General features: G+C 61.2%; 53 protein-coding genes, 1 tRNA gene and 2 pseudogenes (2 of these 56 running past the window's edge). 31 read left to right on the forward strand and 25 right to left on the reverse strand.

Annotated elements, in window-relative coordinates:
• Both NKI79_RS11235 and mgtE read left to right on the forward strand, forming a co-directional pair.
• On the forward strand, positions 1-855 hold the 3' portion of the coding sequence (locus tag NKI79_RS11235; protein ID WP_352478859.1) for an ABC transporter ATP-binding protein/permease. The gene continues 1,035 nt to the left of window position 1, outside the view; only the last 855 of its 1,890 coding nucleotides appear in the window; its start codon lies beyond the left edge, outside the window; the stop codon is at positions 853-855.
• A 271-nt stretch (positions 856-1,126) separates the two neighbouring features.
• A complete protein-coding gene (gene mgtE, locus NKI79_RS11240) occupies positions 1,127-2,485 on the forward strand; it encodes a magnesium transporter (protein ID WP_352801571.1) in 1,359 nt (452 codons plus the stop codon).
• Between the two features lie 57 nt (positions 2,486-2,542).
• Here mgtE and gor read toward each other — a convergent pair whose 3' ends face one another.
• The 3 genes from gor to rpiA all read right to left on the reverse strand — a co-directional run bounded on the left by gor (position 2,543) and on the right by rpiA (position 5,345).
• Positions 2,543-3,931: a glutathione-disulfide reductase gene (gene gor / locus NKI79_RS11245; protein ID WP_352801573.1), complete on the reverse strand. Its 1,389-nt coding sequence runs from the start codon at positions 3,929-3,931 to the stop codon at positions 2,543-2,545.
• A gap of 117 nt (positions 3,932-4,048) precedes the next feature.
• Positions 4,049-4,627: a DUF2059 domain-containing protein gene (locus NKI79_RS11250; RefSeq protein WP_352645728.1), complete on the reverse strand. Its 579-nt coding sequence runs from the start codon at positions 4,625-4,627 to the stop codon at positions 4,049-4,051.
• Entirely contained in the window at positions 4,614-5,345 is a 732-nt protein-coding gene (rpiA, locus tag NKI79_RS11255; RefSeq protein WP_352801576.1) for a ribose-5-phosphate isomerase RpiA, read from the reverse strand. The genes NKI79_RS11250 and rpiA overlap by 14 nt, the downstream gene beginning before the upstream one ends.
• 144 nt (positions 5,346-5,489) lie before the next feature.
• Between rpiA and NKI79_RS11260 the strand changes: the two genes are divergently transcribed.
• From NKI79_RS11260 to NKI79_RS11275, 4 genes are all read left to right on the forward strand, one after another.
• Positions 5,490-6,173 carry a phosphoglycolate phosphatase gene (locus NKI79_RS11260; RefSeq protein WP_254817239.1) on the forward strand — a complete coding sequence of 228 codons (684 nt, stop codon included), beginning with the start codon at positions 5,490-5,492 and terminating at the stop codon, positions 6,171-6,173.
• Between the two features lie 102 nt (positions 6,174-6,275).
• A tRNA-Val gene (locus NKI79_RS11265) sits at positions 6,276-6,350 on the forward strand.
• Positions 6,351-6,569: 219 nt separating this feature from the next.
• Entirely contained in the window at positions 6,570-6,821 is a 252-nt protein-coding gene (locus NKI79_RS11270) for a PepSY domain-containing protein (RefSeq protein WP_352801578.1), read from the forward strand.
• 127 nt (positions 6,822-6,948) lie between these two features.
• Entirely contained in the window at positions 6,949-7,425 is a 477-nt protein-coding gene (locus NKI79_RS11275) for a hypothetical protein (protein WP_352801820.1), read from the forward strand.
• Positions 7,426-7,436: 11 nt separating this feature from the next.
• Here the strand turns inward: NKI79_RS11275 and NKI79_RS11280 are convergent, their stop codons facing one another.
• Both NKI79_RS11280 and NKI79_RS11285 read right to left on the reverse strand, forming a co-directional pair.
• Entirely contained in the window at positions 7,437-9,329 is a 1,893-nt protein-coding gene (locus tag NKI79_RS11280) for a L,D-transpeptidase family protein (RefSeq protein WP_352801580.1), read from the reverse strand.
• Between the two features lie 223 nt (positions 9,330-9,552).
• Positions 9,553-10,299: a 3-oxoacyl-ACP reductase family protein gene (locus tag NKI79_RS11285; RefSeq protein ID WP_352801581.1), complete on the reverse strand. Its 747-nt coding sequence runs from the start codon at positions 10,297-10,299 to the stop codon at positions 9,553-9,555.
• A gap of 98 nt (positions 10,300-10,397) precedes the next feature.
• Here NKI79_RS11285 and NKI79_RS11290 point away from each other — a divergent pair, with 98 nt between their 5' ends.
• Complete coding sequence (locus NKI79_RS11290) at positions 10,398-11,015, forward strand: TetR/AcrR family transcriptional regulator (RefSeq protein WP_352689330.1); 618 nt, start codon at positions 10,398-10,400, stop codon at positions 11,013-11,015.
• A 35-nt stretch (positions 11,016-11,050) separates the two neighbouring features.
• Here the strand turns inward: NKI79_RS11290 and NKI79_RS11295 are convergent, their stop codons facing one another.
• Positions 11,051-11,959, reverse strand: a complete 909-nt coding sequence (locus NKI79_RS11295) for an alpha/beta fold hydrolase (protein ID WP_352801583.1) — start codon at positions 11,957-11,959, stop codon at positions 11,051-11,053.
• A gap of 47 nt (positions 11,960-12,006) precedes the next feature.
• Between NKI79_RS11295 and NKI79_RS11300 the strand changes: the two genes are divergently transcribed.
• The gene (locus NKI79_RS11300; RefSeq protein WP_352689332.1) at positions 12,007-12,459 is read left to right on the forward strand and encodes a MarR family winged helix-turn-helix transcriptional regulator; all 453 of its coding nucleotides are present in this window, start codon (positions 12,007-12,009) and stop codon (positions 12,457-12,459) included.
• Between the two features lie 27 nt (positions 12,460-12,486).
• Here the strand turns inward: NKI79_RS11300 and NKI79_RS11305 are convergent, their stop codons facing one another.
• Complete coding sequence (locus NKI79_RS11305; protein ID WP_352801585.1) at positions 12,487-13,098, reverse strand: pyridoxamine 5'-phosphate oxidase family protein; 612 nt, start codon at positions 13,096-13,098, stop codon at positions 12,487-12,489.
• A 161-nt stretch (positions 13,099-13,259) separates the two neighbouring features.
• On the opposite strand from NKI79_RS11305, the gene NKI79_RS11310 reads away from it, so the two are divergent.
• Positions 13,260-13,688, forward strand: coding sequence for a nuclear transport factor 2 family protein (locus NKI79_RS11310; RefSeq protein ID WP_352801586.1), 429 nt, complete (start codon positions 13,260-13,262; stop codon positions 13,686-13,688).
• Between the two features lie 17 nt (positions 13,689-13,705).
• Here NKI79_RS11310 and NKI79_RS11315 read toward each other — a convergent pair whose 3' ends face one another.
• Positions 13,706-14,059, reverse strand: coding sequence for a gamma-butyrobetaine hydroxylase family protein (locus NKI79_RS11315; RefSeq protein ID WP_352801588.1), 354 nt, complete (start codon positions 14,057-14,059; stop codon positions 13,706-13,708).
• Positions 14,060-14,258: 199 nt separating this feature from the next.
• On the opposite strand from NKI79_RS11315, the gene moaA reads away from it, so the two are divergent.
• Entirely contained in the window at positions 14,259-15,254 is a 996-nt protein-coding gene (gene moaA / locus NKI79_RS11320) for a GTP 3',8-cyclase MoaA (RefSeq protein ID WP_352478871.1), read from the forward strand.
• 55 nt (positions 15,255-15,309) lie between these two features.
• Positions 15,310-15,783 (forward strand): hypothetical protein, encoded by a 474-nt coding sequence (locus NKI79_RS11325; RefSeq protein ID WP_352801589.1) that lies wholly within the window; start codon positions 15,310-15,312, stop codon positions 15,781-15,783.
• 51 nt (positions 15,784-15,834) lie between these two features.
• Here NKI79_RS11325 and NKI79_RS11330 read toward each other — a convergent pair whose 3' ends face one another.
• A complete protein-coding gene (locus NKI79_RS11330; protein WP_352801591.1) occupies positions 15,835-16,137 on the reverse strand; it encodes a hypothetical protein in 303 nt (100 codons plus the stop codon).
• 5 nt (positions 16,138-16,142) lie between these two features.
• On the reverse strand, positions 16,143-16,499 hold the full coding sequence (locus NKI79_RS11335; protein WP_352801593.1) for a hypothetical protein: 357 nt from the start codon (positions 16,497-16,499) through the stop codon (positions 16,143-16,145).
• 258 nt (positions 16,500-16,757) lie between these two features.
• Between NKI79_RS11335 and NKI79_RS11340 the strand changes: the two genes are divergently transcribed.
• The 11 genes and pseudogenes from NKI79_RS11340 to NKI79_RS11390 all read left to right on the forward strand — a co-directional run bounded on the left by NKI79_RS11340 (position 16,758) and on the right by NKI79_RS11390 (position 24,838).
• Positions 16,758-17,114, forward strand: coding sequence for a hypothetical protein (locus tag NKI79_RS11340; protein WP_352478873.1), 357 nt, complete (start codon positions 16,758-16,760; stop codon positions 17,112-17,114).
• A gap of 123 nt (positions 17,115-17,237) precedes the next feature.
• Positions 17,238-18,158, forward strand: a complete 921-nt coding sequence (locus NKI79_RS11345; RefSeq protein WP_352540518.1) for a DMT family transporter — start codon at positions 17,238-17,240, stop codon at positions 18,156-18,158.
• 65 nt (positions 18,159-18,223) lie between these two features.
• Positions 18,224-18,853: a molybdenum cofactor guanylyltransferase MobA gene (mobA, locus tag NKI79_RS11350; protein ID WP_352478875.1), complete on the forward strand. Its 630-nt coding sequence runs from the start codon at positions 18,224-18,226 to the stop codon at positions 18,851-18,853.
• Entirely contained in the window at positions 18,850-19,359 is a 510-nt protein-coding gene (gene mobB / locus NKI79_RS11355; RefSeq protein ID WP_352801596.1) for a molybdopterin-guanine dinucleotide biosynthesis protein B, read from the forward strand. Before mobA ends, mobB begins: the two co-directional genes overlap by 4 nt.
• Before the next feature lie 212 nt (positions 19,360-19,571).
• On the forward strand, positions 19,572-20,354 hold the full coding sequence (locus NKI79_RS11360) for an ABC transporter substrate-binding protein (protein WP_254817255.1): 783 nt from the start codon (positions 19,572-19,574) through the stop codon (positions 20,352-20,354).
• A gap of 116 nt (positions 20,355-20,470) precedes the next feature.
• Positions 20,471-21,184: an ABC transporter permease gene (locus NKI79_RS11365; RefSeq protein ID WP_254817256.1), complete on the forward strand. Its 714-nt coding sequence runs from the start codon at positions 20,471-20,473 to the stop codon at positions 21,182-21,184.
• Positions 21,181-22,008 carry an ABC transporter permease gene (locus NKI79_RS11370; protein ID WP_352801598.1) on the forward strand — a complete coding sequence of 276 codons (828 nt, stop codon included), beginning with the start codon at positions 21,181-21,183 and terminating at the stop codon, positions 22,006-22,008. The genes NKI79_RS11365 and NKI79_RS11370 overlap by 4 nt, the downstream gene beginning before the upstream one ends.
• 58 nt (positions 22,009-22,066) lie before the next feature.
• A pseudogene (locus NKI79_RS11375) lies at positions 22,067-22,942 on the forward strand (NAD(P)-dependent oxidoreductase); the annotation flags it as partial.
• 9 nt (positions 22,943-22,951) lie between these two features.
• Complete coding sequence (locus tag NKI79_RS11380) at positions 22,952-23,656, forward strand: DNA alkylation repair protein (protein ID WP_352801600.1); 705 nt, start codon at positions 22,952-22,954, stop codon at positions 23,654-23,656.
• Complete coding sequence (locus NKI79_RS11385) at positions 23,616-24,197, forward strand: GNAT family N-acetyltransferase (RefSeq protein ID WP_352801602.1); 582 nt, start codon at positions 23,616-23,618, stop codon at positions 24,195-24,197. Before NKI79_RS11380 ends, NKI79_RS11385 begins: the two co-directional genes overlap by 41 nt.
• A gap of 68 nt (positions 24,198-24,265) precedes the next feature.
• Positions 24,266-24,838, forward strand: a complete 573-nt coding sequence (locus NKI79_RS11390; RefSeq protein ID WP_352478880.1) for a DUF3299 domain-containing protein — start codon at positions 24,266-24,268, stop codon at positions 24,836-24,838.
• Positions 24,839-24,849: 11 nt separating this feature from the next.
• On the opposite strand, the gene NKI79_RS11395 is transcribed toward NKI79_RS11390, so the two are convergent.
• The 4 genes from NKI79_RS11395 to NKI79_RS11410 form a co-directional block, all read right to left on the reverse strand.
• A complete protein-coding gene (locus NKI79_RS11395) occupies positions 24,850-25,341 on the reverse strand; it encodes an Lrp/AsnC family transcriptional regulator (RefSeq protein ID WP_006333679.1) in 492 nt (163 codons plus the stop codon).
• Positions 25,342-25,537: 196 nt separating this feature from the next.
• Positions 25,538-26,155 (reverse strand): uracil-DNA glycosylase family protein, encoded by a 618-nt coding sequence (locus NKI79_RS11400; protein WP_502895591.1) that lies wholly within the window; start codon positions 26,153-26,155, stop codon positions 25,538-25,540.
• 13 nt (positions 26,156-26,168) lie between these two features.
• Entirely contained in the window at positions 26,169-26,780 is a 612-nt protein-coding gene (locus tag NKI79_RS11405; protein WP_352478881.1) for a glutathione S-transferase, read from the reverse strand.
• Positions 26,781-26,821: 41 nt separating this feature from the next.
• Complete coding sequence (locus NKI79_RS11410) at positions 26,822-27,445, reverse strand: thermonuclease family protein (protein WP_352801605.1); 624 nt, start codon at positions 27,443-27,445, stop codon at positions 26,822-26,824.
• Positions 27,446-27,520: 75 nt separating this feature from the next.
• On the opposite strand from NKI79_RS11410, the gene NKI79_RS11415 reads away from it, so the two are divergent.
• Positions 27,521-29,035 carry a sensor histidine kinase gene (locus tag NKI79_RS11415; RefSeq protein ID WP_352478883.1) on the forward strand — a complete coding sequence of 505 codons (1,515 nt, stop codon included), beginning with the start codon at positions 27,521-27,523 and terminating at the stop codon, positions 29,033-29,035.
• 4 nt (positions 29,036-29,039) lie between these two features.
• Here NKI79_RS11415 and NKI79_RS11420 read toward each other — a convergent pair whose 3' ends face one another.
• Positions 29,040-30,038, reverse strand: coding sequence for a nicotinate-nucleotide--dimethylbenzimidazole phosphoribosyltransferase (locus tag NKI79_RS11420; protein ID WP_254817266.1), 999 nt, complete (start codon positions 30,036-30,038; stop codon positions 29,040-29,042).
• 174 nt (positions 30,039-30,212) lie between these two features.
• Here NKI79_RS11420 and NKI79_RS11425 point away from each other — a divergent pair, with 174 nt between their 5' ends.
• Together NKI79_RS11425 and NKI79_RS11430 are read left to right on the forward strand one after the other, a co-directional pair.
• Positions 30,213-30,446: a DUF1289 domain-containing protein gene (locus tag NKI79_RS11425; protein ID WP_031193575.1), complete on the forward strand. Its 234-nt coding sequence runs from the start codon at positions 30,213-30,215 to the stop codon at positions 30,444-30,446.
• A 13-nt stretch (positions 30,447-30,459) separates the two neighbouring features.
• Positions 30,460-31,164 (forward strand): TIGR02281 family clan AA aspartic protease, encoded by a 705-nt coding sequence (locus NKI79_RS11430; RefSeq protein ID WP_352801607.1) that lies wholly within the window; start codon positions 30,460-30,462, stop codon positions 31,162-31,164.
• Between the two features lie 6 nt (positions 31,165-31,170).
• Here the strand turns inward: NKI79_RS11430 and dusA are convergent, their stop codons facing one another.
• Positions 31,171-32,166, reverse strand: coding sequence for a tRNA dihydrouridine(20/20a) synthase DusA (dusA, locus tag NKI79_RS11435; protein ID WP_352801609.1), 996 nt, complete (start codon positions 32,164-32,166; stop codon positions 31,171-31,173).
• Between the two features lie 115 nt (positions 32,167-32,281).
• Here dusA and NKI79_RS11440 point away from each other — a divergent pair, with 115 nt between their 5' ends.
• Positions 32,282-33,343, forward strand: a complete 1,062-nt coding sequence (locus NKI79_RS11440) for a tyrosine-type recombinase/integrase (protein WP_352508410.1) — start codon at positions 32,282-32,284, stop codon at positions 33,341-33,343.
• 276 nt (positions 33,344-33,619) lie between these two features.
• Here NKI79_RS11440 and NKI79_RS11445 read toward each other — a convergent pair whose 3' ends face one another.
• The 4 genes from NKI79_RS11445 to NKI79_RS11460 are packed head-to-tail and all read right to left on the reverse strand — an operon-like array spanning position 33,620 to position 38,179.
• Positions 33,620-34,645 (reverse strand): OmpA family protein, encoded by a 1,026-nt coding sequence (locus NKI79_RS11445; RefSeq protein WP_352801610.1) that lies wholly within the window; start codon positions 34,643-34,645, stop codon positions 33,620-33,622.
• On the reverse strand, positions 34,633-35,910 hold the full coding sequence (locus NKI79_RS11450; RefSeq protein ID WP_352801612.1) for a hypothetical protein: 1,278 nt from the start codon (positions 35,908-35,910) through the stop codon (positions 34,633-34,635). The genes NKI79_RS11445 and NKI79_RS11450 overlap by 13 nt, the downstream gene beginning before the upstream one ends.
• A 3-nt stretch (positions 35,911-35,913) precedes the next feature.
• Positions 35,914-36,747, reverse strand: a complete 834-nt coding sequence (locus NKI79_RS11455) for a hypothetical protein (protein WP_352801614.1) — start codon at positions 36,745-36,747, stop codon at positions 35,914-35,916.
• Positions 36,734-38,179, reverse strand: a complete 1,446-nt coding sequence (locus tag NKI79_RS11460; RefSeq protein ID WP_352508406.1) for a hypothetical protein — start codon at positions 38,177-38,179, stop codon at positions 36,734-36,736. Before NKI79_RS11460 ends, NKI79_RS11455 begins: the two co-directional genes overlap by 14 nt.
• Before the next feature lie 412 nt (positions 38,180-38,591).
• On the opposite strand from NKI79_RS11460, the gene NKI79_RS11465 reads away from it, so the two are divergent.
• Complete coding sequence (locus tag NKI79_RS11465) at positions 38,592-39,419, forward strand: thermonuclease family protein (RefSeq protein ID WP_352801616.1); 828 nt, start codon at positions 38,592-38,594, stop codon at positions 39,417-39,419.
• Positions 39,420-39,480: 61 nt separating this feature from the next.
• On the opposite strand, the pseudogene NKI79_RS11470 reads toward NKI79_RS11465, so the two are convergent.
• Positions 39,481-39,693: pseudogene (locus tag NKI79_RS11470) on the reverse strand (zincin-like metallopeptidase domain-containing protein); the annotation flags it as partial.
• Positions 39,694-40,051: 358 nt separating this feature from the next.
• On the opposite strand from NKI79_RS11470, the gene NKI79_RS11475 reads away from it, so the two are divergent.
• Positions 40,052-40,522: a hypothetical protein gene (locus NKI79_RS11475; protein WP_352801617.1), complete on the forward strand. Its 471-nt coding sequence runs from the start codon at positions 40,052-40,054 to the stop codon at positions 40,520-40,522.
• A 24-nt stretch (positions 40,523-40,546) separates the two neighbouring features.
• Here NKI79_RS11475 and NKI79_RS11480 read toward each other — a convergent pair whose 3' ends face one another.
• The gene (locus NKI79_RS11480; RefSeq protein ID WP_352801619.1) at positions 40,547-41,068 is read right to left on the reverse strand and encodes a helix-turn-helix domain-containing protein; all 522 of its coding nucleotides are present in this window, start codon (positions 41,066-41,068) and stop codon (positions 40,547-40,549) included.
• Positions 41,069-41,525: 457 nt separating this feature from the next.
• On the opposite strand from NKI79_RS11480, the gene NKI79_RS11485 reads away from it, so the two are divergent.
• The 3 genes from NKI79_RS11485 (at position 41,526) to NKI79_RS11495 (ending at position 45,603) form a co-directional block, all read left to right on the forward strand.
• Positions 41,526-42,971 carry a hypothetical protein gene (locus tag NKI79_RS11485; protein WP_352801621.1) on the forward strand — a complete coding sequence of 482 codons (1,446 nt, stop codon included), beginning with the start codon at positions 41,526-41,528 and terminating at the stop codon, positions 42,969-42,971.
• Positions 42,972-44,471: 1,500 nt separating this feature from the next.
• Complete coding sequence (locus NKI79_RS11490) at positions 44,472-44,738, forward strand: hypothetical protein (RefSeq protein WP_352801623.1); 267 nt, start codon at positions 44,472-44,474, stop codon at positions 44,736-44,738.
• 118 nt (positions 44,739-44,856) lie between these two features.
• Positions 44,857-45,603, forward strand: coding sequence for a hypothetical protein (locus NKI79_RS11495; RefSeq protein WP_352801625.1), 747 nt, complete (start codon positions 44,857-44,859; stop codon positions 45,601-45,603).
• 1,734 nt (positions 45,604-47,337) lie between these two features.
• Here NKI79_RS11495 and tatA read toward each other — a convergent pair.
• The 3 genes in view from tatA to NKI79_RS11510 are tightly spaced (at most 18 nt apart) and all read right to left on the reverse strand, a layout consistent with a single transcriptional unit that may run on beyond the window.
• Positions 47,338-47,535, reverse strand: coding sequence for a twin-arginine translocase TatA/TatE family subunit (gene tatA, locus NKI79_RS11500; RefSeq protein ID WP_352801627.1), 198 nt, complete (start codon positions 47,533-47,535; stop codon positions 47,338-47,340).
• A gap of 18 nt (positions 47,536-47,553) precedes the next feature.
• Positions 47,554-53,361: a hypothetical protein gene (locus NKI79_RS11505; protein WP_352801629.1), complete on the reverse strand. Its 5,808-nt coding sequence runs from the start codon at positions 53,359-53,361 to the stop codon at positions 47,554-47,556.
• Positions 53,343-56,684: the 3' end of a hypothetical protein gene (locus NKI79_RS11510; RefSeq protein WP_352801631.1), read on the reverse strand. The gene runs 6,285 nt beyond the window's last position; 3,342 of the gene's 9,627 nt are visible here — the last part of the coding sequence; its start codon lies beyond the right edge, outside the window; it ends in the stop codon at positions 53,343-53,345. Before NKI79_RS11510 ends, NKI79_RS11505 begins: the two co-directional genes overlap by 19 nt.

The raw sequence follows: 56,684 nt of genomic DNA on the forward strand, positions 1-56,684 counted from the left end.
ACCGAACTCGCAAACGCGATCGAAAACGTTCAGCACCCGCAGGAATTTTATCAGCAGACCGGCCGCTCCGATTTTCGCTACGACCGCCAAAACCCTGTTTTCGGCCTGACCATCCAGAAACTAGAGCTGGCGCATCAGGGCGAGGACGCAACGCCCTTCCTGAGTGCCGCGAACTTGCGCTTCCGGCGTGGCGAATGGACTTTCCTGAAGGGCGAATCCGGTTGCGGCAAGACCTCGCTGATCAAGGCGATCAACGGCCTTTGGCCCTATGGCCGCGGCACCATCGTCTTCCCGGAAGGGGTCAGGAGTTTCTACGCCGCCCAGGAGGTGAAGCTGCAGCAGGTTTCGCTGAAGCAATTGGTCTGCCTGCCGGGTTCCGAGCATGATTATCCCGACGTGCAGGTCGCATCCGCCCTGCACAAGGCCGGCCTCGGCGATTTCATCGAGCATTTGGCCGATGAGAGCCGTGAAGGAAAGATCTGGGATCAGGTTCTCTCGGGTGGGCAGAAACAGAAGCTGGTTGTCGCCCGTATCGTGCTGCAGCAGCCGGGATTGCTGTTCCTCGATGAAGCCACTGGCGCTCTCGACCCCGATGGACGGATCGCCTTCCACCAGGCGATCAAGGACAATTGCCCTGATGCAACTGTGATCTCGATCATGCATGAGGCGACGCCGCCGAGATCGCTCGCGGGCACCGAATTCTACCACAGCGTCGTTGCGATCGCCGACGGCGTCGCCACCAAGAAGCCGCTGGTTCCGAGCTTGCCGGTCGAGCTCACCACCATCCTCACGCAACCGACGCGGCCGGCCGAGGACAAGTGGCTGCGCTTTCCCCGCCGGCTGAAGCAGAGATAGCTGCGGCACCATTGCCAGCATCCAGCCAGCCCGCGACGTAGCCCGATCACAGTCTCGCGATCCAGTCGATTTGCCGCCGTTTTAACCCGCTCTCGCGATTGACTCGGCAAGGCGCGCTCCTATGTTGCGCCGGCTTGCAGAATCTCAATCCGAACCCGCGAGCAGAAAGGTCACCGCGCCATGCCTGGCGACAGTCACAGTCGAACGCAACCGCCGTCCGCTTGACGTGATCTGACAGGCTCACGTCCTGCCGGACGGCAAGGAGTGAGCCATGAACGAGTTTTCCCCCGTTGCGGGCGGCGATGCCATCGCCCGCGTACTTGCTAACGAACATGTCGCCGACATGGTCGAGGCGCTGAACCAGGAGCCTCGCGAGACGGCATCGGAGCTGCTTTGCGAAGTGCCGTTCGAGCGGCTGGTCGATATCTTCGACCAGCCTGAACTCGACGGCGCATCCGAACTGGTCGAGGCGCTGCCCCGCATCAAGGCAGGCAGACTGCTTGCCGCCATGTCGGTCGACCGCGCCGCCGACATACTGCGCGATCTGAACGAGCCGGCTCGTTCCGAGCTGCTTGCCGGCCTGGCGCCACCGCTGCGCGCGACGCTGCTTGCCATTCTCGGCTATCCCGAGGGCAGCGCCGCCTCGCTCATGACGACTGAATATGTCAGCGTGCCGCCGGATTGGAGCGTTGCCCGCACGCTGGATTATGTTCGCAAGGTGGAGCGGACGCGCGAAACCGTCTACGCGATCTACATCGTTGATCCGCAAACGCAGGTCCTGTTGCGCTCGACCAGCCTGCGTCGACTGATTGCTGGCGAACCCGACGAGCTGATCATGGCAATAGCGCCGGATCGTGCGCCTATCACTGTTTCACCGCTGACCGATAGTGAAAAGGTTGCTCAGTTGATCTCCAAATATGATCTGCTCGCCGTCCCGGTCGTGGACAACGGCAAGCTCCTCGGCATCGTCACCATCGACGACATTATCGATACGATGATCTCGGAAACGACCGAGGACGTGCATCGTTTCGGCGGCATGGAGGCTCTCGACGAGCCCTATATGAAGATGGGTTTTCTGGCGATGATCCAGAAGCGCGCCGGGTGGCTGTGTGCGCTGTTTATCAGCGAGATGCTGACCGCCAATGCGATGCAAAGCTACGAGGGCGAGCTGGAAAAGGCGATCGTGCTGACCCTGTTCATTCCATTGATCATGAGCTCCGGCGGCAATTCCGGCTCGCAGGCGACCTCGCTCGTCATCCGAGCCCTGGCGCTGCGCGAGATCGGCCTTGGCGACTGGTGGCGGGTGGCCCTGCGCGAGCTACCCACCGGCCTGGTGCTTGGCTCGATCCTTGGCGTAGTCGGCGTCGGCCGCATCGCGCTCTGGCAATATTTCGGCTTCTACGACTACGGCCCGCACTGGCCGCTGATCGCAATGACGATCGGCGCTACGCTGGTTGGCATCGTCACCTGCGGCTCGCTGTCTGGATCGATGTTGCCGTTCGCCCTGAAGCGCATCGGCTTCGACCCGGCCAGCGCATCAGCCCCGTTCGTCGCCACGCTGGTCGACGTCACCGGGCTGGTGATTTATTTTTCGGTTGCGCTGGTGATCCTGCGCGGAACGTTGCTGTAAGAAAACTCACGCACTTCCATCGCGGCAATTTCGTTGCCGCGATGGGTCGTCATCGCGTCAGACGCGTTCACCATCTCTCACCCGGTAAGTCGGCTTGTACATGGTGACGAGTTCTTCCGCCGCGGTCGGATGCACCGCCATGGTGCGATCGAAATCATCTTTGGTCAGCCCGGCCTTCAGCGGTATGCCGAGAAGCTGCGCCATTTCGCCGGCGTCCGGCCCGAGGATATGGGCGCCGAGGACTCTTTTCGACGCGCCGTCGACGACCAGCTTCATCAGCATCTTTTCATCGCGGCCGGAAAGCGTGTGCCGCATCGGCCGGAAGGTGGCGCGGTAGATTTCAAGATCCGAAAAGCGCTTTGCCGCCTCATCCTCCGACAGGCCGACCGTGCCGATCTCGGGCTGTGAAAAGACTGCGGTAGCGATCGTGTCATGGTCGGGCGCCATCGGATTGTCCTTGAAGGCGGTCTCGACGAAGCACATCGCCTCGTGGATCGCCACCGGCGTCAATTGCACGCGGTGGGTGACGTCACCGATCGCCCAGATGTTGTCAATGTTCGTGCGGGAGTATTCGTCGACCTGGATTGCCCCGGTTTTGGTCATCTCGATGCCGACGCCTTCCAGCCCCATGTTCTCGGTATTGGGAATGCGGCCGATGGCGAGCATGACCTGGTCGACCGTCAGCACGGTGCCGCCGGTGACAAGCGCGTCGAGCCGGCCGTCAGGGCGCTTCCTGACCCACTCGGACACGGCGTGGCAGAGGATTTTTATCCCCTTCTTTTCCATCGTCTCGTGCAGCATGCGTCTGAGGTCCATGTCGAAGCGGCTGAGTATCTCCTTGCCGCGATAGACCAGAGTCGTGTCGACGCCCAGACCGTGAAAGATATTGGCGAATTCGACGGCGATATAGCCGCCGCCCTCGATCATGATTGCCTTCGGCAGCTCCTTGAGGTCGAAGGCTTCGTTGGAAAAGATGCAGTGCTCATGGCCGGGCAATGCCGGATGCGGCGCCGGGCGCCCGCCGGTAGCGATCAGGATCTGGTCGGCGGTAACGGTGCGATCCTCACCGAGAAGATGCACCACATGCGGATCGACCAGGGTGGCGCGCGAATGAAAGACCTCACCGCCGGCGCCCTGCACGTTCTTCTTGTAGACGGCCTCCAGCCGGCTGATTTCGCGGTCCTTGTTGGCGACCAGCTTCTGCCAGTCGAAATGCGCCTCAGACACCGTCCAGCCAAAACCGGCAGCGTCGGCGAAATGCTCGGGGAATTGCGAGGCGTAGACATAAAGCTTCTTCGGCACGCAGCCGCGGATCACGCAGGTGCCGCCGTAGCGGAATTCCTCGGCAATGCCGACACGCTTGCCGAGTAGGGCAGCGACGCGCGCCGCCCTCACCCCGCCGGAGCCGCCGCCGATGACGAAAAGATCGTAGTCGTAACCGGCCATGGTCCAGCTCCTGCCCCTCAAACAACGAGACAGGTAGGCTGCCAGCCACCAAAAGAAAAGCCCGGACTTGCCGGGCTTTCTGGTCCAGTGGCGGTCAGGCCACTCGGAAGTCCCCGATCAATTCGGCGTGGCGTCCGTGGGAGCAGCCCCGTCTGCCGGGGCGGCACCCTCGGCAGGTGCAGCCTGCGCCTTGGCATTCGCCGCTGCACCCAGGGTCTCGCCGACCTGCTGGGCGAGATCGCGAGCCAGGCCGTTCTGCCAGATCTCGGCAGCCTTCACCAGTTCGCGCGTCACGATCGGGCCGTTGTCGAGCAGCTTCTTGCCGGAATCGGAATTGTAGAAGGCGGCGATTTCATTGAGTTCCTTTTCCGAGAACACCTTTGCGTAGGCAAGCGCTGCTTCCTTTTCCAGGTCGGCGCGGCGCGATGCCAAGGCCATCGCCTTCTCGTTGATCGTCTTGGCGATCAGTTCCTGCATGTCCGGGTTCTTCTGGATCAGCTGCTGCTCGAGCGCCGCGGCCGCTTGCGGCAGGATGTTGTCGAACGTATCCGTCGCATGGATCGCCGCGACCGCGGCACGCGCCGCCTTCAGATGCGCATCAGTGACGTCCTGCGAAAATGCCGGCGACGAAAACGCGAAAACGGCCGAGGCCGCCAGAATGGCAAAAAAGCGGCCAACCCGGTTATGCAACATCATGATCGGTAAAACTCCTTGGTTTTCGGGCGGCATGGACGGTTTGGATGCCGTCGCCGCCGGCTATGATGGCCGTTGTCGCCAGCCCGATGAAAAGACCATGCTCGACCACGCCGGGAATGGCGTGGAGAGCATTCGAAAGCGCTCTTGTATCCGGAATGCGGCCAAAAGATGCATCGAGGATAAAATGGCCGCCGTCTGTAACAAATGGCTGGGTCCCCGTCATCCTCAATGTAACAGGGCCGGAAAGGCCCAGGTTTGCAGCCGCCACGCCAACCGCAATTTCGGTGGCGCGCAGGCCAAACCGGTTGACTTCGATGGGCAGCGGAAAGCGGCCGATCATCTCGACCATCTTGGAGCTGTCGGCGATGACGATCATGCGGGCGGAGGCCGCCGCGACAATCTTCTCGCGCAGCAGCGCGCCGCCGCCGCCCTTGACCAATGTCAGCGCCGGATCGATCTCGTCGGCGCCGTCGATGGTGAGGTCGAGCTCCGGTGTTTCCTCGAGGGTCGACAGCGGCACACCAAGCTCCGTGCAAAGGACGGCGGTGCGCTCCGAGGTCGGCACGCCGATGACAGTCAGGCCGGTGGCGACCTTGTCGGCGAGCAGCCGCACGAACTCATCCGCTGTCGTGCCGGTGCCGATGCCGAGCCGCATGCCATCCGTGACATGGGCCAGCGCTGTCCGCGCGGCCTCAACCTTCAATTGCCTCGCATCCATGCCGGGCCCCAAGATTTGTTTCGGCGCTCGTAGCATTTTTGCCGAGCTGGTCAAAGGACCTTGCCCGCGGTGGATAAGCCGGCTTGCCTGAACGGGCCGCAGCGGTTATCGCCTGCCGGCAATCGAATCGTCACAGGACAGGCCATGACCCGACCGACCATCGTGTTCGACCTCGACGGGACGCTGATCGACACGGCGCCGGACCTGCTCGACAGCCTCAACCACAGCCTTGCCGCCAGCCAGCTCGCGGCCGTCGACGAAGCCGGCTTCAAGCGTTTCGTCGGCCATGGCGGCCGCGTGATGATCGAGCGCGCCCATGCAGCGCAGCACAGGTCGCTGGCCGTGGAGGAGCACGATCGGCTGCTAAAGCTGTTTCTGGACCATTACACCGTTAACATTCCCGGCAAATCGCGCCCCTACCCGGGCGTTCCCGAGGCGATCGCACGGTTCGAGGCAGCCGGTTACCTGCTGGCCATCTGCACCAATAAATACGAGGCCAATTCGGTGGCACTCATCGAGGCGCTCGGCATGACCAGGCATTTCGCGGCGATCTGCGGTCAGGACAGTTTTCCGTTCCGCAAGCCCGACCCGCGCCATCTCACGCAGACTATCGCGCGCGCCGGTGGCGACCCGCACCGTGCACTGATGGTCGGTGATTCGCAGACTGATATCGACACGGCAAAGGCCGCCGGCATTCCGGTAGTGGCAGTCGATTTCGGCTACACCGATCGTCATGTGCGGGAGTTCGAGCCGTCGGCGGTGATCTCGCATTTCGATTCGCTGACGCTCGATCTGGTACAAGGGCTGATGGCCGCGGCGGAGGGCTGAAGCCGGTCATAGTCCAGACGGCCAGATGACGGCCGACAAGTGGTTGACTTCGCAGGCCGGCCTCCCTTATATCGCGGCGCGCTTGGCCTTCGGGCAACGAGCGGGCGATTAGCTCAGCGGGAGAGCACACCCTTCACACGGGTGGGGTCGCAGGTTCAATCCCTGCATCGCCCACCATCTTTTCGGCACTTAGCCATCACCGACGGGGAAGGCTGCCGTGATCGAGAACCAGCGCATGATCGCATTGGTTTTCCGTGCGCTTTTTCCGCAAGCTATAAGACTGACAGGCACACTTACGCTTGGCACAATTGCCGGTCTGGACGATCCGCAAGCCCGAGTCCGGGAACAAACCCGTATGTAGATGAGTTTCTGCTCATCGAAATGTGAGGGAAAGCCATGTCCAGACTTGTTTTGGCGGCCGCCGTGCTGCTTGTCGGCGGATCGGCCTTTGCCGCGGACGAAAATCCGGTGCCGCCGCAGAATGCCAAGAAGCTGTCGGAAATCATCGCCAAGGTCGAGCAGCGCGACGACTTCCGCTACATCAAGGAAATCGATTGGGACAGCGGCGCCTACACCGTCATTTATTTCACGAACGACAAGGCGAAAGTTGAAATCACCTATGATCCGGTGACAGCCGCGCCGAAATGAGGCTGGCCGCCAACGGTCCAGAGTCTAGAAAATGCCGCTCCTCGAAGGCCCGCGGCCTTCGGCACACCCTTGCGTAGATATGACTTTGATGGCTGACTGGGTGCTATCATTGCGCGCGGGGGTGGGCATGGCGACGGTAAAGCACGTATTGAAACGCTTTCTGATGATGCTCGCGGGTTATTTCATAGCGGTACTGGTTGGGCTGATCGCGGTGGCGGCGATCTATGGCGGGCTGAGTTCGCTGCCAAACGCGCCGAATTATTTCGACGTCATGGGTGTCACCCCCGTTGCGGTGCTGCTGTTGCCGCCGCTCGGCATGTTCATCTATTTTCTGACGATCGTGATGACCGGCCTGCAGACGCTGATCTTCGCACTGATTGCCGAGTTTTTCTCGCTGCGCAGTTTTTGGCTGCACATGGTCTTCGGCGCGGCGGCCGCGGTTGGCGGCTTCGCCTTGATCCGGCCCAGTGTACCGGATGACTCGAGCCCGGAGCGCTGGGCCGATATCGGCATCATTGCCGCGGCAGGCGTTGTCGCGGGCTTGGTCTACTGGCTCATCGCCGGACGCGATGCGGGTTTCCGGCGCCCACTGTTTCAGCGCTAGAACCGTATCTCTCAGCTGGCCGGCGAACGCACCGCTTCCGTGCTGTCGAGCGCCTGCTGCAGCCTTGTGTCGCGGCCGTAGACGTCATTGAAATATTCGACGGTACCGGACAGGTCCGGCCATGCGGTGAAATAGGCGACATAGACCGGGATCTTGCGTGTCACGTCCTCGGTCGAATGTCCGTGTTTCAGTCTGTCCTCGATGTAGTCGACCGAGGTGCCGAGCACGGCAGCCGCCATGCCGCGCGGATCCTGCAAGCGAACGCAGCCATGGCTGAGCGCGCGCATGTCGCGCTGGAAAAATGACTTCTGCGGTGTGTCGTGCATGTAGATGGCGTGCTTGTTGGGAAACAGTATCTTCAGCTCGCCCAGCGCATTGGCCTCGCTCGGTAACTGGCGCACGCCGTAGGGTATCCTTGCGCCATAGGCACCCCAATTGACCGAGGATGAGGGAATGCGCTTGCCGCGGGCATTGACCACCTCATAGCCGGCGCGGTCGAGATAGCCAGGATCGCGCCGCAGCCGCGGCAACATCTCGTTGACCAGGATCGACTGCGGCACGCCCCAATAGGGATGAAAGTCGACCTGCTCGATCTGATCATAGAAGAAAGCAGTCTGGTTGGTGGGCCTGCCGACCACGGCGCGGGTCTTCAGCTTCTCCTCGCCGTCGTCGATATAGCTCGCGGTGAAAGCCGGCTGGTTGATGAAGACGCGCGGGCTGCCGAGGTCGGAAGGCAGCCAGCGCAATTCTTCGAGCGCAACCCGAACCTTCTGAATTTTGTCGGCCTTGGACGTTCCGGCCAACGATGCGACGGTACGCGGGCCGATGACGCCGTCGCCTTTCATGCCGGCCCGTTTCTGCACCGCCTTGATCACCGGCACCAGCTCCGGATCGTAGACCTCGCTGGTGGCGAGCCTCGCCAGCACCTCGCCATAGGCACCGCCCATCTCGTCATCGAGATTGCGCGCGATCCTTGTCAAAAGCTTCGGCAGCTCGGGGCTGGTCTGCCCCGGTTTCAACAGAAGATTGGGATCGACGACGATCTCGTCCTCGGCGCTGGCCTGTAGCGATTCCAGTTCGACGCGCAGCGCCTGATACTCGGAATTCTGTGGATGCCGTGATTCGAGATAAGTGCGCACTTGCTGGGTATGGGCCAGCGTCTTCAGTACCCCTTCCATGTCGAGCGGCTTCGGCGGAAAATCGTAGTAGCCGGTGATGCGGTTGGGATCGACGCGGCCGCTTTGTGCGTCACGGGCGTAGCGCAGGACACGCGCCGACATCGCCATCTCGAAGCGAACCAGCTCTTTCAGGCGCTCATCGGCATTGCCCGCCGATGCGCCTGCTGCCGGAACTTCGACGGTGTAGTCGGCGGGCGTCAGGCCGTAGCTCGCGGCTTCGCCCAGCACCCGCACCGCATCCTCGGCACGGCTGTTGGGACTGGTTCCCGTCACCCAGATGAAATCCGGATTGGCTGAGTAGTACGCGATCAGCGCCTTGGCGATGTCCCTCTCGGCGTAGAGATCATAGCCGTCGAGCCCGGCAATGGCTTCGCGGAATGCAGCCCCGGTGGCCGTCGGCTCGAATGCAGCATCCTGAGGCGTTGCCGGTTCAGGCGCTGCCGACAGTGCCGAAAAATCGACGCGCACCAGCGGATCGCTCTTGTAGGTGTAATAGGACGGGCTGCTGATTTGCGCACCACCACCCCCACCGGAAGCGGCTGGCGCCTTGGGCTTGTATTTTGACGGTGGCGGCGGAAAGTTACCTTTCGGCGCTGCGTGTTTGACGCCGCCGCCGAAAAGCATGTCGAAGAACCCTTGCGCTTCAACCTGCGGCGTCCCGAAGGCTAGCATTGCCGCGGCCACCGCGAACGGCAGCACGGTTGCTTTGTTTCCAAGGAGTTTCATGGATCACCCGCTCCGGTTGAACCGGATCCCGTTCCGCACCGCTTTCACGGTCTCGCCCACCCCATGGCGGATGTAAGGCGTGACTACACTGATTCATACTGATTTCGTTAAGCTTCCATAAATTTCGGAACGTCTGTTGCAGAACGGTTTCACAAGGTCGTGACGGGTCAAGCGAATCCGTCGCCGTCCTCGGCCAGAACGGCAACCGTCCAGTGACCAAGTCTCACGCGTTTGCGCCGCCGTCGATGGTCAATGCCGCGCCTGTCACGAAGCGTCCTTCGGGACCGGCAAGCCAGGCGACCATGCCGGCGATCTCGTCGGCCGTTCCGAAGCGAGGCATCGCCATCTTCTGGCGCTGATGCTCGGCGTGCGGGCCGGCTGCCGGATTCATGTCGGTATCGGTCGACCCCGGATGGACGACATTGGCGGTGATGCCGCGCGGACCGAGATCGCGGGCAAAGGCCTTGGTCAGGCCAACCAAAGCAGCCTTGCTGGCCGAATAAGCGCTCAGGCCGGCGTCGGTGGCACGCTCGGCCAGATTGCTGCCGATCGAGATGATCCGGCCACCCTCGCCCATATGTGCTGCTGCCGCCTTGACGGCGACGAACGGGGCCCTGAGGTTGACCGCCATCGTCTCATCGAAGTCGGCAAGCGACAGAGCATCGATCGGCGCAGCGCGCCAGATGCCGGCGCTGTTGACGAGGATGTCGAGCCGTCCGAAGGCTTTTGCTGCCTCATCGACTGCCGCCTCGATCGCCGCAGCATCGCGATTGTCGGCCTTGATGGCAAAGCCCCGGCCGCCGGCCGCCTCGATTTCCCTGACCACCGCGAGTGCCCTTTCCTCACCATTCACATAGGTGATCGCCACGCCTGCGCCGTCGGCCGCGAGCCTTCTTGCGATCGCCGCACCAATGCCGCGGCTGCCGCCGGTGACGAGGGCGGCCTTGCCGTTCAAGCTTCTGGATGACATCTGCTTCTCCATTTTGTAGTGATTGATACATAAATATCTGCCAGCCTTGCTGAACCACGTCAACTGAATTATGTATCGATCAATACAGAAAGGATACCATGCCGGAACGAGGCCGCCCCCGCACCTTCGATCGAGCCGCCGCCTTGCGGCGCGCAATGGAAGTGTTTTGGCTCAAGGGTTATGAGGGCGCGTCGATAAGCGATCTGACCGCTGCAATGGGCATCAACTCACCCAGCCTCTATGCCGCCTTCGGCAGCAAGGAAGCGCTATTTCTCGAGGCAACCGAGCTTTACACGCGGGTCGAGGGAACCGAGATCTGGTCCGCGCTGGAAAAGGCGCCGACCGCGCGCCAGGCCGTCGAGCGGTTCCTGCGGCAGACTGCCAGGGCCTATTCACAGACCGGTCGTCCGCAAGGCTGCCTTATCGCGCTCGCCGCATTGCACCAGGACTCAAGCCGCGGCGCCATCTGTGATGATCTGCGCCGTCGCCGCGCCGAAAACCGCGAAGCCTTGCTGAGACGCTTCGAGCGTGGCGTGGCCGAAGGAGAGTTGCCGGCCGATTTCGACTGCGGTACGGCCGCGACCTTCTACGCCACCGTGCAGCACGGCATGTCGATCCAGGCGCGCGACGGCGCGTCGCGCTCGGCCCTTCTGGCGACGGTGGCCGGGGCAATGGCGGCTTGGATAGCGATGGCCGGCACCGGGGTGGCGGCGTGACGATCGAACCCGGCAGACAAGACCAGACATTCAGATCACTGCAGAGACGGCTCCAGCCTGCCGGCAACGAAGCCAACGGCACGCTCCACCACACCCCTGTCGGCGAGAATGCGGCGGTGGCCGAGCCCGTCGGCCCAGTACAGCCGCACATGGTCTCCGGCGCGCGCGTAGAGCCTTGCATGATCGGCGGACACTTCGCGGGCGTCCGGCGCGTGGATCACCAGCGTCGGCAGCAGCGTGCTTGCCAGCTGGCGATCACCGGTAAACTCGTGCAACGGCCGGCCGGCGATACGCTCGACCCGGTCGGCCATGGCGACCTGCGAGCGCGAGCCGACATTCAGCATGCGACTGAAATCAGCAAAGATTGCCGGCAGGGAGCTCGGCGCAGCGATAAGCACCAGTCGCCCGGCCGCCAATCGCGGGATGTTCCTGATTGAACCGGCAACTGCATTGGCGGCAACGGCACCACCAAAGGAATGGCCGACGATCGCGGCAAACGGCCCGAACCATTCGCCGGCAACCCGTGCCGCATCGACCGCACTGACCAGGGTAAGCCGGCGGCCCTGCGACTGGCCGTGGCCCGGCAGGTCGAGCGAGACGACCTTATAGCCAGCATCGCGATAGGCCTCGATCAGCGTGCGCATGTATTCGGTGCGCGAACGCCAACCATGGATGACGAGCACGGTGCCGGCAGTGGCCCTGCCCGGCTCGGGCCGGAATTCATGCACCATGACGCAGCCGGTTCTGGTCTTTAGCCGGTGATGTCGTGCCTGGGTCATGAAATCGGCGGCGCGATCGATCGCGCGGCGCTCGCCTTCACTCAAGCTCTTCTCGTGCGGCGTGCGGCAGAACAGCTCGAATGCAGCGCGCCCGGTGAGTCGCGGTGCCACATGCTCAGCCACTCCGAACGTGCCGCGGATGACCTTCAGTCCAAATGATGCCATAGTGGCGATCCATTCATTGGTTCAAGCATGAACATAATAGTTCAAACATGAACATTAAGCAAGACCTGCCCTGGGACAACCCGCGCTTTCGCAACTGGGTGGCGGTGGCGCGCGCATGCCACGTGCTGGAACGCACCCTGGCGGTGAAGCTGGCGCCGCTCGACCTGAAGCCGGCGCAGCTCGACGTGCTGATGAACCTCTACCGTCATCCCGGCATGTCGCAGCACGACCTCGCTCGCCGGCTGCTGGTCGGTCGCTCCAACATCACCATGCTTTTGCCGCAGCTGGAGACGCGCGGCCTGCTGCGCCGCGAGGGCGACGAGAAGGACAAGCGCGTGCTGCGGCTGACGTTGACCGAGACCGGCGAGGCACTGCTGATGCAGGCGCTGAAGGTCCATATGGCGCTGATCGAGAAGGCGATGAGCCAGTCGACGCCGGAGCAATGCGACATGATCGGCGAACAGATGCGTAGGGTTGCCGAGGTTTTGAAGACCGCCTGACAGCCCAGCGCTCCACCAACAAGTGCTTCACCACATCGATTTTGTCGCGCGCTCCGGCCATTCCTTGTCGTAGACCTCGCCGTCGATGTTCTTGCGGCTGGTGATTTCCAGGATTTGACCGGGAGTCGGTAGCGATCTCGGGTCGACATGCCTTGCCGGGTTCCACAGCTCCGACCGGTGGATGGCGCGGGCGCACTGGAAATAGACCGCAGCGATCTCGATGACCGTCACCGAGCGCGCCGGCTTGCCCTCGACTGCGAACGAGGCGCAGAGCGCGGTATCGATGGTGATGTGGGCGCGGCCATTGACGCGCAGCGTCGTGCCCGAACCCGGCACCAGGAACAGGAGCGCGACGCGCGGATCGCGAAGGATGTTCCTTAGCGAATCGGCACGGTTGTTGCCGCGCCGGTCCGGCATCATCAGCGTTTTCGGATCGTGGATGCGGACGAAGCCAGCGAGATCACCGCGCGGCGAGCAGTCCAGCCCTTCAGGCCCGCAGGTTGCGAGCACGGCGAACGGCGAAGCCTCGATGATAGCTGCGTATTCGGGAATCAGCTGATCGAGTTCTTTGACCACCGACGCCTCGCCGGGCAGGCCATAGAGCGCTTCGAGCTGTTCGAGGCTGGTGATCATGGACATGTTTTCGTCTCCAAAGCTTTGCCGGCGCTACTCCAGATGCATGACGTTTTCACGACATGGTGCCCGCTTGCCGGTCATCAGGAAACGGGTGTCGAGGCAACGCGAACAAGGGCAAACCGCTTTCACCTACACAATCGCACCGACGGATACGGAGACCGAAAATGGATAAACCGCTCGACCGGCGACGCACCGCCATGGAACTTATTGAAAACATGTTCAGTGTTGAAATGCGTTTCCTGCAATCAGGGTCGGAAAGCTTCGATGTGCTTGCCAGCGCATTCCATGCCGAGATTGTGGTGCATGAGCCGCAGTCCCTGCCCTATGCCGGTGACTGGAATGGCCTCGACGGCGTTGGCGCTCTTTTCCGCAAGATGCGGGAAATCTGGAGCGACGTGGCGGTGGAGGATCTTCAAACCGCCCAGAACGATAACGTGGTGTTCATGAGCTGCATGCTTTCGCTGACGTCGCGAGCCACTGGTGCAACAATCATACAGCCGTTTGCCGAAGTCTTGCGCTTCAAGGATGACCGACTGATCGAAGGCACGCCGTTTTACTATGACACCGGCGAGATCCTGGCGATCCTGCGCTGAGCATACCGCGAAACCATTCAGCGGTCGCGGCTCAGCCCCTTCTCTTCCAGCTCGGCGAGATAGGCGGCCCAGCGTGCGTCCTTCTCATGACCCAGCGTATGCAGGTAGTTCCAGGTGAAGATACCGGTGTCGTGGAAATCGTCGAAGGTGATGCGCACGGCATAGTTGCCGACCGGCTCGATCTTCAGGATCGCCACATTGCGCTTGCCCGGAACGGTGACGCGCTGTCCGGGCGAATGGCCCTGCACCTCGGCCGATGGCGAGGCGACCCGCAGAAGCTCGGCCGGCAGCTCGAACGGCTGATGTCCCGGAAAGGTCACGGAAAGCAGCTTGCGATCTTTCGAGACCCTGAGTTCCTTCGGCGCTGTCATGGTGGTGGATCCTGCGGAGAACCGCCCTTCCCTACGCCGCTTCGTGTCGAGGTAAAAGGCCGCATCGAAAGTTCCGACATGATCTGTCGGCGTCGGAATGTTACCGGAGATCGCGAGCTTATATCTTGAATGGCAAGTTGGCTCGTATCACATAGCCATATATAACGAAGCCGTTCACGGCCACGGGAAGCGCATAAGCATGGATATGATCGATCCTTTCGGTCGCACGATCACCTATCTGCGCGTGTCGGTCACCGACCGTTGCGATTTTCGCTGCACCTATTGCATGGCCGAGGACATGACCTTCCTGCCCAAGAAGGACCTGCTGTCGCTGGAAGAGCTCGACCGGCTCTGCACGGTCTTCATCGAAAAGGGCGTGCGCAAGCTCCGCCTCACCGGCGGTGAGCCGCTGGTACGCAAGAACATCATGCATCTTGTGCGCCAGCTTTCGCGGCATCTCGAGAGCGGTGCGCTGGAAGAGCTGACGCTGACCACCAATGGATCGCAGCTTTCCCGCTTTGCCGCCGAGCTCGCCGACTGCGGCGTCAAACGCATTAACGTCTCGCTCGATACTCTCGATGCCGACAAATTTCGACAGATCACCCGCTGGGGCAATCTGGACAAGGTCATGGATGGCATCGACGCCGCGCAGGCGGCCGGGCTGAAGGTAAAGCTCAACGCGGTGGCGTTGAAGGACTTCAATGACGCCGAATTGCCGGACATGCTACGCTGGGCGCATGGCCGCGGCATGGATCTGACGGTCATCGAAACCATGCCGATGGGCGAGATCGATGCCGACCGCACCGATCAGTATTTGCCGCTGTCGCTGCTGCGTGCAGCACTCGAGCGCCAATTCACGCTGAGCGATATTCCCTACAAGACCGGTGGCCCGGCCCGCTACGTCCATGTCGCCGAGACCGGGGGGCGGCTGGGCTTCATCACGCCGATGACGCATAATTTCTGCGAAAGCTGCAACCGGGTCCGGCTGACCTGTACCGGCACCCTTTACATGTGCCTCGGCCAGGAAGATGCCGCAGACCTGCGCGCGCCACTGCGTGCGTCGGAAGGCAACGAGCTGGTCGCCGATGCCATCGACGAAGCAATCGACCGCAAGCCCAAAGGCCATGACTTCATCATCGATCGCCGCACCAACCGTCCGTCGGTGTCGCGGCATATGAGCGTCACCGGCGGCTGATTTTTAGCCGATTTCGTGCAAGAACAATCGCCTTGGTATCAGCGCGAGGCAAGGCGTGCAGCGGTTTCTTGTAGTCCTGACGTTTTTCGGAGTGATGGCGGGGACCGTGGCAGTTGCCGCGTCATTTACCTATACGAACGAGCGCTTCGGTACCGTCTGCACCTTTCCGGATGAAATCTTCACTCTTCGCCAGCCTGAGCCGGATAATGGTGATGGACAACAGTGGCTCACTGCTGATGGCGCCAGCCTGATCTGTTCAGGCATTCTCAATGTCGATGATGACACCCCGACAGCCTTCGTCTCCGCCGAGAGGGCCAGCAAGGAACCTGGCTACAGGATCACCTACAGCAAGACCGGCAAGGACTGGGCGGTGCTGTCGGGCATCCAAGGCGGGAACATCTTCTACGAACGCCGCCTGTTCGGAAAAGACGGTGTCATCCGCACGGTCTGGATCGACTACCCGCGAGCCCTGAAATCGAAATACGACCCGCTCGTCGATGCGATCGCCGGTAGCCTCAAGGGACCGTGAGCATCCGGCAACGTCAGAACTTATTCGCAGCCTATTGTTTTTGCTTGCGAGTCACGGTTGTTGGCGCGTGTAGTCGTATCGTACGGCAAGCCATTGTTTGCCGCTGCCATTGGCCTGGAGGAAGTGTTGCTCGGCCACTTCGTGATTGTCGCCGTCCCTGGAAATGATGAAATCGGAGGCCGTGAATCGCCCTTCGACCTCGGGCCCGAAGCCGACGAAACCAAGCGGCTCGAAAAGCAGTGAAATCTTGCCGTCCTCCTCGCCACCAAAACTCCAGGCGGGCATGATCCCTGCCGGGAAACGGGTGTCCATGGAGACATACTTCCAGCGGCCCTCCACCCGGTCATAGCTCAAATAGGCTATCCGCTGGAAGTCCGGCTTTTCGACCCGGGCGCCGGGCGCATCACCTCCTGCATGAAGGGGCCGATCATCGTACGTTCGGCCACCAGCCCGGTCATCACGATCGGCTGCGCACCGGGGGTTGGCCAGATCGTGTTGACGACGTTCCATTTCCCGATGCGGCGAGCGAGCTCATTCGCTTCGTGACCCGGCGTGGACATCCGTTCGACTGCCGACGCCGAAGCGCCGTTCTCGGCCAACGCAGGCGCTATCGCCATGAAGATGACCGCCAGTGCAGAAGAGAACCGGAAAGCCGACGAAACGTGCCGCCTGCTGCCTGTGCCAAGCCTGGCCGCATTGCCTCGTGCATTCGTCATGGACCACCTCCCCGGACAAGATCAGAGGCCTACAATGACCAATTTGGCGACTCTTGCCGAGCAAATTGATCTCGTCGAGAATTTTCCTCGAGCGGCAGTGTGATCGATTTGCTATCCGAACCGAACCTTTAAAAGGGCACCTTTCGGGGTCACACCCAGAAAAGGTCTTGTCCGCAAACGGTCACCGGATTTACCGCAAGCCCATTCGAGCCTAGCCTCTGCTCTGGAGCGGTTCTTCGCCCAGTGGGGGAATACGATATGCGCAAACTCATTCTTTCTCTTGCATTGCTCAGCCTCGCGGCCCTGCCCGCGGCGGCCCAGTCGATCGGCGGCACCTATGCCGTGGCCGGCACCAATTTCGATGGATCGTCCTATGGTGGCAACGCGACGATCACGCTGACCAGCGAGACGACCTGCACGATCCATTGGGAGACGGGCGGCTCGTCCTCGGACGGCATCTGCATGCGCAACGACGATGCCTTCTCCGCCGGTTATGTCATGGGCAAGGCGGTCGGTCTTGTCGTCTACAAGGTGCAGGACGACGGCTCGCTGCGTGGCCTGTGGACGATTGCCGGTAAGGAAGGCAACGGCACCGAGGTACTGACGCCCAAATAAGCCCTGCCGCTCTTGCGCGACAGATGTTACGGGCCATAGAAAGGCTGTGGCCCAGCCCTTTGACGTTGCTGTTTTGCGGGTGCCTGCTAGACGCTTGCTGCAGGATTCACCCGGTAATCTGCCTTGCCTCTTTCGCCAAACCTGCGCGGCGCGTTGTTCATGATGGTGGCCATGGCTGGTTTCACCCTCAACGACGCTATCACCAAATTCTCGTCGGAATCGATGAACATGGCGCAGGTCATGCTGATCCGCGGCGCCTTCGCTTCGCTTTTCGTTGGCCTGCTTGCGTGGCAACGCGGCGCGCTTGCCCGGCCAGGTTCGATGCTGCAGCCGACCGTTGCGCTGCGCGTTGCCAGCGAGGCCGGCGCCACGGTGTCGTTCTTGGTTGCTCTGGCGCATCTTCCGATCGCCAATGTCTCCGCCGTGCTGCAGGCGCTGCCGCTGGCGGTAACGATGGGCGCAGCGCTTGTGTTCAACGAGGGCGTCGGCTGGCGGCGCTGGCTGGCTATTGCCGTCGGTTTTGCCGGCGTGCTGATCATCGTGCGGCCGGGCTTCGAAGGGTTCAGCGTCTTTTCTCTGCTGGCGCTGGCTAGCGTGGCATGCTGTGCGGTGCGCGATCTCGCCACCAAGCGGATACCGCAGGCAATTCCGACATTGCTGGTGTCGAGCGCCACCGCCCTTGCCATGACGTTTCTGGGCGCGGCATTGCTTTCACCGATGGGCGGTTGGACACCGATGACAGGACAAAGCACGGCGTTTCTGGCGCTGGCGGCAGTGCTCGTGCTCATCGGCTACCACTTCATCATCACGGCGATGCGGGTGGGCGATATCTCCTTCATCGCGCCGTTCCGTTACACCGCCCTGCTCTGGTCGATCCTGCTTGGCTTCACGATCTTCGGCGATGTCCCGGATCTGCCGATGATCGTCGGTGCCACGATCATCATCGCCTCAGGCCTCTATGCACTCTACCGCGAACGGATCGTCGGCCGGCGAAAAACAGCCGCCGAAAGCACTGGACCGGACATGGCGCCGGACGGCATATAGGATGACTGTCGACGACTGTCCGATTTGAAAACTGGATTTTGGTCATTGGGTCTAGGCAGCAAACGATGGGCCGACATATCGCAGGGATCATTCTGGCCGGCGGCCGATCGAGCCGGATGGGTGGCGGCGACAAGACCCTGCTTGCGCTTGGCGACGGCACCCTGCTCGACCGTGTCGTTTCGCGCCTTGGCCCGCAGGTCGGCCCGCTTGCGCTAAACGCCAATGGCGATCCGACACGGTTTGCCGCGACGGGGCTTCCGGTGCTTGCCGACACCGTCAAAGGTTATGCCGGGCCGCTTGCCGGGATACTGACCGGCCTCGAATGGGCTTCCGACACGGCCTGCCAGGCGCTGGTCACGGCTGCCGGCGATACGCCTTTCCTGCCCAAGGACATGGTCGAGCGGCTGCTCGCAGCAGCCTATGCGCGCCCGGGCTCTATCGCGGTCTCCTGTTCCGGCGGAAAACGACATCCGACCTTTGCACTGTGGCCGCTAGGGTTAGATCAGGCCTTGCGACAATTTCTCGTCGAGGAAGACAACCGGCGCGTTGCGGCGTTCATCGACCGGCACGGTTTTGTCGAGGTGGAATTTCCCATCCTGAAATCCGGCGGAGCCGAGATCGATCCGTTCTTCAACATCAACACTCCCGACGACCTTGCCCAGGCCGCGCATCTGTTGCAGAGCATCGAGCCATGAAAAGACGTATCTTTGGCATCACCGGCTGGAAGAACTCCGGCAAGACGACATTGACCGAAAAGCTGGTGGCCGAGCTCGTCCGGCGCGGCTGGAAAGTGTCGACGGTAAAACACGCCCATCATGATTTCGACATCGACAAACCCGGAGCGGACAGCTTTCGCCACCGGCAGGCGGGAGCGATGGAGGTCGCGGTCGTGTCGGGCAGGCGCTGGGCGCTGATGCACGAATTGCGCGGCGAGGACGAGCCGACGCTGGACGCGATCCTGTCACGGCTGGCACCCTCCGATATCGTGCTGGTCGAGGGTTACAAGCGCGAGGCGCACAAGAAAATCGAGACGCGACGGCTCGAGGCCAAGGACCGGACACCGCTCTCTGCAGCCGATCCGCACGTTGTCGCCATCGCCTCCGACTTCCACATTGTCGGCGAAGACCTGCCGGCCTTCGATCTCGACGACACGAATTCGATAGCTGACTTCATCGAGCGCGCCACCGGCCTGACGCGCTGAGATCGCGGCCGCAGGGGGTTCCGGCCACTTTCTCTCCATTTAGGCGTTTGACCCAACGTCACCGTTTTCTGAACATGACCTTCCCTCAAGCGACGGTTTTTGCAGTTGCTTTTTCTTGGGAAACAATGGGAGTATCGCGCCAGCGGGCGGTCAAAAGCACCGCCCACAGAGCCGTTCGGGAACGACGGCCGGGACCAACAGAGAGGACCATTATGCGTATTGCACTGCGTATCGCGCTCGCCGCTTCGGCTGCGCTGCTGACGCTTGGCGTTGCCCAGGCCCAGGAAAAAACCTTGAGGATCGGCACCGAGGGAGCGTATCCGCCATTCAACAACCTCACCGCCGACGGCCAACTCGTGGGCTTTGATATCGACATCGCCAAGGCGCTGTGCGACGAGATGAAGGTGAAGTGCACCTTCGTCGCGCAGGACTGGGACGGCATCATTCCAGCCCTTCAGGCAGGCAAGTTCGACGCCATCGTCGCATCGATGTCGATCACGCCGGAACGCGCCGAGAAGGTCGACTTCACCCACAAATATTACAATACGCCGCCGGCGATCGCCGCGCCCAAGGACACCGACATCAAGGGTGTCACCAAGGAAGATTTGGCCGGCAAGACGATCGGCGTGCAGGCGTCCACCACGCATTTCAACTATTCGACCAAGACTTATACCGAAAGCACCGTCAAGCCCTACCCGACCGCACAGGAATACCAGCTCGATCTGGCCAATGGTCGGCTCGATGCCGCCAATGACGACGTCGTCGTGCTGCAGCAATGGCTGGATTCGCCGGACGGCGCCTGCTGCAAGCTGGTCGGCACAATCAAGCCGGTTATCGAAATCCACGGTCCGGGCGCCGGCATTGCCGTGCGCAAGGGCGAGACCGACCTCGTCAACAAGTTCAATGCGGCGATCGACGCCATCCGCGCAAACGGAAAGTACAAGGAAATCAACGACAAATACTTCAAATATGATGTTTATGGCGGCGAGTCCTGATCGACCGACATAGGAAGACGTGAACGGCGGGAGATTCCCGCCGTTCTTATAAGGTTGCCGCGCACCAGGGGTGATGCGGTACGGGTCTCACAGCCTAAAGGAGAACAGGCAGGCGGATGCAGAGCGCACTGACGCTTCTCAGTTGGGGACCCGAAGGCTGGCTCGACGATATCGCTGCGGGTGTATTTGTTACGGTATGTCTTGCGCTGGCCACTCTGCCCTTCGGGCTGACGCTCGGCTTTTTCGTGGCGCTGGCCAAACAGTCGGAAGAGCCGTCGCTGAGACTGGCCGGGAACATCTACACCACGATTTTTCGCGGAATACCCGAGCTGCTCACGCTGTTTCTGATCTTCTTCGGCATCCCATTGATCCTGCAGTACTTTGTCCGGCTGGTGAGCCCCGGAACGTCCGCCGACGTCAACAGCTTCGTCGCCGGTATGATCGCGCTGTGCTTCATTTTTTCCTCTTATTCCAGCGAGGTGTTTTTATCCGCGTTCCGCGCCATTCCAAAAGGGCAATATGAGGGAGGCTATTCGGTTGGCCTGTCCAGCGGCCAGACTATGCGGCTGATCGTGCTGCCGCAGTTGATCCGCATCGCGTTGCCCGGACTTGCCAATCTCTGGCTTATCCTGCTCAAGGACACCGCCCTCGTCTCGGCCGTCGGCCTCAACGAGATCCTCCGCCAGAGCGGGGTTGCCGCTCGCGTCACCAAGCACGCGTTCCTGTTTTACGGTTTTGCCGGCCTGATCTATCTCCTGCTGGCGATCGTCTCCTCCTTCGGCATCAACGCGATCGAACGAGCGGTCGGCGGCAGCGAGGTCAAGAGATGAGCTTTGCCACCGACGCGCTGAAGGTCGACCGGCCGCCGCCGCCCGCACGCGGCTGGTCGCGCCAACGCATCCTCGGCCATGTCCTGGTCGGCCTGTGGATCGCTCTCGGCATTGGCATGGTCGTCTACCTGGTCGCTGCGTGGAACCCGGAGTTCTTCCAGAAATATGCACCCGGTTACATATCCGGCCTCGGCATCACCCTGTTGCTGGTTGCCATCTCGATTGTGCTTGGCGCGATCCTGTCGGTACCGATCGCCTATGCACGCATGTCGAAGAACCCGATCCTTTCGGGGTTCGCCTATGCCTATGTCTATTTCTTTCGCGGCACGCCGCTGTTGGCGCAGACCTTCCTGGTCTACTACGGGGTCGGCTCCTTCCGGCCGGAGCTCGAGATGGTCGGACTATGGGGCTTCTTCCGCGAAGCGTTCAACTGCGCGATCTTCGCCTTTTCGCTGAATACGGCCGCGTACCAGGCCGAGATCTTGCGTGGCGCGATCGAGAGCGTGCCGCGGGGCCAATGGGAAGGTGCCGCCTCGCTCGGCCTGCATAAACTACAGACGATGTGGAAAATCATCCTGCCGCAGGCGTTGATTGTGGCGCTGCGCCCCTATGGCAACGAGATCATCCTGATGATCAAGGGCTCGGCAATCGTCGCCATCATCACGGTCTACGATTTGATGGGGATTACAAAGCTCACCTATGCGCGCACGTTCGAGTTCCAGTCGTATATCTGGGCGGCGATCATCTATCTGGTCATCGTTGAAACACTGCGCCACGGCGTTGAGTGGATCGAACGCCGCATCACCATCCATCTGCACCGCTGACTCCCATCGCCTTGTCTGATCCGGTAAGAAGACCGCAAAGCAGGCTTCTAAGGGATTCGAAAACATGGCTTCGGTGGCATTTCTCGGTCTTGGCGTCATGGGCCATCCGATGGCCGGGCATCTCAAGAATAAGGGTGGTCACGACGTCACCGTCTACAACCGCACCAGGGCGAAGGCCGAGCAGTGGGTTGCCCAGTATGGCGGCAGCCTCGCCGCGACGCCAGCCGAGGCGGCCGAGGGCAAGGATTTCGTCTTTTCCTGCGTCGGCAATGACGACGACCTGCGCTCGGTGACGACCGACGCCGGAGGCGCCTTCAATTCCATGATGAAAGGCGCCATCTTCATCGACAACACCACCGCATCGGCCGAGGTCGCGCGCGAACTGGCGCAGCAGGCGCAAGCGCTCGGCTGTTCGTTCCTCGACGCCCCGGTCTCCGGCGGTCAGGCAGGCGCCGAGAACGGCATGCTGACCGTGATGGTCGGCGGCGAGCCCGACGCCTTCGACAGGGCGAAGCCTGTCATAGATGCTTATGCCCGCATGGTCGGATTGATGGGACCGGCCGGGGCTGGCCAGCTCACCAAGATGATCAACCAAATCTGCATCGCCGGCCTCGTTCAGGGCCTGGCCGAGGGCATTCATTTCGGCAAGAAGGCTGGGCTCGACATCGAAAAGGTCATCGAGGTGATTTCCAAGGGTGCGGCCGGTTCCTGGCAGATGGAGAACCGGCACAAGACGATGAATGCCGGCAAATATGATTTCGGCTTCGCCGTCGACTGGATGCGCAAGGATCTTGGCATCTGCCTCGCCGAGGCCGACCGCAACGGCGCCAAACTGCCGGTGACGGCACTCGTCGACCAGTTCTACAAGGACGTGCAGGCGATGGGCGGCAAGCGCTGGGACACGTCCTCGCTGCTGGCGCGGCTGGAGAAATAGGATTTCGCCGTGGCCGAGCTTTCGCCTCAATCCAGCGCCGATGAAATTGTCGCTCATCTGCGCTCGATCGCCTCGGAGGAAAATCGACTTGGCATGCTGCGCTACGGCATCAAGATCGAACGTGCGCTCGGTATCTCGCATGGCGTGCAGCGGCAGATTGCCAAGAAAATCAAGCGCAACCATGAGCGTGCCTTTGAGCTTTGGCAGACAGGCATCATGGAGGCGCAGTTCATCGCTTCCGTGACAGCCGATCCGGAGCGGTTCTCCGCCGCGGATGCAAGACGATGGGCGGCGACTTTCGACTCGTGGGATATCGTCGACGGGGTCTCCGATCTCTTTGTCGATACGGATTGCTGGAAGGAATTGATCGCCGAATTCGCGGTCGACGAACGGGAATTTGTTCGACGCACGGCTTTTGCGATGATGGCCTGGTCGGTGGTCCACCGGAAGGAGGAACCCGAGACGACCTTCCTCGAATTCCTGCCGATCATCGAAGCGCATGCGACCGACGGCCGCAATTTTGTGAAGAAGGCCGTGAACTGGGCGCTTCGTTCGATCGGCAAGCGATCGATGAATTTGCACGGCCATGCCCTTGCCGTGTCGCTAAAACTGGCGGCCTCGACAGACAGGACTGCTCGCTGGATCGGCAAGGATGCCGTGAAGGAACTTTCCGATGCCAAGACGCTCGAACGGCTCGCCGCCAGAAAAGCTTGACCTGAGCGAAGTGCGCTTCACGGAGGTGACGCAATCGACGCGCGCCGATTTCGAAAACCTGTTCGAGCAACCCGGCGGGCCGAAATACTGCCGGTGTATGGCTTGGCGCAATCTCGACCGCCGCGAGCATGTCGAGAACGACGAGAAGAAACGCGCGATGATGGCGCTGATCGACGCCGGCACACCGGTCGGCATTGTCGCCCAGTTCGATGGCCGGACCGTCGGCTGGTGCTTGGTCGCGCCGCGCCAGACCTACCGCAAGTTGTCACGGCAGCAGGACGACCGCGAGGCCGGGATCTGGTCGATCGTCTGCTTCTTTGTGCCGAGAGCGTTGCGCGGCGGCGGGCTGGCAAGCGCATTGCTTGATGCAGCCATCGATCACGTCTTTGCCAAAGGTGCCACGACGATCGAGGCTTATCCGGTCGACCAGGCATCGCCGAGCTACAGCTTCATGGGTTTTCGCGACATGTTCGTCGCCCGCGGCTTTCGCGAGATCGGCATGACCGGCTCGCGCCGGCATGTCATGCGGCTTGAACGTTGACCTTGGCGACAGCGGCAGCTTTACTTGCTGGCATAGGCCGCAGATCAAGGCTCAGCAGTGGAGCAGGAATGAAAAACCGTCTCAAGTCAGGCGCGACGCTGGCAGCCGCAGTGTTCGCCTCTGTTGTCGCAGGCAACGCTTGCGCCGGGACGATGCATATTTTCTGGAAGGATCTGCGCCCGGCGAGCCAGGCAGCCGCCGAAAGCGTCGGGCTGCCGATGATCGCGGCCAAAATGCCGGATCATGGCGAAACGCTGTCACTCAACTTGCAGGACAAGACCGTACAACTCGCGGGCTATGCACTGCCGGTCGATCGCGACGGTGATCTCGTCTACCAATTCCTGCTGGTGCCCTGGACGGGGGCCTGCAGCCATATGCCGACGCCGCCGCCCAACCAGATCGTCCTCGTTACGCCTGCCCAACCCTACCGGATGTCTGAGGCCTACCAGCCGGTTTCGGTGACCGGCGCCTTGCAGCCCGGCATGGAGAAGAGTCAGCTTTTTATCCTTGACGGTGTAAGTGTCATCCAGTCGGGCTACGCTGTGCGCAAGGCCGAGGTGGTCGACGTCGGCACCGTGCCGGACACGATCACGCTGCCGGTCAACTCGCCCTGGACTTTCCTCAACAAAAAGAAAAACTAAGCAGAAAAATCTCAGGCGGCGTTGGCGCCGGACTCCTTGTCGAGCACCATGTAATCCAGCGGCATCTCGGTCGTGTATTTGATCTGCTCCATGGCAAAGGAAGACGACACGTCGCGGATCTCGATCTTGGCGATCAGCCGCTTATAGAAGGCGTCGTAGGCGGCGATGTCGGGCACCACGACGCGCAAGAGATAGTCGACGTCGCCGCTCATGCGGTAGAATTCGACCACTTCCGGGAATTCCTGGATGACCTCCGAAAAGCGCCGCAGCCATTCATGGCTGTGCGAATTGGTGCGGATCGAGACGAACACCGTCACCCGCACATTGACCTTTTCATGATCGAGGATGGCAACGCGCCGCTTGATGACGCCCTCTTCTTCGAGCTTCTGGATGCGCCGCCAGCACGGCGTCGTCGACAGGCCGACCTTCTTGGCGACGTCGGCGACTGCAAGCGTCGCATCCTCCTGCAGGAGGCGGAGAATTTTTCTATCGAGGCGGTCCATTGGGTGCTCCCCTGACGCAAATCGTCAAAATGCGCGGCTTTGGCACAACGACATGCATGAAAACAAGAATTTAACGCGCGTCCCGTCATGCGACGCGCTTCGAGGAATAGATTACCATATTCCCTCTTGTTCAAGCCTATTACAAGAAAGAAATTCTGTTTAATAGCGCAAAAGCGAGTGATTTCTTGCTGAACGCTTAGCCGAGGCGATAGCGGATTTCCGATCTCAGAAAGGGCAGCAAATCCATTTCAAACCAGGGATTGCGCTTCAGCCAGCCGGTGTTGCGCCAGGACGGGTGCGGCAGCGGCACGATCTTCGGGTCAGTCGACGCTGCCCAGATGGCGCGCCAGTCCATGACTGTTTCTGTCAGCGAGGGACGGCGCGCCGCGCCCATATGCCAGCTTTGGGCGTAGATGCCGATCGTCAGTACCAGATCGACTTGCGGCATCAGCGCCATCAGCAATGCGCGCCAGGCCGGCGCACATTCGCGGCGCGGCGGCAGGTCGGCGCCCTTGGCGTCCTGACCGGGAAAGCAAAAACCCATCGGCACGATGGCAAACTTGTCCGTATCATAGAATTCCTCGCTGCCGACGCCCAGCCAGCTTCGCAGCCGGTCGCCGGAGGCGTCGGTGAACGGCATTCCTGTGATGTGGACCTTGGTACCCGGCGCCTGGCTGGCGATCAGGATGCGGGCGCTCGACGATGGCCGGAGCACCGGACGCGGCTGGTGCGGCAACGGCCTGCCGGCTGGCTTATCGACGCAGATGCGGCAGGCACGCACCCTCGCCGCCAGGGCTTCCAACTGTTCGCTCATTTGGGACTCGTTATCAGGCGGCGGCACTCGGCCGGCTGGAGATTTCCCGATGCCAGCGCAGCACGTTGGTGCACTCTTCGGGTACCTTGATGCGAGCCGGCTTCATGAAATCGATGGCGACCAGCCCGGTGATGTCAGCGATCGAATAGGCATCGCCGGCGACGAATTCCCTGCCGGCGAGCTCAGTGTCCAGAAATCTCAGGAATTCGACCGCCTTCGGCTTGTTGGCCTCGCCCCATTCGGGGATTTGCGGGATCTCCCATTCCCTCATTGCGGGGTGGATGTGCCGGAAGGCCGCGGCGACGCAGCCGAACAAATTGAACTCCAGACGTCTTTGCCACATCTCGACGATTGCCTTGCCGAGCGCCCCATGCCCGAACAAAGCCGGCTCGGGGTGCAGTTCCTCGAAGTAACGACAGATTGCGACGGATTCGGTGATGATGGTGCCGTCATCGAGCTCGAGCACCGGCAGACGCTTCAGCGGATTGCGCGAGCTGACCGGCTGCTCTTTGTGCTCCAGCGCGCCCATGTCGACGGGCATCAGCGGAACCTGAAGTCCCTTTTCGGCCAGAAAAATCCGAACCCGACGTGGATTGGGCGCGCGCCCGCCGTCGAACAGCTTCATCTCCATCCTCCTCGTCCGTCCCGACGAACTATAGGCACAACTCACCAGAAGCGAAAAATTTCACGCAGGGCATCGCCGATCGACGCCAAGGCGCCGTGCTTTCTTTCGACCAGCTCATGGCCGTGGCTCTCGCGCCAGTTCTTCGGCTCGTCGAAAGTTCCGCCCCAGATGCCGGCTTTGCCCGCGCGCGCAGCAGCTTCCTCGGTCTCGAAATCGCCAAAGGCGACCGCCCAGCCGGCCTCGACCTGTGCGCGGTTGAGATCCTTGCCGCCGGCCTTGCAGTCGCCGAGCAGCCTGCCGTAGCGGTCGCGCTGCCAGCCGCTGCAGGAGACCGCTTTGCCGGCTATCAACCGCACCAGGGATTGCCGCGCGAGCTTGCCGCAAGGATAGTCGGCACCGTCCTTGCGGCAGATTTGCGAATATTCCGGCGCATCGATGCCACGCATGCGGATGCGCTCGCTGCCGAGCGTCATGCTATCGCCGTCATTGACGGTGGCCGCACCCTCCGTCTTGCGCGTCTCCACCCGGTCGAGGCGCGCCGCCAGGAGGATCAGCAGGCCCAGCACGATGAGTGTCAGCCCATAGTCCATCAGTCGGCGCCACAGGCTTCGCGGACGTGGCGCATAGTATCGCTGGCGCGGCCATCGCGACCACGAACGGCTCATATGGCAAACCGTTGGTTAATCATTCGAACGTAGCTTAACGATTTGAAATTGCTGCCCGCGTAAATTGAAGACTTCATGCCCCTGCAACGCTCGACCACGGCGGACAAGTTTATTGTGGACCGCAGGAAACGCCATCGCAACAGCGATGTCGCGCGCGCGGTGCGCAAGACGCGCGACCGTCTTTCGCAGCAAGCCGGAAATCCCGACTTCGACCGCGAGCTGTTGAAGCTCCACGCGCTTTCGATGACCGGCGGCGTGATCGTTATCCCGCTGCTCGTTCTGGCAACGGCCGCGGCAGGCTTGTTCGCGGGCCTCGGCAAGGAGATCGGCGTCTGGGCGCTGTTCACATTCATCTGCTATACCATCGTTGCGTTCATGGCCAGACGCGTCACGCAAGCGTCCGAGCTCAACCCGCTGGAGACGCACAGGGATTTCCTGATCGGCCATTTTCTTTGCGGGCTTGGCTGGGCCTGGTTCGCATGGCTTGGCTGCGAAGCTTGCCAAATCGACCAGTTCCAGGTCGCCAAGGCGGTGGTGCTGCTGCTCGCCATGTCGGCAACCGCGATCCTGGCATCGTCCCTTCGCGGTGCGCTGTTGGCGACCTTCGCCCTCCCGGTCGCCATCTATGCCTATGCCAGTGCAAAATTATGGATGCCGGTCGAAGTGATCATGGCCGGGTTGCTGATCTCGTCGCTGCCGTTCTTCGCCTATGTGGCGCGCCAGCTCAACCGTTCCTCGCTGATGCTGTTTTCGTTCCGCTCCGAAAAGGATGCGCTGATCGCCGAACTGGAGACGGCGAAATCGATGTCGGACGAGGCACGGCGGCGGGCGGAAGACGCCAATCTGGCGAAATCGCGTTTCCTGGCCTCGATGAGCCACGAATTGCGCACGCCGCTCAACGCCATTCTCGGCTTTTCCGAAGTGATGGCCAACGAGGTGCTCGGCCCGATGAGCAACCCGACATACCGCGACTATGCCCGTGACGTGCACGACTCCGGACAGCATCTGCTCGACCTGATCAACGAAATCCTCGACCTGTCGCGTATCGAAGCGGGCCGTTATCAGCTCAATGAGGAGCCGATGATGCTGCTTTCCGTCGTCGAGGATTGCTGCCACATGATGGAGTTGAAGGCGCGCAACAAGGACATCCGCATCGTCCAGGATTTCGAAAACGCCTTGCCGCGCCTGTTTGCCGACGAACGCGCGGTGCGGCAGATTGTGCTCAACCTCTTGTCCAATGCCATCAAGTTCACCGCGACCGGCGGCGAAATCCGCGTGCGCGTCGGCTGGACGGCGGGCGGCGGGCAATATCTCTCCGTCAAGGACAATGGGCCGGGCATACCGGAAGACGAGATTCCGATCGTGCTCTCGGCCTTCGGCCAGGGCTCGATCGCCATCAAGAGCGCCGAACAGGGTACAGGGCTTGGCCTGCCGATCGTGCAAGGCCTGCTGGCCATGCATGGCGGCGAATTCCAGCTCCATTCCCGGCTGCGCGAAGGCACCGAGGCGATCGCCATCTTCCCGCTGAGCCGGGTGATGGAGGAACTGCCGGCGCTGCCGACCAAGGCGGTTGCTTCGCGCCGGCGCTGAATGCTTAACCGCCGACCGCGGCTGCCATGCCGGAGCTGGTCAGCGCGGCCGCCTTGACCAGGCCGGCGGCAAGCGCCGCTCCTACCCCCTCGCCTTGACTGACGCCCAGATCGAGCAGCGGGCGAAGGCCGAGGCGCTCGGCGGCCTTGGCATGGCCAGGCTCCGGCGACAGGCTTGCGAGGAGACAGTGATCGAGCGCGGCGGGGTTGGCGGTATGTAGGACGCCAGCGGCCGCAGTCACCGCAAACCCGTCGAGCAGCACCGGGATCTTCTGCATCCGCGCCGCCAGAATGGCGCCGCAGATCGCTGCGAATTCCCGTCCACCGACCCGGCGCAGCGCTTCCAGCGGGTCCTTGAGGCTCGCGCCGTGAAACGCGACCGCGGCATCGACCACCTCCGCCTTGCGCCTTTGCATCGCTGCGTCGGCCCCTGATCCGGGACCGACCCAGTCGGCGCCGGTGCCGCCGAACAGTGCGGTGCAAAGGGCCGCGGCGACAGTCGAATTGCCAACACCGAGGTCGCCAAGGCAAAGCAGGTCGGTGCCGCCGGCAATCGCCTCCATGCCGAAGGCCATGGTGGCGGCGCAACCGCGCTCGTCCAGTGCCGCATCCTCGGTGATGTCGGCTGTCGGAATGTGCAGAGCCAGATCGAACACCTTCAAGCCGAGATCGTTGGCGATGCAGATCTGGTTGATCGCTGCACCGCCGGCGGCGCAGAGCTCGACTGCATTTGCCGTAGCGGCGGCGGGGCGCGGCGAAATACCGTGGCGGGTGACGCCATGATTGCCGGCAAAGATCGCCACCAATGGTCGAGTCACCGCCGGCGGCGCGCGACCGCTCCAGCCGGCGAGCCAGGCGGCGATGTCCTCGATGCGGCCAAGCGAGCCTTCGGGCTTGTCTGCCTTGGCAAACAACTGGCGAACGCGGGTGTTGGCAGCCATATCTGCCGGCGGCAGGCTCACCAGGAGGTCGCGAAAATCGTCGAAAGGCAGTGCGCTGGTCATGTCGATGGCAATCGTCCTTGTGAATTGGTGAGCGGCATAGCCGCCTTGGCGGGCCGGCACAACCTCGGCAAAACTTCGAGGTATTGACGCGAACGCACCCGTTGGCGGCGCATCCCGGAGGGCTTGCATTGACTTTGTCGTTGCACCATGTGGAGGCTAGCCAAGGAAATCCTTATGACGGCCATTGAATCCCCGTGCATCTTGGTCTGCTCGATCGACATGAAAACCGGCTTCTGTTTCGGTTGCGGCCGCACGCGCGAGGAAATCGCAGCCTGGATCGACATGACCCCGCAAACCCGCCGCAGCGTCATGGCCGAGCTGCCGGCAAGGCTGGAAACGGTCGAGCGACGCCCCCGCCGGGAAACCCGTCGCAGCCGCATGGCACGCGAACGCGACGCCCTCTCGTGAACCGGCCGCACAGATGAACCGACTGCTGTGGATTCTGATCGTCGCGATCGGGGCAGGTGTACTCCTGCTCATGCTCCACGATTCCGCCGGCAGTACATTCGGCATTGAGAATTACGATTTCAGCCAGTTGATCTGGCTTGGCGCCTTAGCGGCACTCGTCGGCGCCGGCCTGCTCAGATCGGGCAGGCCGTTGGGCACCATGGCCCGCAGCCTCGGCGCCTGGGGCGCCATCGTGCTGGCGCTGATCGCCGGCTATCAGTACCGCTATGAGTTGCAGGATTTCGCCAGCCGCGTCACCGCCGGCCTTGTTCCCGGCAGTCCGCTGGCGCTGGGCGTGGAAGAAGGCCATGCCACCGTCACCCTGGACAAGGCCGGCAGCGGCCATTTCGAAGCGCGCGTCACGATCAACGGCACGCCGATCCTGACGGTTGTCGATACCGGCGCGACCAGCACAGTGCTGACCGCCGAGGACGCTCTGGCGGCCGGGTTCAATTCGGCGGCTCTCCACTTCACCATCCCGATCTCGACCGCCAACGGCATGACGCGCGCAGCGGCGGTGCGAAGCGACGAACTGTCGATCGGCGGCATCGTGCGCAAGGACATGCCCATCATGATCGCCGCACCCGGCACCCTCGGTCAGAGCCTGCTCGGCATGAATTTCATTAGCTCGCTGTCGGGTTTCGACGTGCGCGGCGACCGCATGATCTTGCGGGATTGAGTTCGCTCAGGCCGCCTCTGCGGTCCTGCCGAAATCGACCTCGGCGAAGGCTGACTTCAGCACCTCCGGTCCGGCACCCGGCCGTGTCGCCTCGGTGGAGAGGATCTGCCGGTAGCGGCGTGCACCGGGCAGGCCGTGAAACAGCCCGACCATGTGCCGGGTGACATGCCCGAGCCGTCCACCCTGTTCGATATGGCGTGCCGCATAGTTCGCCATGGCGTCGATCAGCGCGGCAAAGTCGAACGACTCAGCCGTGCTGCCGTAAAACGCGGCATCGATGCCGGTCAGTATCCCTGGCGTGTGATAGGCGGCGCGGCCGAGCATGGCGCCATCGACATGGTCGAGATGCGTCAGCGCCTCTGCGAGAGATTGAATGCCCCCGTTGATGCCGATGAATTTGTTTTGTTTTCTGGCTTTCAGCCGATAGACGCGGTCATAGTCGAGCGGTGGGATGTCACGATTTTCCTTTGGGCTCAGTCCTTCCAGCCAGGCCTTGCGGGCGTGCACCCACAGCGCGTCGGCGCCGGTCGCGAAAACACCATCGGCCAATGCATCGAGCGCCGGTTCCGGATCCTGCTCATCGACGCCGATGCGGCACTTGACGGTAACCGGTATTTTCACCGCCGCCTTCATCGCCGCAACGCAATCTGCGACGAGCACAGGCGCCTTCATCAGGCAGGCTCCGAAGGTGCCCGACTGGACGCGGTCGGACGGGCAGCCGACATTGAGGTTGATTTCATCATAGCCGAAGGCTTCGCCGATGCGCGCCGCCTCGGCCAGCTTTCCCGGATCGGCGCCGCCGAGTTGCAGCGCCACCGGATGTTCGCTGTCGTCGAAGCCAAGCAGGCGCTCGCGTGCGCCGTGGATGACCGCATCGGCCACCACCATCTCGGTGTAGAGCAGCGCCTCGCGCGTCAGCTGGCGATGGAAGAACCGACAGTGCCGGTCCGTCCAGTCCATCATCGGAGCCACGGCCACTCTATGATCTTGATTTTTCAGCATTTTTTCTTTAACATCAAATCGTTACAACCTGCCGAGTGCACACGAAAATACGCCAGAATACGACCTTTTTCGCCACGTTTCGATCTCTCAGTGCACACGGAGCGCACACGAAAAAATGGCCACCTACACAAAGCTCTCGTCCGGTTCCTGGCGTGTGCAAGTCCGTCGCAAAGGTCGCTACGTCAGCGAGACCTTCCTGCGCCGAGACGACGCACGCCGCTGGGCGACCGAAACCGAGCGCCAAGTCGATCGCGGTGAGACGCCGACTAAGTCCCGCATAGCGCGCCTTAAGACTTTCGGCGAACTCATCGACCTTCATATCGATGACATGTGCGATGTAGGCAAGTCCCCTCGCCGCTCCAAGGCCGCAGCGCTGGATATGCTCCAAAGACATCTGGGGAAGTGCAGCATCGCGGCCCTCGATCGCGAACGGCTCATTCGTTTTGGTCGTGACCGGGCCGCACAAGGTGCTGGACCGATGACGCTCGGTATAGACATCGGCTTTATAAAACTTGTCCTGTCTCATGCTGCAGCCGTCCACGGCCTACCCGTCAAGGTGGAACCCGTCGATCTCGCGCGTTTGGCACTTAAGCGCCTCGGTCTTGTCGGCAAGGGGTGTGAGCGCGACAGGCGGCCCACCCAGGATGAACTCGATAGGCTAATCGCACACTTCGATTCAAACCCTCTTCAGAAAGCGCCGGTTGGCCGGATCATACGTTTCGCCGTTGCAACCGCGATGCGTCAGGAGGAAATTTGCAAGGCGCGTTGGTCCGATCTGGAGTCTCGCACGCGGATGCTTCTCATCCGCGACCGGAAAGACCCACGCAACAAAAAGGGCAACAATCAGCGCATACCGCTATTTGCGGCAACTGGATACGATGCGTGGGCCATTGTTGAGGAGCAGCGCGCAAAGCGAAGCAATGACGATGATCGAATTTTCCCATTCAATCATAGATCAGTCGGCACCGCCTTCCGTCGAGGATGCGCTGACCTAGGCATCCACGACCTTCATTTTCATGATTTGCGGCACGAAGGAACGAGTCGCCTTTTCGAAGCTGGGTTCACAATTGAGCAGGTAGCGCTGGTCACAGGCCACAAGGATTGGAAGATGTTGCGGCGCTATACGCACCTTAAGCCGGAAATGCTTCACGGTATCCAAGCGTCGAGGGCTGCATAACCGACGCGAGTGCCCGAACCCAATCCGCAATCTCCGGCGGCGACGAACGCCCCGTCCACAGGGATGCTACCTTAAGGCACAGCCTCGACGGTCAACATGAGGCGCAAAACTTGACACCTGGGAAGTTCCTTCCCTGCATTGATGACGCGCCTCGGGAAACCAGGCCCCATCACGCAACGAGCGCGGTGCGCTGGCTATGGACCGCTGCAGTTTGCCGGCGTTCAGCCGTGCCCCGGTAGATGGCAACCCATGCTTTGTCTCAATATGGTTTGCGTATCAGTTGCCTTCGTGATGGCCCTCTGCGGCTAGCTTCTGCTTGCTTTTGCGTACTCTGATCTCGATACGACGCCTTTCTGGAGCGTCGCCTGACTGGGCCCCATTCGTGAGGCGATCATCAGGCAGGATTAGCTGGCCGCCTGACATAGGTAGGATGTTCAGGTGATCAAACGCCGGAATCTTTTTCAGAACCGACGCGACGGATATCGCTCGCGCGAGGCCTAACCCGGCATTGTCACCTGGCTCCATTTTGCTGACGCTCTCAGCCCCAGAGAGTACGCGCCCCAGAACGAAGTCCATGTTCGACTGCCTCGACAATCGCTGCTCATCAGTGTGGCCGATGACCTCGACGACGTCGACATCGTATTTTGCAACGATATCGGCAATCTGCTTGGCGATAGCGTCCTCAAGCTTGGCCTTAAAGGCCGGTTTGAGTTCGGCGCTACTGACCTCGAAGGAATAGCCGTTGGCTTCGCTGAGATTGATGATCGGTGGGAGATCCCTAGGCTGCCGTGTCGTTTCGGAGAGTTGCTTTTCGGCTTCCGCCAGCTTCCGTTCGGCTTCGGTCGCACGCTGATCTGCTGACACCAGCTTGCGCACATCGTCGGCTGAGAGATTGTTGTCTCGGACCGCGACTGTGGCTTCCGCCAGCCGAACTGCTTCGTCGGCAGACAGTCCCTTTTGCTCGATATGCTCGATCGCTTTCTTGGCCAGGACCAGCTTTCGCCATTCCTCAACAGGCACTTTGTGCCCAGTGGACCGTTCCATGAACTCGGCAACCTGCGCCAGCAGGTTCTTGTTCTCCTGCTTGAGTTGTCGAACCTCTGCCTCGCTGCGCGATACCCGTTCAAGGGCCGTTTCCAGTTCGGCCTTCTTCTTTGCGACGATAGCGCCTGCGACCAACAGCAGGCAGAAGACGAGCAGGAGCATCGTTTCGGCCATGGTCAGTCCAAGGATCAAACCGCGGGCATAGCCTTTCCTTTCGTAGCTGACCGAAGCTCCGCTCGGTTCGTTCAGCGCCACCATCTCGTCCTCGACTGAGCCTTTTCTACGACCGGTTCGGGGGCCTCGTCCGGATGAGGCCCGGAATCGGTCCCGTTGGCCTGGAAAGTTGCCTCGGCGCCTATTTGCCGACCCTGCGCTGCTACCTCGGAAATGGGGATGAAGATGGATGTCTCGGCCGAAGGTTCACTGGCAGGCACCGGGGCGACAGGAGCGATTTCGTGCGGGACAGGCACACGATCGCGATCGAGGATGCGCAATAGGAGGTTCGTCGTACTGGCGTTTTGTTCTGCCTGCTTCTCAAGCTTCTCCAGGAGAAGCTTCTGATGCGCCGCCATCCTCAAGACGGTATCCGAAAGCTTGTCGGTCCTTTCCCCCTGCTCTTTGGAAAGCGCTTCGGCCCGCTCGGTGAACCTTCCGACGGACGCTGCAAGCACCTTGAGCACCGTGACGACGTCCGTCTTGAGGACCTCGTCCGGAATAACCACCTTGGCGAGCTTCCCGGCAACAATGTCGGCCTGCGCCTCGAACTTCGAGACCGTGCCGGCCATAGAGGCATTCGCCGTGTCGAGCGACGCAGCGACCGTGTCGACCTTTTCAGCGACACCTGAAAACCTGCTTTCGATACGGCCGAACGTATCATCGAGGCTTTTGGCGATCTTCTCCGAAGTCTCCTGGACGGGCTTTATCGCTTTCGCAGCCATACCCTCGAATGCCTGTCGGACCTGATCGCCGTTCTTTTCCGCCTGTCGGGCTATTTCCTCGAAGCCCTCTTCCAACATCTGATTGCAAACCCGGCGGAAGTCGGCGAACTCACGCGCTACGCTTTCCATCTCGGCGCGCACGCGGCGTGTCATGTCCGCGAGCTCGTGACGGGCAGCCCGTTCCACGTCGGCGGGGTCGCGTCGGACCTGATTGTGGAAGATGCGCAGTGCGATGCCCGTGATGGTCGACGTCACGGCAATGCCGAAATTCCTGACGATTTCGTCGGTCGATGCGTCTGTGCCAAACTGGTAAAGCGAGGTGCCCAAGCTCGAGAGAGTGAACAGGAAGCCCATGTAGTAGAGGTTGTCACCTGTCTGCTCGTCGTGAAGGCGCAACTTCCCGACGTACCAGGAAAACGCGAAGTAGCCGATCATGATGCCGATCGGCACCGTTGACGAGAGGGCGGGAGTTATGCCGGCGGTCTTGGTGACGGCGATAAAGACGCACCCACCTACCGTCAGAGCGATATAGAAAACCTGCGGGAAGATCCACGTATCAAGGAAGGATTGTCTAGGGGCGGCCATGGGTTACATCCCTTCCAGCTTTGTAAAGTCGGTGAGATTGCCCCCGTTATCCGAAAACCATTGCGTCCAGAAATTGGCGTGGGCGACGGACAGGAACTTCCTTTCCGGCCTGTTGAAATAGAGAATGGTCACGTCGGCGCCGAGAAGATCGGTCCTAAAGCGCGAACTCGCCGGGCTCTTCTTAAAGGCGTTATAGTCGGCGCCCGATTTGTATTGGGAATAGGCGGGCGTGTTCTCCATCATGTCCGAAACGAGGACCAGCCGTTTTGGCACATTGTCGAACATGCCGTGGTCGAACAGGCTGAGTTTCAGTTTCTGGATTCCAGCCATGATCGGCGACTGATCAGCCTGGCTATCCGTTGGCAAATGTTCCGGCAGTTCCTTGAGGGGCTTGTCGAAGGCCTCTTCCCAGATTCTTTGATGCTTTCCGGGATTGCTGGTCCAGACGTCAACCGTTGAGCCGTCTCCCGGATTGCATCGCGCGTACAGTTCTTTCAGATCGCCAGGTACTGCTGTCAGGGTGCCAACCCAAAGATAGCCGCCTTGTTTGATTGAGCCGGCAATCTGCCTGAATTTGTTGGCAAGATCCTCCATGGTGGCCTGCGGGACGGGATCAGAGGTGTCAAAAAGAACAGCAGTGACGCTGTTCGCTCCCGCCTTTGTCGGGCAGCCAGTCTTTGCGTCTGTTTCCACAACGTCCCGGGCCTTTACGTTGAGCCAGACGTAGCCGGAAAACATCGCGAGCGAGGCAAGTCCAAGCAGGATTGCTCCAACAATCGCTCCGACGCCTTTCCCGCGCGAGCTCCCTGCCCTGCGACGGCTTCTAGGCCTGGCCATCGAGCGTCTCCGGATACAGCTTGTCGAGGTCGCGATACTTTTCGATCCCGGACTCGCATTCCTTGCCGACCTGCAGCATCTGATCGTTCAGCGCCTGCTGGGCCGCGGCAATTGATGAAGCTAGATAGGTATCCTTGATCTCACCATCGTTTTGGACAATCGGCTTGGTCTTTTGGAGTTTGAAAGGCTGGGAGAAGTGTTTTGGAGCGGGAGTCTTGCGCGCCCGGATGTTTGCTTCGCGATATTTTGAAAGCAGCTGGTTGCAACTCCTCTCCAGCTGCTCTTGGTGTTCATTGAACAGAGCCAAAAGCCGCCCACGGCTGGAGAGGATTGCAGCGTGTTCTCTCCTGCGGCTGCCCAGCCCCTTCAAAATGTCTTCGACCTTGGCGTTGTGGTCGTCGCGCAATTCGATGAGGCGGTCTATGAGATCGGCTTTGGTATCGGTGTAATCCTGCCGTCTCTCTCGGCGCCTTTTCTCCACGCCGGCATAGCCCGGATATGGATCGAGAACGAACCAGCCGTCAATGAAGGCGATGATCGAGAAGAGCAGACCGACCAGGAAGAGCATCCACGATCTCACCTCCTCGAGCCCCAGGGGGTTATGGACCATTCTCTCGACGGCAATGTTGCCAGCGCCGTCGGCAAGCGTTCCGCTGACCTCACGGTAGTGCGCAAGCAGCAAGTTTATGCCGAGTGCAATGGCGGCATAGAGCAGGATGAAGGCGGTCCCGACAAGCTTCCCTCCCCAAGACCGATGGGTCACCCAGCGCACGCAAAAGATGGCGAAAATCAACGCGGACACGATATTCACGAAGGAAAAGGCGAATGCTTCCGTGGCACCACCGAGGAAGCCTTGGTCATTGCCCTTGGCCAAAAACGATCCGTTGAGATACGTCTCGACCAGCAGGAGGAAAATGAGGAGTGCTACCCTGAAAAGATGGGCTGTTCCTTGCTGCAGTCTGGCAACGCGTTCCAGGCGGTGGTTCTTGCGGAAGCTGAAAAGCTCTCTGGTGGCCTCATGAAGGTCGGTTCGCTTGGCGTGAAGGGTATCCAAACCGACCGCTATTTCTCCCTTGAAGTCCGACAGGCTTGAGGTATTGGCCTGCTGAAGGAGGCCGAACTGCTCCTCAAGGCCCAGGTTCGCAACTCGGCCGGAGAAGAGGTGAAGCTGATCTTCCAGGATCTGGTGGGCCGCCTTTTTCTCGTCCTGCACCCTTTCGACGATGGAGTGTTCAACCTCGTCGAGGGTCTTGGACGAGGACGATGGCTGGTCTTTTTCACCATGCGCCGTTCCCTGATCGTCGAGGTCCATGTCCCTGGCAATCTTGTCGACATTGAGACTCGGGAAAATGTCTGCTCCCACCCTATAGTCGTGGTTCGCTTCCATTATCCGATTGCGCAACTTCTCGAGCGCTTCAAACCTCGCAGCCAAGTCTTTACCCCTACGATTGATTCCCGAAAAATACACGCTTGCGGCATGCCTCACGCTTCAGCGCGCGGCCGTCCCGCAATCAGCGTCTGCCATATCCGGCTTCCCCCACCTGGCAGAATGCAAAACCCATTCTGAACGTGCTCGATAGTACATCGACGGGCTGCGTGCAAACTAAGAAGTGGCCCGGCCCCCGAGCGATTCCTTGCAATCAGCCCTGCCGGCCATTGTCTTTCGCGTCCGCGTACTTTGATTAGGCCGCCAGCTATTGCTCCAGTTCGCAAGAATTATTGCCACACATTGTTGACACGATCGATCAGCTCTCTGCCATACAGAAAAGATTCTTAACCCTGGGCAACTGCCAAACCTAGACCAGAGCCAAATTTGATAGCATTCTAGTAATGGGGAGAAGGGCTTGAACAAATCTCGAAATGACTACCGCTCGGGTCAGCGGCGGAAGCGCGATGGGGCGAAGGGGTCACCCTCCTGGAGCCGGGCAAGTGTTATACTGCTGCTCGTCTTTGTGACAGTGGCCGCCGCGGCCGCCTTGTCCGCGCAGTCGGCTTTGCAGCACAGTGACCGAATACCAGACATTGGGGTTTCGAACTTTTTCGGGTCGAACCCGGAGCCGATCGCTGGAGTCGCGTCCGTCATCGATGGCGACACGATCGAGGTCCACGGTCAGCGCATCCGCTTCAACGGCATCGACGCCCCGGAGAGCAAGCAATACTGCAGCAACGCCAAGGGGTTCGATTATCCCTGCGGGCGCCACGCAGCCGAGGCTCTGGACACCTTCCTAGCGGCCTCAAGGCCAGTCTTATGCAAATTCGTGACTTGGGACCGATATCACCGCTTCGTCGGTGATTGCCAGCGCGCGGATGGAGTCAGGGTGGCCGCGTGGATGGTCGAGCACGGTCAGGCTCTGGATTGGCCCCGCTACAGCCACGGAGCATATTCAGCGCAGCAGGCGAAGGCGGAGGCCGCGAAGCTTGGTCTTTGGGTCGGAACGTTTCAGGCGCCCTGGGAATGGCGAGGAGCGCACGCTGGGGATGCGAGGCCGTCGAGCCAGCCGCTCGGCATCATCAGCCGCCGCCAGGTAGCGCAAAGCTTTTCGTGCCAGCCGCGGCGCACATGCTCGCAAATCAGCTCTTGCGATGAAGCCCAATGGTATCTCAACAACTGCCCATGGGGCGGCAAGCTGGATCGCGATGGCGACGGGATTGCTTGCGAGACGCTCTGTTGATGGCGCCGCCGACGGCCCGCGGTCGAACGTTGTAGCGCGCTTCGGTCCAGAAGGCCGCCGCTCACGCGGCGGCTGCTTCGTCGGCGCTGAAACGCGACAGATAGTCAGCGGCGCGCTGCGCGTGCGCGGCGGCAGCGAAGATCGCTCGCTGTCGTCCTTCATCACGGACAGCCAGTGACCGACATAGGCGGCATGGTCGTCGCGATCCTCGAGGTGCAGCCCCAGGTCGGCGCACAGGAAACGCGGCGCCGAGCTCGTCGACCAGCTCCTCGCGGACATAGCCGCCATCTCCGAAAGGCGCTTTAAACTACGAATCTGGGGGTCAGGAGTTCGAATCTCTTCGGGCGCGCCATTCCATCCGATTGAAATCGCTTGCTTTTTAGGCTTCGCCCACGCGGCGGTACCGGGTTAGATTCCAGAATTCAGCCGGTTTTTCAGCCTGTTTTGGAAGAACGGACATTCCTTCGAGCCATATCGCAGCATGGCGAATGGTGGCCCTCCTGTTTTCCTCTTGGTCAACACTCGGCACGATCAGGTTCGCACGAACCGGACTGCCGGTCCGTCGAGGCTACCAGGTGTAGGGTTGAGGTAGCGGTGTTGTTGTTGCCGGCTTCCTGACGCAAACGTAGGGAATGACAGTTCGAAAAAAGGCAAACCGTCTTCAACTGCCGCCGCTTGTTGCCGGCGAATGGCGTGGTGAGATCGTCGGCTCAGCCAACATCAATTTTGGCCAGGTCGTCCAGCCAGGCCCGCCCCGCCAATCAGTCGAGTTCACCTATGTGATACTACCCGCCTTGCTGATTATGCCGAATGCAGCGTTCAGATGGCCTGGCGTCGTCATGATCATGGCCCCAACTCCCATGAAGACGGAACATCCCGACGCGGGCGCTCTTTTTGAATCCGATCAGCTTGCGTCGCTAAGTCTCTCTCTTGACGTCACCAGAGCGCAATTTTCCGACATGCTGCCTCGCTTCGAGGCGAAACGATTCAGAGATTTTCACTTCACGGTCGAGGAAAAGGAGGGAGGCAATAGATGGCCGGTGCGAAGCTGGGGCATGGGAAACTGCCCTGCTTTGAATCCCGCTGACGAACTCGCGGATTGATACCGAAATCGCTGCACCCACTTATCAAGCGGTCTTGCGGTCAGCAGGAATTGCTTCGCCGACCGCGGCGATGTCCCTATTCGCGTCGAGCTCCGCCAATTCCTTCCCCAATGCGGCGATTACGGCTGCCACGCGGCCACGCACCCGCGAAGGAAGCAGCATCAACCCCGCAATCAGACGGCGGCCTTCCGCGCTGGCGATAAAATCGATGCGCTCATCGACCGGCAGAGGTGGAGCTTCACGGCTAGTCTCATTACTAGCCAGGCCTTCGAAGAAGCGACTGACGGGAACGTCCAAGGACCTGCCAATCTCGTAGAGCATGGAAGCGCTGACGCGGTTCTTCGCGTTCTCGTATTTCTGGAGCTGCTGGAAGCTGATGCCTATAGATCGCGCAAGCCGCGCTTGCGATACGTCCGACTGGACGCGAACGATCGCGATCTGCTTGCCGACGTGCCGATCTGCGGGATGCGGGTTACACTCGGTTTCAGGCTTTGGCCACGCCTGGGTGACGGGGGGGCGCGTTGATTCCACCAATGCCTTTCGCAATTGCATCACTCCCTCATAGAGAATTGGTCGCGGTAGGCTCCCCTCGCGACAACAGATCCGAATGACAGGCAGCTGCCGAGTGCTTGAAACGGCTTCGTGCGGTCAGCTCGGCCCTGGCTGCCCGCTGATCCGACCAATATCTATCACCGAACCAGTTCGGGCCTATCGCGTACTGCTCAATCCAGCGGCAGCGGGCAAGGCCCTCCATGCTCACCGCCAGCCGCGCGCCTGGCGTTTTCCGGCCGCGGCGGGAATTCTCGTCCTGGCTCTCGGCCTTGCAGCAGCATGGTGGCAGCGATGGGAGAGGCCTGCACAGCCTGCCGTTCCGACCGTCAGCGAGGCAGCCGACGCTCGGCCCTCGCTAGTCGTCCTGCCCTTCGACAATCTCAGCGACGACAAGGAACAAGAATATCTCGCCAACGGCTTCACTGAGGATCTGACGACCGCACTGGCGCGTGTGCCGGGTCTTTTCGTCTTCTCCCCCAACGCGGCCTCCGCTTACAAGCACAAGGACCCGAAGCCGGAGGAGATAGCGGCGGCATTGGGCGTCCGGTACCTGCTGAAAGGCTCGATTCGCCGCGTCGGCGACGACATGCGCATCAATGCGCAGCTGATCGATGGCTCGACTTCCAGACATCTCTGGGCGGAGCGTTTCGACGGCCGGTGGGCAGACGTATTCGCGCTGCAGGACGGCGTTGTCAGCAGCATCGCGGGTGCGCTCCAGCTCCGCCTGGTGAGCGGCGCGCCGGCTACCCGAGCCGGAGGCACCAGTAATCCCGAGGCCTATGAGGCCTATCTCAAGGGGATGGACATCTACAACCGTATCAACACGCCCGAGGAGTTTGCGCAGGCTGTGAAGTATTTCCAGCAAGCCGTGCAACTCGACCCCGATTTCGGCGCGGCGTACGCCCAGCTCGCCTGGGCCTACTGGGACGCGGATGTCGGTCGGGTCGTAGTAATGGGGCTTACGACCGACGTGGCCCAGGGCAAGATCTATGAAACCCTGGAAGCAGCGGCCAGGGATCCTTCGCCGGGCTACTATCAGCTCGTCGCCGAGTTGATGGTCCGCGAGCACGACTCGGACGACGCAGTTACCGTTCTTCTGAAGTCGGTGGCGCTCGATCCCAGCGATACTTGGAATTATCTCTCGCTGGCCAATGCTCTGAATTTCAACGGCAGGCCGAAGGAAGTGCTTAGCTATCTCGATGCGGCTGCGCGCGTCGATCCAAACTCGTGGATGGACTACAGGCGCTACCAAGCCGGACTGGCCGAGTTCGGCCAGGAGAAGTTTGAGGACGCGGTTCGCTCTATCGACAAGATGGACCTTATATCGGCCGATCCACGGGCGAAATTTTATGCCCTGCAGGTCCTTATTTCGGCTTATGGGCATCTTGGGCGCACAGACCAGGCCGCGGCGGCTTTGGAAACGCTTAGGAAGGTTGTTGGGCGGGTGGACAGGGGGCCGAGCCAGTTGATGACCCAGGATTACATGGTGTTCAAGAATACGGCCGATATCGAACGCCTTTTGGCCGGGCTGACCAAGGCAGGTGTGCCAGAGCTGCCGGCATTGGCAAAGGCAGGCATGAATCCGAAGGACCGGCTCACAGGGGCGGAAATAAGGTCTCTAATGTTCGGCCACGAAACGCGCGGAAAATTGGTAATGCCCACGTTCCTGCCGATGCAGCGCACAACCTCGGTCGACGGCGCCGTCAGCGAGACCGTTGGCCAGAGGAGCCGCTCAGGAACCTCCTGGGTGCAAGGCAATTTCCTGTGCAATGCCTTTCCCAGAGAGCTGACAAGCTGTGGAGCAATTTATCGCAATGTGTTCAGGACGCCAGGGCGCGACGACGAATACAAGGCCGTTTACCGCGGGCACCAGTTCGAGTTTTCGGTCGTCAAGTGAGCTCCCAAATGCCGCAAGGCCGTAAGTCTGCTTGCCGCGTAGACGCGACGTTGTTGGCATAACTGCAAACGGCGACAATTGGCGCACCCTCGACCTCCAGCGTATCGCCGACAATGTCTGCTTTCAGGAAGCGGCAAAGCTGACCCCTACGGCAGACATGCGGCGCACACCAGGCATTCAGTAGCTGACCGAAACCGCGCCTCGGTCGCCTCATCCCCTCCACATTGTAGAGTGGAGAACGGCCCGCATATGCTCTGCCAGGTCGAGCTCACCGCGCGCCTCGATCTCTAAAAGGTACCGAGCCTTCGCTAGGCGGTCCGCTTCCCCCACCGCAGGGTAGCCGCAGATGGCGAGCAGCGCCCTCTCCTCCTCCCGGCTGGCTCTATCGGACTCGCTGCTGCCACCGCCCATGTCATGCAAGGCTTCACCGAACGCAGCATAACCTACCTTGTGCGCCTCAATCAGCGCTCGCAGACTATCGGACGGTCCTCGGTCTCCACCTGCCGGCTCAGCACCGAGCGCCGTTGCCGCAACTGTCGAGGCGACTGCGCTGCCAGAGTGGAGGAGCAAGGCGCGGCGGTTGATCCGAGACGTGGCGAACTCTCCCATTTGCTTTGATGGCGATCAGGCCAGTGACGTAAAACCATCAGACCGTAACAAGACACTTTGCGCATTCGTGTCAGCATGGAGCGATCCCTGGCGGCGGCGCTAGCACGGCTGGACCGCCCGCAGCGCCGGCGGATGCCGGGCCCGACGAGCCCTCCGGTGGACGCGCCAGCCGACAAGCCTGCGCTCGGGCGCCATCCTACGGCCGACGCTAGCGACGTCGGCACTCGGGCAGCGGCGAAAGATCGCTGCGGCAGCCGTGCCGACGGCCCAGCGAGTCACCGCAAGGCAGGTCGACGAGGTGCTGACGTCGACTATGCGCCAGTTCGTTATCTGCCGACGACAGGCTATCTCAGCGGGTCGTCTCTGACCACGCCCCCCTTCCCGGCCCCACCCTCCTCAAGCGCTGACAGAGCCCTCGCACATTGCACTAAGCCACGGAAACAGCTGACAATTCGCGATTCTGGCAATGTGCAGTAGACATGCACACATTGCGAAACCACTATCTAACCCACTGGAAAACAACGGCCGAACCGAAGCACAATGTGCTCCATTTTATCTTGCCATCGGTCATCGATCGTTTTTCGTGGCCCTCACTCGATAGCACCAAACCTCGCTCTGCCACGCCGCAACGTCCGGCTGCCCCCTGCTGCGCGAGGAACGACGAAAGGAAGCAGATCGCTTCTAGAGCGCCCCGCTGATGCTCACTGAGAGCGCTGCTTCAGCTGCAGCCGATCTGCAGCCGCCTTGATGATGCAAGCGCATTCCTGGCACGATCGAGGGCACGTTGGAGGTGCCAGATGTGCTCTTAGATGGCACTGGCCGGCCTGTCATATCGACACTGCGAAGGCGTGCCAAAAGCAGCCCGGCTGAACAAAATGGAGGTGAGCCGACGTGTGGCAGAAAGACATTCTTGTGTTGCCCGACGATCTGATTGCGTTCGCCTGGTCTGCACCGATGAGGGACTTGGCGGCGAAGCTCGAACTGTCCGATGTCGGGCTGAAGAAGCTGCTGACGCGATGCGGAGTAGCGACGCCACCGCAAGGATATTGGAACAAAATCCGTGCCGGAAAGAGGGTGCCAGCACTACCCAAAGCGCCACTGCGGCGCCCCGGTAAATGGGCCGTGCAAGTGTCGACGCTCGCTTCGCAAAGGTTCTGACAATTGCAGCCCCGCTTGCATTCAACGGGCCGTTTGCATCCGCTCTGGTTCCAGAAGACCTCGACGAACTCAGCGCACAAGAGTTGAAGGCGATTGGCAAGTTTCTGTCCCGCAGTCGTTGGACAGGCCTCACAAAGGGCTCGTTCGAATACTCAAGCAGGAGCAGCGTCGCCGCGACAAAAATGCAGGACGCGAATGGACCTTTGACGGACCCAAGTTCGACAATCCACTAGGCAAGCGGCGGCTGAAAATCCTCAATGCGCTGTTTTTGGCACTCAGCAAGCGCGGCCATGACGGTGATGCCTACGAGCGCGATGGAGAATTTCACGCGCGAGCAGCGATCGGCGATACCTATGTTGGTTTGGACATTGGAATGGTCGGCAGCCCCCGCACCGTGCGCCAACAGGGCTACCTGCGACCGGCGCCAGACCTGCCAGCATCAAACCCGCCTGCTCTGCGGATCGACCCGGGTTTCGACCGCAAGGCCGCCGTCTCGTGGCAGGATGACGGTGACGCCAAGCTTGAATCAAGGATCGCTGAAATTGCGGCTGCGATCATCGTGGCGGGCGAGAAGAAGTTTCGACTTAGCCTGCGGGAAGCCGAGGAGCGTGCAGAGCGGGAGCGGATTGAAAAGGAGAAGCAGCGCCAGGATTGGCTAGTCCAACTCAACCAAAAGCGTCTGCAAAACCTGCGGGCCAGTGGGGAGCTGCTACGTCAAGCTGAAGACATTCGCGCGCTCGTTGAGCGCGTCCGTCGCGCGATCGATGATGGTTCGGCCGATATCGATGCCTCGGCACTGGACGCATGGCAACGTTGGGCGCTCGCAGAGGCAGACAGGATCCAATGCCGTCTGGTCAAATTTTAACGCATCTCAACGAGCCGTCGCTATAGTAAGTCGGTCAACGGCTTTCTAGAGCCCGGCTGCAGGCGAACATCGCCTGGAAGCGATGTGGAATGCGAAGAGAAGAGACGCGCGACGCGATGGATGTTGCTCCACGAAGTTTGTGCCTTAGCATTTTCAGATCGCACAAATGACGATCGAAGAACGCAAATATCCCGGTGAGCTTGCATGCCCGCAGCAGCTTCACGATCCGGCGGAAGAATATCGGAAGGCGGCAAACTTGCTCCTACAACAAGGCCGACCGGCCAACCGTTGACACGCGCGCCGTTCAGATTGTCGGCAATCCATGCGATCGAACTCTATCTGACCGCGCTTTTGCTCCACTGTGGGCACAATCCCAATCAGATCCGCAAAATGCAGCACGACCTATCAGCGGGAACAGAACACGGGCTGGAAGCCAAGCTGCGCCTTCGCGCGAAAACGGCCGCGCACCTGCGCCGGATTGGCGAGCTTTACGCGATCGAACGGAGGTCCGGGCGCAACCGCCATCCTATCGGCCGCAGCGCACCTACCTGGATGCACAGTCCCGCACATCTACAGCCGCAGCGTGCTGGCCGAGACGATCCGTTAAGCGCCCTCGCGTCGGACCGGGCTGACCCGCTTCCTGCAGGACGGTCGCATCGAACTCAACACCAATCCGGCAGAGAAGGCGTTCTCGTCGAGTTGACGGAATCGTCGCCGGTTGGCCGATGGACTATCTGCGCTTTGATTCTAGGAGGCTCTCTGGGCCGCAGAAGCACACGACCTAAATCTCTCGCCGCCGCTTCCGCTTGCGATCATTCACTTGCAGGATGAACTAATCATTTTGGGATTCTTCAGGGGACTGCCTGGCACATCTTCATTGCCGCAGAATAATTGGTCAGTAGCACCAGCGGGAACTGACTGTGTGCACTTGGCGAACGGAACCAGCTTCCCGTCGGCTTTGGTGGCCTGACACTCGGCCGTGCATGATTTTGGCCCTGGTCCCGGGTTCGTGGCTAATATCCTGAATCCTTTGTCCTCATTTTGAAGTTCACATTTGAAAGTAACCTGTTGGGCTATCGACGCAGTCGAAAAACCCACGACCAAGATTGTTGTAACGATCCTCATAGTTCCCTCCGTATTGCAGGCAGTAATAATGCCCCACGTGATTTCGACACAACGTGATCTGTGCGTTCTAGCTGCACACTTGGCGGTGATAGGGGACCACTAGTACGACCGCCAGCCGCAAAACGCCTTTTTAGAAACCAACTTCGCGCATCAGCCGCTTGACAGCGCAGCCGGGACGTCCAAGCACCACAACTGGGGCCAACGCTTAAGTGGGTCTTAGTATCTGGCTCTATAGTGAAGCTCAATTTACGCACTCAGCAATGTAAAAAGCGCCCTTGCATTTAGAACTCTCGATGCAGCACGGAGACGAAAACGTGTCATATGTCTGCGCCGAACCAGAACAGTGCGTATACTCGAAATGAGTGTCGTCAATTTTTCGGCATTCCGATTTGCCCTGGACTATACCGCCAGCGCCATTGGGCCGGGCACACCAATTTGGTCGGTTATCAGTTCCCAGATCGCCGCATGTTTGAATATCCTCTGCAAGCAGGGGCGAGCACATGCTTTGCAGGAAAAAAAAGAAAATTACGATGCGCCTCATAAGAATCTCCTCCCTTCGGCTAGTAGACTTGCGCAATTCTCTCGCTATGGATTTATACAGGTGCCTTTCTACTCTCGTCTCGGCTTCCCATCTTTGATCAAAAGCTCAGTGTCTTCGGCGCCACGCCTGGCGCCCAGCAGTTCGCGCCGGAACGTGCCAATGCCCTTGCCGGCGTCGCCCATCAGCGTCGACAGCCGCCCCTTGCCGAACAAGACGAGGATGACCACCGCGACGATGGCCAGGTGCCAGAAGCTGAATGCGCCCATTCGCAGGTTCCTTCGCTGTTAGTCCGGTGGCGGCTCTGAGGCGTCAAGTTCGACCCGAACCGCGAAGCGGACGCCCGATTCGATCGAGCGCTCATTGTCGAGAATGTCGGCATCCTTGCGGATCGGCTCGTTCGAGAAGGTCGAGCGCGGCGTCATCGTCAGTTCCTCCACCAGCACCGCGAAATGCGCCCGCTGAGCCTCAGCCGAAGCCGGTATGGGCAGTTGCAGGTTGAGCAACTGCGAAGCGCCGACTTCGGCCTGACAGGTCTTGATCACCAGGCCGCCCGCTTGCTTGTCGATGCCGCCAGCCAGCGCGCTGTCGTTCATCTCCGCGGGGTCGAGCCGAGCGACGCGTTCCAGGATCTGTCCGTGCGGCGACAAAGTGCATTCGATGAGCGTGATCCGCAACAGCGGCGTCTCGCCGGGCGCCGTACCTGGATACTGTTTGCCCGAATCCTTTCCGGCGTCGACCCCCGTTGCCGTGCCGACGTCGACGCTTACCCAATCGCGTCCCGCCCTGGGCACTCTCTTCGCACTTGCCGAGCGCAGGTAGCCAACGACCTGAACCCATTCGGCAACCGGCTGGGAAACCTGCAGGTGCCGCTGTGCGAACGGCTGAAAACGGACCAATCCGAAGCGGACGAACGGGTCGCGCGCGTGTCCGACATCAAGGTCGACATCGACATACCAATGCTCGAAGTCCGGGTCGAAACGCGGCATGTAGGTGGCAAGAGAAACCATCATGAATTCGGGCGTCAGCGTCGAATTCGCCGGCTCCTGCGCGTTGGTTCCACCGCCGGCCTCCTTGTCCCTGCGGTCGTCCGCATCGGGGATTGGCATCAGCGCGTTCGCGACGAAACGCGGTTTGTAGATCTCTTCCTTCGGCCACAGGACGCCGGGTGCGGCGCCTTCCGTCTTGATGAGGTCGATCGGCGCGGCAAAGTCGGCCCCGCTGTCGCTGATATCGCGAAACGCCGAGCCTCCAATCAGCCACGCCATCTCTTCGGAGGCGAAGACCGGATCGGCACCCCAGCGCGTCACATAGCCGCCTCCGGAGCCCAGGTCGGCGTCGGTGAAAAAGCCTTCGCGCCACATTGCGTCCTTACCGTCGGCGAATCGGTGGAGGTCGATCTCCCGCGGTCCTTCCCTCCACGCCATTGGACTGCTGCGCTCGACGATGCCCTGTGCCAAGTCGCCCTTCGTCCATTCCTGGTCATCGTCGATGCCGGAAGCCTTCATTAGGTTTGGCGGCCAGATGACGATTCCCAGCCGCTCTTCTTCTCCCGAGGTCCACCATGGGCGCCGGAGACGGATGCGCACCTTCGTCCTTCGCGAGCGGACCTTGCCCTCGGTGGACCACGCGTAGGAAGGTAGGAGGCTCTTGGGCGTCAGCGCCGCCGGGCGTTCGGTGGCCGGAAGAATAATCTCTGTCCTTTTGCTCTCCTTCAGCAAGCGCTCCTGATCGATCCTAGCCTGCTCGGGCGTGGGGTAGCTCGGGCGATCGGGAATCTGCCGCGCCGTGCGGGAGGTCGCCGCCATCCAGACGCTCACGCGCCGGGCCAGCGTATCGGGAAAGATCCCCTCGAGGACGGACCGGCTTTTCGTGTTCGCGCCCTCCTGCTTCTTGTCTCCATCGTTCGAGTGCTTGCCCTGCCGGGTAAGGTCGGCAAGGCTGGCTGGCGACTTCTGAGTGCGCTCCACCTGCCAGCGCGCCACCACGCCCCGACCGCGGCGCGGTTCGACCTTGCCGTCGCGGGCCACGTCGAAGCCGAACAGCTCGTCCATGTAGGTCAGTTTGCCGCCGGCCGTTGGCAGCCGTTGGCTGAGCTTGATCGGCTCTGGCTCGCCGTCTTCCCCGTCCAGCGTTCGCGGCCACTCGCCACGGGCACGACCATAGAAGCTGCGGCCGAGTTCGAGATTATCCAGCGCGCCGCCGAAAGGCATCGCCGCCTCGGCGTGAAGTTCCAGGGTCTCGGTTGTATCCGGATCGAAGGTGACATTGCCAAGGGCGATGACCTTGCTGCCGCCGTCCTCGTCTTCGTCGGGACCTTCGCCACGCTCCAACCATGTCTTCTGTGTCTTTTCCGACAACCGCAGCAGTCTGATATCGCTGCCTTGGGGCGTCTGCTTGGGCAGGCCAGCCGCATGGATCGCCCGCAGGCGACGAACCGATGCGATGTCCGGCAGCGGACGGCGTAGGAGCGTGGTATAAACACTCGACGCCGCGCTTTTGACATCCCACCAGGATACGGACGTCTCGCCTCGGCGCAGCCGCACGTCGTCATCGGGGTTGTCGCGCGCCTTGTCGGGCTTTAGCCTGCAAAACTGAACGGAGCGGTTGTCGCTGGCGCAGTTCATGATCAGTGCCATGGCCTCGGCCAGGTCAAACCACGCCTGCAGTTGGGTGAGTGCCGGCACGCACCAGGTTTCCACCTCAAAGTCTTCGCCGGGGTACAGGCAAAGCGTCACGGTGGCAGGCGTCTGCCCTTTCGCCGGCTCGAACAGTCGGATGCCGGCTTGCATAGCCCGCGCCCGCAGGTCGTCGTAGCTGGCGAGCGTCGCATTGGCGGTGCCTTGGACCGCCTTCACTTTGATCCTGATCGGGCGGGCATCGGGATACCCCGGCGTCCCCGAGGAGTTTTCGTCGGACGGATCGTTGTAGAACGGGACCTGGATCGCCTCACCGGCCAGATAGCGATTCGGCTGGTCGGGATAGCGCAGCGCAATGATCAGATAGCGCGCTGCGGGATCTGGGTAGTACTCCTGGGTCCGGATCGGCGCTTGTGCCGTGCCGGTCTTCAGGGCCGGCTGGGGCCGACGACGGAAGACTGCGAATCCGCCGGGCGTCACCTTTTGTTCGAGTTCGTTGCCTTGCGCGTCGTGCGATTCATAGGCGCGATACCTGCCACGGATAGCCGTTAGCTCCGGCGGCTCCTTCGGGTCGAAAAGCGGAAATCCGCCCCAGTCGGAATCGTAGTCGACGTCCTGCAGCCCACCGGGCGGCTTGCCTGCCAGCCGTTGCGCAGCCGCGTCGAAGACCGAATGCATGACCGCGAAATCGAGGTCTACCAAGGGCGCGAAAAGCATCCGCGCAGTCTCGTCAGGCTGGAAGCGCCAGCCATGCACCTCATCAGCGGCTGCATACTCCGGCGGGCTGCGCACCACCATGTCCTTGCCGTCGATGCCCTTGCGTTCACTGGCGAACTCGGCGAGCACGATCGAAGCGTCCACCGCCACCATAGGTGGCCCAATGCGCTCCTGGCGCAGGAACCGCTGCAATTCGGCAGTTTTTTTGGAAGGATAGGCCATGCCGCGGCCAAGTCCTCCGTCGTAGAGCTTGATCGCGCGACCCAGCGGTGCGCAAACGCCGCCGACCAGGACAGCTCGCGCGCCCAGCGCGTAGGCCCCGCCGAACCGAAGGCGGTGCGCGCGAAGGTCGCCTTTTACCGGCAGCGACAGCGTGCGGGTGACCGGCAGGTCGACCGCCTCCGCATGGCTATCGAAGGCGCCGGTGCGCATGCCGATCGGGTCACCGTCCCACACTGCGAGAAGCTGCTCTGCGAAGGCGGTCTCCTGGCCGCCGTTTGCGATCCCGCCCTGCGAATTGATGACCATCCGCGTTCCCATGGCCACGGTCGCGCCGTCCACAGGCCGGGCCCCATCGTCGCCTGGGGGCGAAAAGGCGTTGGCGATCACATTGAGATCGACAGGCTGATCCGGCAGCGAATGCTGATAGCGGACGATCCGTTCCGAAAGGCTCGACCAGTTGCGCTTGTCATCGCGTCTTGGCAGTCCGACATCGAAGCGGTAGCCGATCAACAGGTCGTTTGCATCGACGCGTCGGCCGTTCGGCGACTGCGCGTTGCAGGACGTGAATATCTCGTCGATTACGGCGCCCTGCCGCCACCGGTCTACAATCTGCAGGCCACCGGTCTTCAGGGTGGATGTTTCCGCCGCAGCGGCCTGTTCCGCCTCCGGCATGGCCGTGCCGGCATCTTTGACCTGCGTCTCCGCAGCCTGGCGCCGCTGCTCGGCCTCGGAGGCGATGGTCGTGTTCAGTGAAAATACATCGTAGCGCCTGAACGACTGGTTGTTGGCCTTTAACGGCGCATCGAGATCGATTACCGCGTCGACCTGGTCGAGAAAGCCGGTTTCCTCGGGAGCGCCTAATGACGACGTCGGCGTATTTTCGAGGACCGCGCGGCGCAGCGCCCATTCCTCAGTGGTCGCCGGCCAGCAATGTCCAATCTCACTCTTGCTCTTGTCATCGGCGTCCTCCTCCGGCAAACGAAGCTTGGTCAGCGTCCACAGCTGTTGATGGATGCAATCCTGGTTGTTCTCGTCGATGGCCTGGATGGCAAATTCCAGGAACAGGGCGGGATCGGACAGACCCCCGTTGGCCGGCAGCAACGCGTCGAGACCGCCGAGATCAGCGGCGCTAAGGGTGAACTCGATATCCATCGTCAGATGCATGGCGCGCATCAACGCCGGCATGCCCTGCAATGCGTGCCAGCGCAGTTGCATGACGCCAATTCCCTCTTCGCTCGGCCTATCGCCGTAGTCTTGCAGCGTCGACGCGTTTTGCGCTGCCGCATCTTTGGTGGCGGGGTTGTCCGGCTCAGTTCCCATGACGGACTGTGCGGTCGCTTTGATATCCGATGCGCGATGCGCGACTCTCTGGACTTGCAGCGTCTGAAGATAGTTGGTCAGCTGCAGGCTGCCTGCACTGCACGCATCCGCACAATCCTTGCAGGAACTGGCGTATTCCCGGGCGGCGTTTCGCTGGTCGTCAAGCTGGATGGCGAGTGTGAGTTCGAGCCAGTGCCGTTCGTCCTGCAGGGACAGCTCCAGTGCGGGCCCCCACTCTGCAGGTTTCTGGTTCTCCCATTGGAAGGGCTGGTACGTCAGTGGCGTCGTTTGATTCAACTTGCTCGCGGCGGCAAGCGCGTCGCGCCACGTCTTTAGGTCCGCATCCTCGGGAAACTCTTTCCCGGTTCTTTTAAGATAATCAGCCTTCTCATTGGTCAGTGCATACGTCTGCACCGGCGATTCTACCAATGCTTGCGCGAGCCGCAGTTCTCCTACCGACCGCTTGCTCAGATCGCCAAGCAGGTCGCGCAGAATCTGCATCCGCTCGGACCCCAGCGGTACCTTGGACCAGGGGCGTTGAGCCGGGCCTGAGCGCGCCCGGCTCCGCATCTGGCGCTGACCCTTCGCATGATCGTTTTCGGCCGCCGATTGCGCTCCAGCCAGCGATTCGATGAGGTTTCGCGCCCGTTCGAGCGTGGTCTGGCGCGCGAGCTCGGCGCGCGGCACGCTGATCACGTCCGGGGTCGAGCCGATGTTTCCTTTGCTATCGCGCTGGAACATGTCCGTTTTCTCGCCGGCCGTTTTCGTCGCGGCTTCGGAAAGAAGAGTGCGAAGCCCGGGCATATCGGCAAACCACGTCTGCCAAAGCGCCGTGAGATGCGTCAGCCCGTCTTTGTCGGCAGTATCGAGCTTGGCATAGGCGTCGGAAAAAACGTTCTTGACCGAACTGGCCAACAGTTTTCCCGCCCCGTTAGTCATCGCCTCACGCACAAGAATCCGGATGCCGTCATCTTGTTTGAATCGCCCCGCGATCCACGACGGCCAGCTGTCAACGGGGCCTGTCCGGGACGTGCCGGGGACCGGAAAGAATGCGATGGTGGCGCGGATGCGGTAATCGGTGCCACCCAGCCATGTCACGCCGTGCGGAACAAGCTGCGCCGCGAATGTATCGCCCGCTACAGTCGGTTGCTGCGTCGAGTCGTTCGTCGCGGCCTGCGCTAAAACGAGAGTATCCATGGCTGCTCTTCCGAGAAGTATTGCATGTAGTCGGCGAAATGCTCGCTCTTGCAGCTCGTCACGCTGCTGATTTTGGGCCTTGTGTCACCCAGCACCGGCATGCCGGTCGTCGCGCCAGTCGTCATCGGATCGAGGCCGAGCCCGGCGAAACGTGTGGGTGAGTCGAGGCTTGCGCTGATTCCGCCACCGCCAAATCCCTTTTTCTCCTGCTTGGCGATCACGAAGCGGAACTCGATGTCCTTGATGCCGAGCGAGAATGAGAATACGAAGATGGCACTGCCAGCGACGCCGCCAGACGCCTGCTGCCCGACACGGACCTGCAGCATCGCCATGATGCTGAACATCGCGATCTTGGCCGACCCCGCCGCCGTGAACACGCCTTCGATGGTCGACACGCGCTTGCCCTCCACTTCGAGGGAACGGATGTAAATGCCGGCGGTGATCTGGCCGCGTCCGGTCACCGGGCCGAGCTTGAAGTCAACGATGGCGCCAAACTCAAGCGACGCGCTGAATCCGATGATGCCGCCCGAATTGGCGTAGAGCGCGAGGTGGCCGCAGCCTCCGAAGATGGTCGACGTGATCGAGAACGGCGCCTCGGGCCTGGACAGCCCGACCTTGAAGATCGCATCTCCTTCCGAGAACGGCAGCACGCAGGAGGCGTTCAGCGACACGTTGGAAATGTTGAGCGCGCCGAGCGTCAGGTAGATCGGTGGCATGCGATAGCCTGCCTCAATGCCCGGCAGGTCGTAGCGCAGCGACAGGAAGAAACCGCTGTCGCCGAACGAGACCCACTGCGAGATCGAGTCCAGGAACGCCACCATCTCGCCGAGCTTGAAGTCGGTGATGTTGGTCTTCAGCTTGCCGCCGGTGTCGCTGCCGAACCGGGCGCCGTCGAACTGCAATGTCACGACATCGAGCATTGTGCCGACGAGCTTGATCCTGAAGGCGCCGAGCGACCCCGACACGTCCACCTTGGGAGGCGCTGGCTTCAAGAGGTCGATATAGGTGCGCGCCTTCAGCGTCAGGCGGCAGTCTGCAAACTCGGAATTGTAGTTCTCGACAACAAGCGGGTCATCGGTGTCCTGAAAATTTGGAATGAATATCTCGGCAAAATTGTTCTTGAGCTCGACGTCGAAATCGTAGGCGAGCGTGAGCCGTGTCGGCACCATTTCGCGAAGCTTCGCCTCGACCTCTCGCCGCACGGCGCCGATGTCGATCAGTTGTCCGAATTGTCCACGGATCACCGTCTCGACCGCCTCCGTGATCTGCTTGAAGATCACGACGATCGCGTTCGGACCGTCGGCAACATTGACCGTGCAGGCCGCGGCATCGCCGCTGCTGGCTTCCTTCCATTTCCGAACGCGGCCGAGGAATTCGTCGGTGGCTTGCATGAACTTGCCGTTGTCGATCGGCTTCGCGGCGATCGCGTTGCCCCATTCCGTCAGCTCCGCAGTCTGCATCGCCAGTTGATCGTCTAGCATCTTCGCGGGATCAGGCGGGCAGGCGACGAGCAGCGTCGTCAGGCCTGCATTGACTGAAGTCGAGCCGGCCGGCAGCCCCTTGATAACCGCGTTGCGCTTGTCGAGAACTGTCTGGAAGGCGGTGGCTGTAGTCTTCACGACGGAACTGAGCGTGGGCTGCAAGGCACTCAGCAATGTGCCGATATCCAGCTTCGCACCGGCAAACAGCCGCGACAACATATCCAAAGCTTGACGTTCAATGCCTTCCAACGCCTGGTCGGCTTGCGCTGCCGCCTTTTGAATGACGACGCTGACTACTTCCGCTTCGAGGTCCTTGAACGATGCCAGGAAGGCCAGAAGGTCTTCCTTTGACGCATCGATCGCACCGGACCCGGCCTTCTCGTCGGCGAATACCACGACGGCCGCGTCGACCTTGACGAGCTTGTCGATCGCGGTGCCGACTTTCGCCGTAAGGTCAATGAGCTTCGTGAACGCCGGATCGTTCTGCTTTGCGAGAGCTCCCGTCAGAGAAGCGAAGAGTGATTTGATCTTGTCGTCGAGGTTGGTCAACGCCTGGAGCATCTGCGCTCGAGCCTGATCGCGCGCTTGGTCGAACGCTTGCTGGCCGCCGTTGATCGCAACGAGCGCTCCCAGGATCGTCGCGTCCGCGAGGGCGGCCGCGGAGAGGACGGCGGGCCGCACGACCGTCGCAATAATGTCCTTCTTGGCAGTCTCGATGAAATAGCGCGCCGAGTCGGCGTCGGACAAATCGCTCTCAGGAACGTCACTCCAGGCCCAGCTTTCCGGCTTGGCGTCGAGAGCAGGGAGCACGCTGGTATTGGAAGGCTTCGTGACGCCGGAGACGCCGACATCCTTGAGCAGCGTCCCGGACAATCCGCGACGCAGCGCGGAAGACAATTCCACAAGCTCACCGATCGCAGCGGTCCGCTGCTTCTCCAACTGCGCAACGACGTCTAGGAGACTCCGGACAAGCTTGACGGGTTCTTTGCAGAGTGTCGCAGCACTTTGGCGGGCCGCTTCGTAACGCTGCCGTAGCGCTTGCATGTTCTGGGCGATCGTCAGCAGACCGGCGCTTACATCTGCGACGGTCTTGCGCAGGGGGGCGTCCGGAGTTGATATCTGTTCGTAGAATGCCTTCAGCGGCGCAAGGGTAGGCGCGACTTCGATGGGTGCCTTTTTCTCCACCTTTTCGATCAGCGTCTTGAGCTTGCCGGCATTCGTTTCGGCAAGCACGGCCAGTGCCTCGGCAAGGCGAGCAACGGCTCCGACCAGGCGATAGAATGGCGGGTAGGACGCCGCAGCGTTGCATTTGGTCCAGTCGCGTTCAGCGGCGTCGCCGATGCAAACTCTCGGATCGACCACCACGCGCGGGAACGCGACCTGCACGTATGCGTCGACCACGCCGATGAACTCGAGGCACTTGCTATCATAGGCTGCGGCAATCGTTTGAAGCTTCGTAAGTTCATCGAAGCCCTTGGCAAATGCGACGCCGACGTCTTCCAGCGCCTCGACGGCCTTGTCGACGGCGAGTAACGATATGTTTTCGAGCGCCGCCGTGGCCTTGCTCAAGCCGGCGACGACGATGTCGTCGAACTGCACCCACAGCGCGCCCTGCAGCCTGTCGAGATGGCCGACGAGCGCGGCCTTTTCGCTGTCGACCCAGGCCTTGAGATCGTTCTCCACGCCCGCCGTCAGCTTGGCGAAGAACGTGTCGCGGAAAGTCTCAAGGTCGAAGATCGGCCGGTCGGACTTCGCGCTCCATGGCGAGTTCTGCCCACCCGTCTCCTCGTCGGGATTCATCAGCAAGGTGGCGGCGTAGGCTTCGTCGACGTGTTTCGCGGC

Origin of the sequence: Mesorhizobium sp. M0340, from assembly GCF_040321535.1 — a bacterium.
Lineage (GTDB): Bacteria > Pseudomonadota > Alphaproteobacteria > Rhizobiales > Rhizobiaceae > Mesorhizobium.

Excerpts from the sequence above, each read along its gene's own strand:
- mgtE (WP_352801571.1), top strand. The coding sequence starts at position 1,127 with ATGAACGAGTTTTCCCCCGTTGCGGGCGGCGATGCCATCGCCCGCGTA.
- gor (WP_352801573.1), bottom strand. The coding sequence starts at position 3,931 with ATGGCCGGTTACGACTACGATCTTTTCGTCATCGGCGGCGGCTCCGGC.
- NKI79_RS11250 (WP_352645728.1), bottom strand. The coding sequence starts at position 4,627 with ATGATGTTGCATAACCGGGTTGGCCGCTTTTTTGCCATTCTGGCGGCC.
- rpiA (WP_352801576.1), bottom strand. The coding sequence starts at position 5,345 with ATGGATGCGAGGCAATTGAAGGTTGAGGCCGCGCGGACAGCGCTGGCC.
- NKI79_RS11260 (WP_254817239.1), top strand. The coding sequence starts at position 5,490 with ATGACCCGACCGACCATCGTGTTCGACCTCGACGGGACGCTGATCGAC.
- NKI79_RS11270 (WP_352801578.1), top strand. The coding sequence starts at position 6,570 with ATGTCCAGACTTGTTTTGGCGGCCGCCGTGCTGCTTGTCGGCGGATCG.
- NKI79_RS11275 (WP_352801820.1), top strand. The coding sequence starts at position 6,949 with ATGGCGACGGTAAAGCACGTATTGAAACGCTTTCTGATGATGCTCGCG.
- NKI79_RS11280 (WP_352801580.1), bottom strand. The coding sequence starts at position 9,329 with ATGAAACTCCTTGGAAACAAAGCAACCGTGCTGCCGTTCGCGGTGGCC.
- NKI79_RS11285 (WP_352801581.1), bottom strand. The coding sequence starts at position 10,299 with ATGTCATCCAGAAGCTTGAACGGCAAGGCCGCCCTCGTCACCGGCGGC.
- NKI79_RS11290 (WP_352689330.1), top strand. The coding sequence starts at position 10,398 with ATGCCGGAACGAGGCCGCCCCCGCACCTTCGATCGAGCCGCCGCCTTG.
- NKI79_RS11295 (WP_352801583.1), bottom strand. The coding sequence starts at position 11,959 with ATGGCATCATTTGGACTGAAGGTCATCCGCGGCACGTTCGGAGTGGCT.
- NKI79_RS11300 (WP_352689332.1), top strand. The coding sequence starts at position 12,007 with ATGAACATTAAGCAAGACCTGCCCTGGGACAACCCGCGCTTTCGCAAC.
- NKI79_RS11305 (WP_352801585.1), bottom strand. The coding sequence starts at position 13,098 with ATGTCCATGATCACCAGCCTCGAACAGCTCGAAGCGCTCTATGGCCTG.
- NKI79_RS11310 (WP_352801586.1), top strand. The coding sequence starts at position 13,260 with ATGGATAAACCGCTCGACCGGCGACGCACCGCCATGGAACTTATTGAA.
- NKI79_RS11315 (WP_352801588.1), bottom strand. The coding sequence starts at position 14,059 with ATGACAGCGCCGAAGGAACTCAGGGTCTCGAAAGATCGCAAGCTGCTT.
- moaA (WP_352478871.1), top strand. The coding sequence starts at position 14,259 with ATGGATATGATCGATCCTTTCGGTCGCACGATCACCTATCTGCGCGTG.
- NKI79_RS11335 (WP_352801593.1), bottom strand. The coding sequence starts at position 16,499 with ATGACGAATGCACGAGGCAATGCGGCCAGGCTTGGCACAGGCAGCAGG.
- NKI79_RS11340 (WP_352478873.1), top strand. The coding sequence starts at position 16,758 with ATGCGCAAACTCATTCTTTCTCTTGCATTGCTCAGCCTCGCGGCCCTG.
- mobA (WP_352478875.1), top strand. The coding sequence starts at position 18,224 with ATGGGCCGACATATCGCAGGGATCATTCTGGCCGGCGGCCGATCGAGC.
- mobB (WP_352801596.1), top strand. The coding sequence starts at position 18,850 with ATGAAAAGACGTATCTTTGGCATCACCGGCTGGAAGAACTCCGGCAAG.
- NKI79_RS11360 (WP_254817255.1), top strand. The coding sequence starts at position 19,572 with ATGCGTATTGCACTGCGTATCGCGCTCGCCGCTTCGGCTGCGCTGCTG.
- NKI79_RS11365 (WP_254817256.1), top strand. The coding sequence starts at position 20,471 with ATGCAGAGCGCACTGACGCTTCTCAGTTGGGGACCCGAAGGCTGGCTC.
- NKI79_RS11370 (WP_352801598.1), top strand. The coding sequence starts at position 21,181 with ATGAGCTTTGCCACCGACGCGCTGAAGGTCGACCGGCCGCCGCCGCCC.
- NKI79_RS11385 (WP_352801602.1), top strand. The coding sequence starts at position 23,616 with ATGCCAAGACGCTCGAACGGCTCGCCGCCAGAAAAGCTTGACCTGAGC.
- NKI79_RS11390 (WP_352478880.1), top strand. The coding sequence starts at position 24,266 with ATGAAAAACCGTCTCAAGTCAGGCGCGACGCTGGCAGCCGCAGTGTTC.
- NKI79_RS11395 (WP_006333679.1), bottom strand. The coding sequence starts at position 25,341 with ATGGACCGCCTCGATAGAAAAATTCTCCGCCTCCTGCAGGAGGATGCG.
- NKI79_RS11400 (WP_502895591.1), bottom strand. The coding sequence starts at position 26,155 with ATGAGCGAACAGTTGGAAGCCCTGGCGGCGAGGGTGCGTGCCTGCCGC.
- NKI79_RS11405 (WP_352478881.1), bottom strand. The coding sequence starts at position 26,780 with ATGAAGCTGTTCGACGGCGGGCGCGCGCCCAATCCACGTCGGGTTCGG.
- NKI79_RS11410 (WP_352801605.1), bottom strand. The coding sequence starts at position 27,445 with ATGAGCCGTTCGTGGTCGCGATGGCCGCGCCAGCGATACTATGCGCCA.
- NKI79_RS11415 (WP_352478883.1), top strand. The coding sequence starts at position 27,521 with ATGCCCCTGCAACGCTCGACCACGGCGGACAAGTTTATTGTGGACCGC.
- NKI79_RS11420 (WP_254817266.1), bottom strand. The coding sequence starts at position 30,038 with ATGACCAGCGCACTGCCTTTCGACGATTTTCGCGACCTCCTGGTGAGC.
- NKI79_RS11425 (WP_031193575.1), top strand. The coding sequence starts at position 30,213 with ATGACGGCCATTGAATCCCCGTGCATCTTGGTCTGCTCGATCGACATG.
- NKI79_RS11430 (WP_352801607.1), top strand. The coding sequence starts at position 30,460 with ATGAACCGACTGCTGTGGATTCTGATCGTCGCGATCGGGGCAGGTGTA.
- dusA (WP_352801609.1), bottom strand. The coding sequence starts at position 32,166 with ATGCTGAAAAATCAAGATCATAGAGTGGCCGTGGCTCCGATGATGGAC.
- NKI79_RS11440 (WP_352508410.1), top strand. The coding sequence starts at position 32,282 with ATGGCCACCTACACAAAGCTCTCGTCCGGTTCCTGGCGTGTGCAAGTC.
- NKI79_RS11445 (WP_352801610.1), bottom strand. The coding sequence starts at position 34,645 with ATGGTGGCGCTGAACGAACCGAGCGGAGCTTCGGTCAGCTACGAAAGG.
- NKI79_RS11450 (WP_352801612.1), bottom strand. The coding sequence starts at position 35,910 with ATGGCCGCCCCTAGACAATCCTTCCTTGATACGTGGATCTTCCCGCAG.
- NKI79_RS11455 (WP_352801614.1), bottom strand. The coding sequence starts at position 36,747 with ATGGCCAGGCCTAGAAGCCGTCGCAGGGCAGGGAGCTCGCGCGGGAAA.
- NKI79_RS11475 (WP_352801617.1), top strand. The coding sequence starts at position 40,052 with ATGACAGTTCGAAAAAAGGCAAACCGTCTTCAACTGCCGCCGCTTGTT.
- tatA (WP_352801627.1), bottom strand. The coding sequence starts at position 47,535 with ATGGGCGCATTCAGCTTCTGGCACCTGGCCATCGTCGCGGTGGTCATC.
- NKI79_RS11505 (WP_352801629.1), bottom strand. The coding sequence starts at position 53,361 with ATGGATACTCTCGTTTTAGCGCAGGCCGCGACGAACGACTCGACGCAG.